52 protein-coding genes (2 of these 52 running past the window's edge) are annotated in these 56,112 nt (G+C 70.1%); 37 read left to right on the top strand and 15 right to left on the bottom strand.

Annotation, left to right across the window (positions count from 1 at the left end):
• A protein-coding gene (locus ACQPWU_RS50950) for a rhodanese-like domain-containing protein (RefSeq protein WP_433433818.1) crosses the window boundary here: on the top strand, positions 1-177 show its 3' end. It extends 549 nt beyond the left edge of the window; only the last 177 of its 726 coding nucleotides appear in the window; its start codon lies beyond the left edge, outside the window; it ends in the stop codon at positions 175-177.
• A 22-nt stretch (positions 178-199) separates the two neighbouring features.
• On the opposite strand, the gene ACQPWU_RS50945 is transcribed toward ACQPWU_RS50950, so the two are convergent.
• Positions 200-502, bottom strand: a complete 303-nt coding sequence (locus ACQPWU_RS50945) for a Fe-S cluster assembly protein HesB (protein WP_433433816.1) — start codon at positions 500-502, stop codon at positions 200-202.
• Positions 503-580: 78 nt separating this feature from the next.
• Between ACQPWU_RS50945 and ACQPWU_RS50940 the strand changes: the two genes are divergently transcribed.
• The 12 genes from ACQPWU_RS50940 to ACQPWU_RS50885 all read left to right on the top strand — a co-directional run bounded on the left by ACQPWU_RS50940 (position 581) and on the right by ACQPWU_RS50885 (position 13,888).
• Positions 581-1,234: an endonuclease gene (locus ACQPWU_RS50940; RefSeq protein WP_433433814.1), complete on the top strand. Its 654-nt coding sequence runs from the start codon at positions 581-583 to the stop codon at positions 1,232-1,234.
• A gap of 107 nt (positions 1,235-1,341) precedes the next feature.
• Positions 1,342-2,115 carry an enoyl-CoA hydratase/isomerase family protein gene (locus ACQPWU_RS50935; protein ID WP_433433812.1) on the top strand — a complete coding sequence of 258 codons (774 nt, stop codon included), beginning with the start codon at positions 1,342-1,344 and terminating at the stop codon, positions 2,113-2,115.
• 66 nt (positions 2,116-2,181) lie between these two features.
• On the top strand, positions 2,182-2,538 hold the full coding sequence (locus ACQPWU_RS50930; RefSeq protein WP_360693882.1) for a hypothetical protein: 357 nt from the start codon (positions 2,182-2,184) through the stop codon (positions 2,536-2,538).
• Entirely contained in the window at positions 2,529-3,734 is a 1,206-nt protein-coding gene (locus ACQPWU_RS50925) for a DUF6395 domain-containing protein (RefSeq protein WP_433433810.1), read from the top strand. Before ACQPWU_RS50930 ends, ACQPWU_RS50925 begins: the two co-directional genes overlap by 10 nt.
• A 109-nt stretch (positions 3,735-3,843) precedes the next feature.
• A complete protein-coding gene (locus ACQPWU_RS50920; RefSeq protein ID WP_433433808.1) occupies positions 3,844-4,686 on the top strand; it encodes a M55 family metallopeptidase in 843 nt (280 codons plus the stop codon).
• A gap of 55 nt (positions 4,687-4,741) precedes the next feature.
• The gene (locus ACQPWU_RS50915; RefSeq protein ID WP_433433806.1) at positions 4,742-6,292 is read left to right on the top strand and encodes a flavin monoamine oxidase family protein; all 1,551 of its coding nucleotides are present in this window, start codon (positions 4,742-4,744) and stop codon (positions 6,290-6,292) included.
• A 62-nt stretch (positions 6,293-6,354) separates the two neighbouring features.
• Complete coding sequence (locus tag ACQPWU_RS50910) at positions 6,355-6,867, top strand: YbaK/EbsC family protein (protein ID WP_433433804.1); 513 nt, start codon at positions 6,355-6,357, stop codon at positions 6,865-6,867.
• A gap of 117 nt (positions 6,868-6,984) precedes the next feature.
• The gene (locus tag ACQPWU_RS50905; protein WP_433433802.1) at positions 6,985-8,913 is read left to right on the top strand and encodes a protein kinase domain-containing protein; all 1,929 of its coding nucleotides are present in this window, start codon (positions 6,985-6,987) and stop codon (positions 8,911-8,913) included.
• A 16-nt stretch (positions 8,914-8,929) separates the two neighbouring features.
• Complete coding sequence (locus ACQPWU_RS50900; RefSeq protein WP_433433801.1) at positions 8,930-10,696, top strand: serine/threonine-protein kinase; 1,767 nt, start codon at positions 8,930-8,932, stop codon at positions 10,694-10,696.
• Between the two features lie 36 nt (positions 10,697-10,732).
• Complete coding sequence (locus tag ACQPWU_RS50895) at positions 10,733-11,938, top strand: serine/threonine-protein kinase (RefSeq protein ID WP_433433799.1); 1,206 nt, start codon at positions 10,733-10,735, stop codon at positions 11,936-11,938.
• A 196-nt stretch (positions 11,939-12,134) separates the two neighbouring features.
• A complete protein-coding gene (locus tag ACQPWU_RS50890; protein ID WP_360693906.1) occupies positions 12,135-12,914 on the top strand; it encodes an electron transfer flavoprotein subunit beta/FixA family protein in 780 nt (259 codons plus the stop codon).
• A gap of 20 nt (positions 12,915-12,934) precedes the next feature.
• Entirely contained in the window at positions 12,935-13,888 is a 954-nt protein-coding gene (locus ACQPWU_RS50885) for an electron transfer flavoprotein subunit alpha/FixB family protein (protein ID WP_433433797.1), read from the top strand.
• Between the two features lie 140 nt (positions 13,889-14,028).
• Here the strand turns inward: ACQPWU_RS50885 and ACQPWU_RS50880 are convergent, their stop codons facing one another.
• The 5 genes from ACQPWU_RS50880 to ACQPWU_RS50860 form a co-directional block, all read right to left on the bottom strand.
• The gene (locus ACQPWU_RS50880; protein WP_433433795.1) at positions 14,029-14,460 is read right to left on the bottom strand and encodes an ATP-binding cassette domain-containing protein; all 432 of its coding nucleotides are present in this window, start codon (positions 14,458-14,460) and stop codon (positions 14,029-14,031) included.
• A 119-nt stretch (positions 14,461-14,579) separates the two neighbouring features.
• Entirely contained in the window at positions 14,580-15,077 is a 498-nt protein-coding gene (locus ACQPWU_RS50875) for an HIT family protein (protein ID WP_433433793.1), read from the bottom strand.
• A complete protein-coding gene (locus ACQPWU_RS50870; RefSeq protein ID WP_433433791.1) occupies positions 15,023-15,694 on the bottom strand; it encodes a rhomboid family intramembrane serine protease in 672 nt (223 codons plus the stop codon). The genes ACQPWU_RS50875 and ACQPWU_RS50870 overlap by 55 nt, the downstream gene beginning before the upstream one ends.
• Before the next feature lie 70 nt (positions 15,695-15,764).
• A complete protein-coding gene (locus ACQPWU_RS50865; RefSeq protein ID WP_433433789.1) occupies positions 15,765-16,958 on the bottom strand; it encodes an MFS transporter in 1,194 nt (397 codons plus the stop codon).
• 270 nt (positions 16,959-17,228) lie between these two features.
• Positions 17,229-17,741 carry a TetR/AcrR family transcriptional regulator gene (locus tag ACQPWU_RS50860; RefSeq protein ID WP_433433787.1) on the bottom strand — a complete coding sequence of 171 codons (513 nt, stop codon included), beginning with the start codon at positions 17,739-17,741 and terminating at the stop codon, positions 17,229-17,231.
• A 54-nt stretch (positions 17,742-17,795) separates the two neighbouring features.
• Between ACQPWU_RS50860 and ACQPWU_RS50855 the strand changes: the two genes are divergently transcribed.
• Positions 17,796-18,959, top strand: coding sequence for a cysteine desulfurase family protein (locus ACQPWU_RS50855; RefSeq protein ID WP_433433785.1), 1,164 nt, complete (start codon positions 17,796-17,798; stop codon positions 18,957-18,959).
• 43 nt (positions 18,960-19,002) lie between these two features.
• Here the strand turns inward: ACQPWU_RS50855 and ACQPWU_RS50850 are convergent, their stop codons facing one another.
• Positions 19,003-20,049, bottom strand: coding sequence for a DUF695 domain-containing protein (locus ACQPWU_RS50850; protein ID WP_433433783.1), 1,047 nt, complete (start codon positions 20,047-20,049; stop codon positions 19,003-19,005).
• 67 nt (positions 20,050-20,116) lie between these two features.
• Here ACQPWU_RS50850 and mnmA point away from each other — a divergent pair, with 67 nt between their 5' ends.
• A complete protein-coding gene (gene mnmA / locus ACQPWU_RS50845) occupies positions 20,117-21,175 on the top strand; it encodes a tRNA 2-thiouridine(34) synthase MnmA (protein ID WP_433433781.1) in 1,059 nt (352 codons plus the stop codon).
• On the opposite strand, the gene ACQPWU_RS50840 is transcribed toward mnmA, so the two are convergent.
• Complete coding sequence (locus ACQPWU_RS50840) at positions 21,168-21,800, bottom strand: MBL fold metallo-hydrolase (RefSeq protein ID WP_433433779.1); 633 nt, start codon at positions 21,798-21,800, stop codon at positions 21,168-21,170. The two genes, mnmA and ACQPWU_RS50840, sit on opposite strands and share 8 nt — an antisense overlap.
• A gap of 23 nt (positions 21,801-21,823) precedes the next feature.
• Here ACQPWU_RS50840 and ACQPWU_RS50835 point away from each other — a divergent pair, with 23 nt between their 5' ends.
• The 7 genes from ACQPWU_RS50835 to gatB all read left to right on the top strand — a co-directional run bounded on the left by ACQPWU_RS50835 (position 21,824) and on the right by gatB (position 31,824).
• Positions 21,824-22,816 (top strand): methionine synthase, encoded by a 993-nt coding sequence (locus ACQPWU_RS50835; protein ID WP_433433777.1) that lies wholly within the window; start codon positions 21,824-21,826, stop codon positions 22,814-22,816.
• 14 nt (positions 22,817-22,830) lie between these two features.
• A complete protein-coding gene (locus ACQPWU_RS50830; protein ID WP_433433775.1) occupies positions 22,831-23,235 on the top strand; it encodes a hypothetical protein in 405 nt (134 codons plus the stop codon).
• Positions 23,236-23,371: 136 nt separating this feature from the next.
• Entirely contained in the window at positions 23,372-25,561 is a 2,190-nt protein-coding gene (gene ligA / locus ACQPWU_RS50825; RefSeq protein WP_433433773.1) for an NAD-dependent DNA ligase LigA, read from the top strand.
• 614 nt (positions 25,562-26,175) lie between these two features.
• On the top strand, positions 26,176-28,248 hold the full coding sequence (locus ACQPWU_RS50820) for a putative bifunctional diguanylate cyclase/phosphodiesterase (protein WP_433433771.1): 2,073 nt from the start codon (positions 26,176-26,178) through the stop codon (positions 28,246-28,248).
• 228 nt (positions 28,249-28,476) lie between these two features.
• The gene (gene gatC / locus ACQPWU_RS50815) at positions 28,477-28,776 is read left to right on the top strand and encodes an Asp-tRNA(Asn)/Glu-tRNA(Gln) amidotransferase subunit GatC (protein ID WP_344991736.1); all 300 of its coding nucleotides are present in this window, start codon (positions 28,477-28,479) and stop codon (positions 28,774-28,776) included.
• 67 nt (positions 28,777-28,843) lie between these two features.
• The gene (gatA, locus tag ACQPWU_RS50810) at positions 28,844-30,334 is read left to right on the top strand and encodes an Asp-tRNA(Asn)/Glu-tRNA(Gln) amidotransferase subunit GatA (RefSeq protein WP_433433769.1); all 1,491 of its coding nucleotides are present in this window, start codon (positions 28,844-28,846) and stop codon (positions 30,332-30,334) included.
• Positions 30,335-30,336: 2 nt separating this feature from the next.
• Positions 30,337-31,824 (top strand): Asp-tRNA(Asn)/Glu-tRNA(Gln) amidotransferase subunit GatB, encoded by a 1,488-nt coding sequence (gene gatB, locus ACQPWU_RS50805; protein WP_433445509.1) that lies wholly within the window; start codon positions 30,337-30,339, stop codon positions 31,822-31,824.
• Positions 31,825-31,883: 59 nt separating this feature from the next.
• Here the strand turns inward: gatB and ACQPWU_RS50800 are convergent, their stop codons facing one another.
• The 3 genes from ACQPWU_RS50800 to ACQPWU_RS50790 are packed head-to-tail and all read right to left on the bottom strand — an operon-like array spanning position 31,884 to position 34,831.
• Entirely contained in the window at positions 31,884-33,374 is a 1,491-nt protein-coding gene (locus ACQPWU_RS50800; RefSeq protein WP_433433767.1) for a tripartite tricarboxylate transporter permease, read from the bottom strand.
• Entirely contained in the window at positions 33,375-33,860 is a 486-nt protein-coding gene (locus ACQPWU_RS50795; protein WP_433433765.1) for a tripartite tricarboxylate transporter TctB family protein, read from the bottom strand.
• On the bottom strand, positions 33,860-34,831 hold the full coding sequence (locus ACQPWU_RS50790; RefSeq protein ID WP_360707333.1) for a tripartite tricarboxylate transporter substrate binding protein: 972 nt from the start codon (positions 34,829-34,831) through the stop codon (positions 33,860-33,862). Before ACQPWU_RS50790 ends, ACQPWU_RS50795 begins: the two co-directional genes overlap by 1 nt.
• Positions 34,832-34,967: 136 nt before the next feature.
• On the opposite strand from ACQPWU_RS50790, the gene ACQPWU_RS50785 reads away from it, so the two are divergent.
• The 3 genes from ACQPWU_RS50785 to ACQPWU_RS50775 all read left to right on the top strand — a co-directional run bounded on the left by ACQPWU_RS50785 (position 34,968) and on the right by ACQPWU_RS50775 (position 39,294).
• Complete coding sequence (locus ACQPWU_RS50785) at positions 34,968-36,542, top strand: ATP-binding protein (RefSeq protein ID WP_433433763.1); 1,575 nt, start codon at positions 34,968-34,970, stop codon at positions 36,540-36,542.
• Positions 36,539-37,201: a response regulator gene (locus tag ACQPWU_RS50780; protein ID WP_433433762.1), complete on the top strand. Its 663-nt coding sequence runs from the start codon at positions 36,539-36,541 to the stop codon at positions 37,199-37,201. Before ACQPWU_RS50785 ends, ACQPWU_RS50780 begins: the two co-directional genes overlap by 4 nt.
• 92 nt (positions 37,202-37,293) lie before the next feature.
• The gene (locus ACQPWU_RS50775) at positions 37,294-39,294 is read left to right on the top strand and encodes a VanW family protein (protein ID WP_433433760.1); all 2,001 of its coding nucleotides are present in this window, start codon (positions 37,294-37,296) and stop codon (positions 39,292-39,294) included.
• Positions 39,295-39,453: 159 nt separating this feature from the next.
• Here the strand turns inward: ACQPWU_RS50775 and ACQPWU_RS50770 are convergent, their stop codons facing one another.
• On the bottom strand, positions 39,454-40,500 hold the full coding sequence (locus tag ACQPWU_RS50770) for a PQQ-dependent sugar dehydrogenase (RefSeq protein ID WP_433433758.1): 1,047 nt from the start codon (positions 40,498-40,500) through the stop codon (positions 39,454-39,456).
• A gap of 128 nt (positions 40,501-40,628) precedes the next feature.
• Between ACQPWU_RS50770 and ACQPWU_RS50765 the strand changes: the two genes are divergently transcribed.
• From ACQPWU_RS50765 to map, 11 genes are all read left to right on the top strand, one after another.
• On the top strand, positions 40,629-41,447 hold the full coding sequence (locus ACQPWU_RS50765) for a 2-hydroxyacid dehydrogenase (protein WP_433433756.1): 819 nt from the start codon (positions 40,629-40,631) through the stop codon (positions 41,445-41,447).
• Between the two features lie 176 nt (positions 41,448-41,623).
• Entirely contained in the window at positions 41,624-44,311 is a 2,688-nt protein-coding gene (locus ACQPWU_RS50760; protein WP_433433754.1) for a putative bifunctional diguanylate cyclase/phosphodiesterase, read from the top strand.
• A gap of 204 nt (positions 44,312-44,515) precedes the next feature.
• The gene (locus ACQPWU_RS50755; RefSeq protein WP_433433752.1) at positions 44,516-46,255 is read left to right on the top strand and encodes an acetolactate synthase large subunit; all 1,740 of its coding nucleotides are present in this window, start codon (positions 44,516-44,518) and stop codon (positions 46,253-46,255) included.
• A complete protein-coding gene (gene ilvN / locus ACQPWU_RS50750) occupies positions 46,248-46,772 on the top strand; it encodes an acetolactate synthase small subunit (RefSeq protein WP_433433750.1) in 525 nt (174 codons plus the stop codon). Before ACQPWU_RS50755 ends, ilvN begins: the two co-directional genes overlap by 8 nt.
• Before the next feature lie 23 nt (positions 46,773-46,795).
• Positions 46,796-47,779 (top strand): ketol-acid reductoisomerase, encoded by a 984-nt coding sequence (gene ilvC, locus ACQPWU_RS50745; RefSeq protein WP_433445508.1) that lies wholly within the window; start codon positions 46,796-46,798, stop codon positions 47,777-47,779.
• A 229-nt stretch (positions 47,780-48,008) separates the two neighbouring features.
• The gene (locus tag ACQPWU_RS50740) at positions 48,009-49,262 is read left to right on the top strand and encodes an AAA family ATPase (protein WP_433433748.1); all 1,254 of its coding nucleotides are present in this window, start codon (positions 48,009-48,011) and stop codon (positions 49,260-49,262) included.
• Positions 49,219-49,815 carry a class I SAM-dependent methyltransferase gene (locus ACQPWU_RS50735; RefSeq protein ID WP_433433747.1) on the top strand — a complete coding sequence of 199 codons (597 nt, stop codon included), beginning with the start codon at positions 49,219-49,221 and terminating at the stop codon, positions 49,813-49,815. Before ACQPWU_RS50740 ends, ACQPWU_RS50735 begins: the two co-directional genes overlap by 44 nt.
• Positions 49,816-49,860: 45 nt before the next feature.
• A complete protein-coding gene (locus ACQPWU_RS50730) occupies positions 49,861-50,283 on the top strand; it encodes an HIT family protein (RefSeq protein ID WP_433433746.1) in 423 nt (140 codons plus the stop codon).
• A gap of 72 nt (positions 50,284-50,355) precedes the next feature.
• On the top strand, positions 50,356-50,886 hold the full coding sequence (locus ACQPWU_RS50725) for a PadR family transcriptional regulator (RefSeq protein ID WP_433433744.1): 531 nt from the start codon (positions 50,356-50,358) through the stop codon (positions 50,884-50,886).
• Positions 50,883-51,608: a siderophore-interacting protein gene (locus ACQPWU_RS50720; protein WP_433433742.1), complete on the top strand. Its 726-nt coding sequence runs from the start codon at positions 50,883-50,885 to the stop codon at positions 51,606-51,608. Before ACQPWU_RS50725 ends, ACQPWU_RS50720 begins: the two co-directional genes overlap by 4 nt.
• A gap of 71 nt (positions 51,609-51,679) precedes the next feature.
• On the top strand, positions 51,680-52,447 hold the full coding sequence (gene map, locus ACQPWU_RS50715) for a type I methionyl aminopeptidase (protein ID WP_433433740.1): 768 nt from the start codon (positions 51,680-51,682) through the stop codon (positions 52,445-52,447).
• Here the strand turns inward: map and ACQPWU_RS50710 are convergent.
• Together ACQPWU_RS50710 and ACQPWU_RS50705 are read right to left on the bottom strand one after the other, a co-directional pair.
• Positions 52,434-53,630 carry an acyltransferase family protein gene (locus ACQPWU_RS50710; protein WP_433433738.1) on the bottom strand — a complete coding sequence of 399 codons (1,197 nt, stop codon included), beginning with the start codon at positions 53,628-53,630 and terminating at the stop codon, positions 52,434-52,436. The two genes, map and ACQPWU_RS50710, sit on opposite strands and share 14 nt — an antisense overlap.
• Before the next feature lie 63 nt (positions 53,631-53,693).
• Entirely contained in the window at positions 53,694-54,626 is a 933-nt protein-coding gene (locus tag ACQPWU_RS50705; protein ID WP_433433736.1) for an adenosine deaminase, read from the bottom strand.
• A gap of 88 nt (positions 54,627-54,714) precedes the next feature.
• Between ACQPWU_RS50705 and ACQPWU_RS50700 the strand changes: the two genes are divergently transcribed.
• On the top strand, positions 54,715-55,854 hold the full coding sequence (locus tag ACQPWU_RS50700) for a PucR family transcriptional regulator (RefSeq protein WP_433433734.1): 1,140 nt from the start codon (positions 54,715-54,717) through the stop codon (positions 55,852-55,854).
• 5 nt (positions 55,855-55,859) lie between these two features.
• On the opposite strand, the gene ACQPWU_RS50695 is transcribed toward ACQPWU_RS50700, so the two are convergent.
• Positions 55,860-56,112 carry the 3' portion of a metal-dependent hydrolase family protein gene (locus ACQPWU_RS50695; protein ID WP_433433732.1) on the bottom strand. The gene runs 932 nt beyond the window's last position, so only the last 253 of its 1,185 coding nucleotides appear in the window; the start codon falls outside the window, past its right edge; it ends in the stop codon at positions 55,860-55,862.

The following is a 56,112-nucleotide window of genomic DNA, read 5'->3' as shown; positions in this document are numbered from 1 at the left end:
GTCATGCGCGTCGGCGTGACCACGGTGCGGCCGAGCGAGCAGCTCGGACCGCTGATCCAGCGGATGGACCGTGCCAAAGTGGACCACGTCGTCGTCACCCAGATCGACGGGAGGCTGGTGGGCCTGTTCGGGCTGGGCGACGTGCGCTCGCCCGAAACCGAGTCCGACCTGGGCTGACGACCTGGGCTAACGGCGTGGGTCAACCACGCCGGTTCAAACGGAAGTTGGGCTGCCCCGGCACGCCCGGCCGCGCGTCGAGCGACTTGTCGTCGAGGACCTGTACCACGTCCTCCGCGACGAACACGCGCACGTCCTCCTTCTCGACCACCTGGTCACCCGCGTGCGGCGTGCTCGCCAGAGACAGCTCGAGCGTCCCGGCCTCATCGGGTTTCGGGGAGATGCGCAGGCCCGCGTCGGCGGGCACGTCCTCTCCGACCATCAGATCGCGAATCGCCACGACGGCGTTCTCAGTCAATGTCAGCACAGCGAGCTCCTTCGCCATCGACGAACCCTTCGCCTCCCCCACGACCTCGGTCCCAAACCCGGCATGTCACCACAGGCGTCGGGTAGCGGAGCGGACATGGGTAAGACCGACAAAGCCGTCCTCGACGTCCTGCTCGATCGCTTCGGCCGGACGTTCGCCAAAGAGGCCGGAATCAAGCTCGCCGACCAGCCCAAGCCGCTGTACCAGCTGCTCGTCCTGGCCACCCTGCTGAGCGCCCGCATCTCGGCCGAGGTCGCGGTCGCGGCCGCCAAAGAGCTGTTCAAGGCGGGGTACGGCACCCCGAAGGCGATGCTGGACGCGAGCTGGCAGGACCGCGTGGACGCGCTGGGCCGCGGCCACTACCGCCGCTACGACGAGCGCACCTCGACCATGCTGGGCAACGCCGCCGAGCTGCTCCTGGAACGCTGGAAGGGCGACCTGCGCCGCCTGCGCGAGGAGGCCGGCGGGGATGCCCGCAGGATCACGGAACTGCTGATGGAGTTCCCCGGTATCGGCCCCACGGGGGCCGACATCTTCCTGCGCGAGGTCCAGGCCGTGTGGCCCCAGGTCGCCCCGCACCTGGACAAACGGGTCCTGGACGGCGCGGAGAAGCTCGGGCTGCCGCGCCAGGAGCGCCCGCTGGCCCGGCTGGCCCACTCGAACGACGAACTGGCCCGGCTGTCGGCGGCGCTCGTACGGGTGTCGCGGAGCAAGAAGACGGTGGACGAGGTGATGTCCGCTGCCCACTGACCGGCCACAAAGGGACGTCCTCACGGACGGAAGTGGGCGTGGCTCACGCGACGCTCCCCGATCGTGGGTGCCGTGGCCGGGCGCGGGTGCTCTGTTAGGTTCGGTCCATGGGTGAGTTTGTGAGCGTCGAGGTGGCCGACCAGATCGCCACGATCCGTCTTGACCGTCCGAAGATGAACGCCCTCAACGGCCAGGTCCAGCGGGAGATCGCCGAGGCGGCCCGCGAGGTGGACGCCGACCCGCAGGTGCAGGCGGTGATCGTCTACGGCGGTGAGAAGGTCTTCGCCGCCGGCGCCGACATCAAAGAGATGGCCGACATGTCCTACGCCGACATGGCCGCCCACTCCCGTACGCTCCAGTCCTGCTTCACGACGGTCGCGCAGATCGGCAAGCCGGTCATCGCCGCCATCGCCGGCTACGCCCTGGGCGGCGGTTGCGAGCTCGCCCTCTGCGCCGACTTCCGGGTCGCGGGGGAGTCGGCCAAGCTGGGCCAGCCGGAGATCACGCTCGGCATCATCCCCGGCGCGGGAGGCACACAGCGGCTGCCCCGCCTGATCGGCCCGGCCCGAGCCAAGGACCTGATCTTCACGGGCCGCCACGTGCCCGCCTCGGAAGCGCTCGCGATGGGCCTGGTGGACCGGGTGGTGCCCGACGAGCAGGTCTACACGGCCGCCCTGGAGTGGGCCGCCACGTTCGTCGGCGGCCCCACGGTCGCGCTCCGCGCCGCCAAGCAGGCCATTGACCAGGGCCTGGAAGCCGACCTCGACACCGGTCTCGAAGTCGAGCGCCTGCAGTTCTCCGGCCTCTTCGCCACGGACGACGCGAAGATCGGCATGCGGGCGTTCACGGAGAAGGCCAAGCCCAAATTCACGGGTCGTTAGCGAAAAGTCGACCCATTCGGATAGCTCGTCCTTTCGGGCGCGGGTTTGCCAGTATGGTGGCGTTTCATGATGCGCGTCCTGGTCCCTGCCCGGCTCCGGAAGGCCGTGCGTACGTGGTTCGACTCCCGCTACATCTCCATTTCCGATCACCGTCAGGACATCAGGGACGCGCTCTGGGAGGTCCAGACACTGAGGCGGGAAATGGCGACCCTCCAGAGCGAGGTCGAGCGCCTCAGGAACGCCCGCCCGGCGGCGATCGGCAAGGCCGACAAGGCGAAGATCGACGACGCCCACCGGCTCGCCCAGGAGACGGCGAAGGCGCTGGACGGCGTGCTCCAGAACGAGGTCCTGGTCTGGCAGGCCATCGACGACCTCCGCGCCGGCCGTACCTCTGAGAAGCCGGGGGAGCAGCCGTGCGCGTGAGCTGGGCCGGCACGAGCCTGACCTTCCGCCTCGACGCGGAGGACGAGATCACGGGCAAGGCCTCCGACGAGCATCCCATCAAGCTCGCCACCAACTCCTGTTCCATCGGCGGCGTCCCCGACGACGCCCACCCTGACCTCTTCGCCGTCGCGGCCTGGACGGTCGTGGCGCCGTGGACCAGGAAGCGGATCGCCTTCGACCGCGCCATCTCGGCCCAGGTGGCCGAGGCGCTGCACGCCGGTTGGGGTATCGAGGCGGGCCCGGTGGGGGCGGAGCCGCGCCAGGCCGGCGGCAGGCTCGCGATCTCGTACAGCGGTGGCGCGGACTCCGTGGCGGCGGCCACGATCTACCCTGAGGCGCCCTTCGTCCATTTCCGGCGGGTGCCCCATCCGCGCGTACCCAACCGCTGGTCCCACTACCGGTCGGACGTCCTGGCCAAACTCGCCGCGAAGACGGGGCGCGAGCTGAGCACGGTCACGTCCGACCTCGAGTTCACGCTCGCCGAGCCCCGCCCCGGCTACCCGGAGCACCACGCGGTCGCGGCGGGCGCGTTGCTGCTGGCCGACCAGCTGGACCTCGGCGGCCTGGGCTTCGGCTACGAGCTCGGTTCGCGCTGGCTCGGCGGGGGCCGCTACCTGTGGCGCTACACCCCCGACAACCCCATGTGGTCGCCGCACGGCAGGTGGGGCCGGCTGTTCGCCGCCGCCGGCGTGCACATCGTGCTGCCCGTCGGCGGGGTGAGCGAGGCGACCACGATGCGCCTGGCCCTGGGCTCAGACCTCAAGGACCACGTGCGCTGGTGCCTGCGCGGCACCGACGGACCCTGCCGTACGTGCGGCAAGTGCCTCTACAAGGAGCTCATCCAGGCCGCCGTCGAGCGGCGCCCGCTCGACACCCCCATCACCGCCGACCGCCCGGTCGCCCGGAAGTGGCTCAAGAAGCCGCCGTACGGGGGGATGGAGATGATCCAGTACGGGCTGGCGCGCGTGCCCGGCATCGAGAACACGGTCTTCGGGGGGACGCTCGACTACTTCGACGTCACGGAGGAGTCCACGAGCTGGCTCGACCACTGCTACCCGCGGGCCCTTGACGAGATCCCCGCCCAGTGGCGCGGCGAGGCGACGGCGTTCGTCACGGAGCACGTCGGGATGATGACGGAGGACGAAGTCCGCCAGGTGGAGACATGGGGCTCCTGACCCCGGGCGACGTCGGCGGTGTGGTGCCCGGCCGCGCGTCCTGCTCCAGTCCCCAAAGGGAACCCGGGCGTCGGCGGATTCAGTGTGGCAGTTGAGGAAGTAGGCAGGCGTGAAGGTTTATCTGTCGGTGGACATGGAGGGCGTGACGGGGTTGACCGACCCCGAGGAGATGCACGCCGGTAAGCGCGGTTACGAACGCGGCTGCGAGCTGATGACCGCCGACGCCAACGCCGCCATCGAGGGGGCGTTCGACGCCGGGGCGGCCGGTGTGCTGGTCAACGACGCCCACGGGTCCACGAAGAACCTCAGGATCGACCTGCTGGATCCCCGGGCGAGCCTCATCCGCGGCCCTGGGAAGGCGCAGCGGATGGCTCAGGGACTCGACGGATCGTTCCAGGCCGCCTGCTTCGTGGGCTACCACGCCCGCGCGGGCGTCCAGGACGGCGTCCTGAACCACACCTGGATGGGCAAGGAGATCCAGAACGTCTACCTCAACGGCGACCTGTGCGGCGAGACGCGGCTGGTCGCGGCGTGCGCCGGGTTCCACGGGGTGCCGGTCGTGCTGGTCACCGGGGACGAGGCCGTCGGCGCGGAGGCGCGTGAGTTGCTGGGCGACGTCGAGACGGTGGCGGTGAAGAAGGGGATCGACAAATTCTCGGCCGAGTTGCTGCCGCCCAGTGTCGCCCAGGCGAGGATTCGTGAGGCGACGGGGCGAGCGCTCCGCCGGTTGACCGACTTCACGCCGTATCAGGTGGCGGCGCCGTACACGCTCGGGGTGGAGTGGAACTCCACGGCCATCGCCGCCGCCGTGTCGCTCGTCCCGGGGGTGAAGTCGGTGGGGTCGCGTCACACGGAGTTCACGACTGACGACTTCACACAGATCATGGCGCTGTTCGGCATCTTCGCCACCATCGGCGGCCAGGTCGCCTGCGGCAGCGGCCCGTACGGCTGAGGCCGCGGGTGCGCAGTGCTTGGTGACCGGTTGTCGGGCGTAGGGAGCGGGTGACGTGGAAGGGGCGGCGCTGACCCGGCGGGGGTTGCTCGTCGGGATCGGGGCGGTGGGCGGCGCGGGAGCCATGTACGCCGCCATGGGCGCGCTCGGTCTGGCACCGTCCGAGCAGGACAAGCAGTTCGTCGCCCCCAGGCCTGGCGACTTCGGCCTGCGCGGCAAAGGGGCGGCGAAGGTCGTGATCCTCGGCGCCGGGGTGGCGGGGCTGACGGCCGCGTACGAGCTGGGCAAGGCCGGGTACGACTGCACGCTGCTCGAAGCCAGTGACAGGGTGGGCGGGCGGAACCTCACGCTGCGCGGCGGCGACCGGCTGGCCGAGCTCAACGGCCCTGCCCAGGACGTGAAGTTCGGCGAGGGCGTCTACTTCAACGCGGGCCCCGGCCGGATCGCCCAGTGGATGGTGACGCTGGACTACTGCCGCGAGCTGGGCATCCCCATCGAGACCTTCGTCAACAACAACGCCGCCGCCTACGTGCACACCAACGGCCAGACGATGCGGGCACGCACGGCCCGAGCGGATATGTACGGCTATATCGCAGAATTATTGGCAAAAGCGACAAATGTCGGCGCGCTGGACAGAACCATCACCAAGAACGACCAGGAAAGGCTGCTCGACTTCCTCAGAAGGTTCGGTGACCTGGGCCCCAAGCTTGAGTACGAAGGGTCCATGCGGCGCGGGTTCATGAAATATCCGGCAATAGACACCGGCACCCCGCTGGCCGCCCCCGGCCCGCTCCACCAGGTCCTCGCCGCGGGCACCGGCCGGGCCATCACCAACGACTTCGGCTACGAACAGGCCACCCCCATGTTCCAGCCGGTCGGCGGCATGGACGCCATCGTCACGAAGCTGACGGAGGCAGTGGGCAAGGACCGGATCAAGACCGGCGCCAGGGTCACCAAGATCACCAACCTCGAGGACGGTGTGGAAGTCCTCTATGAGGGCGGCAGCATCAAGGCCGACTACTGCATCGCCGCCCTCCCGCCCCACCTCCTCGCCAAGATCCCGCACAACCTCGGCGCCCAGGTCACCACCGCGCTCAGGACCCCGATCCCGGTCGCCGCCGGCAAGATCGGCTTGGAGTACGGCAAGCGCTGGTGGGAGCTGGAGGACCGCGTCTACGGCGGCGTGACCGAGACCGACCTGGACATCACGCACATCTGGTACCCGTCCTACGGCTATCACTCGGAACGTGGCCTCCTCGTCGGCTACTACAACACCGAGAAGAACGCCGAGCTGTACGGAGCCCTCACCCCTGAGGACAGAAGGCGCAGAGCGCTCACCCAGGGCAAGAAGATCCACGGCGACAAGTACCGCCAGAACCTTCTCTCCAGCGTCTCCGTCGCCTGGGACCGCCAGCAGCACATCCAGGGAGGCTGGGTGCGCTGGCCGGACTTTGATTCGTCCTTCACTTTTCTGCAACGCCCCGCCGGAAGGGTTTACTTCGCGGGCGACTGGCTCACCCATCTGATCGCCTGGCAGGCGGGGGCCATGGAGTCGGCCCGCGGCGTCGTCACCCAACTGCACCAGCGAGTGCTGCAGTCCGCGTGACGCCGCACGCTGCTCCCGGTACCGGAGTTAGGGTCCTGGGAGAAAGCGATCGAGGAGATGGGATGGCGTTGAACTGGGTGCCCGCGACCGAACGGACCGACCTGCTGGCCGATCCCGTGGTGCGGGCCGTGGGGGACATAGAGGGTGCCGAGGTGGCCGAGATCGACCCGGAGCTGGCCGACACGGCGGCGTTCTGCGAGCGGTACGGCGTGACACTCGACGAGTCGGCCAACTGCGTGGTCGTGGCGGCCAAGCGGGGCGGTGAGACGCGTTACGCCGCCTGCATGGTGCTCGCGACGATGCGCGTGGACGTCAACGGCGTGGTGCGCAGGCATCTCGACGCCCGCAAGGCGAGTTTCGCGCCTATGGCCGACGCGGTCGAGCTGACCGGGATGGAATATGGCGGCATCACCCCGCTCGGCCTGCCGGGCGACTGGCCGATCCTGGTCGACACGCACGTCGCCGAGCACCCGAGGGTGGTGATCGGGAGCGGCGTGCGTAGATCGAAACTGGCCGTGTCCGGCGCCGCGCTGGCCGGGCTGAAGAGCGCCGAGGTGCTGCCGTTGACCGGCTGAGGGAAAACTGAAGCCGATTCGAGACCGTTGGATGGGAAACCGATGGCCCCTTTCTGGACGTTGTACGAGTGGGAATGTGGCCTCATGGTTCATCTCGTGGGCGGGGATTAAGCCGGTATGGTGCTTCATGCCATGAACGATGACCGACTAGGCCCTTACCGGCTGCTCAGGCGGCTAGGTGAAGGCGGGATGGGCGTTGTCCACCTCGCTGTCGACCCCCAGGGGCGGCAGGTGGCGGTCAAGGTCCTGCGCGGAGAGGTCGCCGGTGACGAGGTCGCCAGGCGGCGGCTTTCGCGCGAGGTCGAGACGATGCGGCGCGTGCGGAGCAAATACATCGCGGAGGTGGTCGACGCCGACGTCACCGGTCATCGCCCGTACATCGTCACCCGATACGTCCCCGGCCGTCCGCTCGACGAGATCGTCAAGGACGACGGGCCGCTCGACCTGCCCGCGCTGGTCAAGGTCGCGCACGGGGTGGCGTCCGCGCTGGCCTCCGTGCACTCGGTGGGCGTGATCCACCGCGACCTCAAGCCGGGAAACGTGCTGATCCTCGACGGCGAGCCCGTCCTGATCGACTTCGGCATCGCCCAGGCGGTGGACGCGACGCGGCTGACGCAGACCGGCATGTTCATCGGCACGCCCGGTTACCTCGCCCCCGAGATCATCGAGGGGCAGGAGGCGGGGCCCGAGGTCGACGTCCACGCGTGGGCGGGCACGCTGCTGTTCGCGGCCACCGGCCTGCCGCCCTTCGGCAAGGGCACGCTGGAGATGATCTTCTACAACATCACCGCCGGCAAGGCCGACGTGAGCGCCGCCCCCGAGACGTTGCAGCCGCTGCTCAAGGCGGCGTTCCAGCGCAATCCGAACAAACGCCCCCGGGCGGCGGAGCTGGCCGAGCGGACCGCGAGGATCCTGCCCGAGCCGAAGAGGGTCTCGCCGGACGACATCTCGACCGCCCCGCGCCCCAAGGAGATCCCCGCCGACTTCGCGCCGGTGCAGGACAAGCCGTCGTACGACATGTCCACGCCGCCCGTGACGCCGAAGCAGCTGCTCGAGTCGCAGGAGCAGCCGGCCACGCCGCCGCAGGACCAGCAGTACGTCTCGCTCCTGCCCAACCAGCCCGACCCGTGGCCGACCCGCAGGGTCACGCCCGAGGAGCTGCGGCGGATCCAGCGCGAGGGCGGGATGACCCCACCCTGGCAGCAGCCGGTCAACAACCACGGCCTCGCGGCCCCGCCCGGCGAGGGCGACGTGCCCACCAGGCGGGTGCGCCCCGACTCGCCCGACTACGGCAGGATCCACACGCCGGTCCCGAACGTCCAGGGTCCCGAGCTGCCCGACTACGCCAGGCCCACGCCGAGCCCGCTGCAGCCGCCCCCGTACATCCCGCCGCAGTACCCGCAGCCCGATCCGTACGTTCCGGCGGTCCCCTCGGGCAACGGGCTGCAGCGTTCCAGGGCGTACGGCGTGGCGAGCGCGATGCTGCTCGTCCTGATGGTCGTGGCCGCCGTGCTCATGCCCGTGGTCGTCGCGGTGGTGGCGATCCCGATCGCGATCCTGCTGCGCGCGGCCGACCTCGCCCAGCCCCGGCTCACCGCCCAGAGAGCCGCCGGGGCGGCGGTCTCCGACGTGGTCAGGGTGTTCGCCCACCCCCAGGCGCTGGCCAAATCCGTGGGCATCACGCTGGCGCTGGTGCTCTACGCGCTCATCCTCGGCCTTCCGGTGACCCTGCTGCTCACCGTGGTGGCCAGAATGGATCCGTCCAATGCCCTGGCCTGGGGCGCCGCGGTCGCGCTGTGGACCGTGTGCGCGGGTCCGGGAGTGGAGGGTCCTGGCAAACAAATGCGCAGGACGCTCTCATCGCTCGTACCCTCGAGAACAGCGGCGATGGTAGTGGCGGGAGTCCTCGCGGCAGGTGCCGCACTCTCGCTGATCCTCGCCGCCGGCACGTTCGGGGACAAGCCAAGGGGGGCCGTATGGACTCCGCTGAACGTCAATCCAGTGGTCAAGCAGCTAGAAGGTCTAAGGGGGAATTCCGGGGGATGACGCGGGGAAGGTGGCGATGAACACCCAGGCATCAGAACGCCTCGGCCCGTACCGGCTGGTCAGGAAGATCGGCGAAGGTGGCATGGGGGTCGTCCACCTCGGTCTCGACGGCGAGGGGCGCGAGGTCGCCATCAAGGTCCTCCACCCGCACGTGGCCGCCGACCTCAAGGCGCGCGACCGGCTGACCCGCGAGGTCGAGACCATGCGCCGGGTACGCAGCCCGCACGTCGCCGAGGTCATCGACGCCGAGCTCGTGGGCGGCCAGCCGTACGTCGTGACCCGTTTCGCGCCGGGGCGCACTCTCGAGGACACCGTCCTGGCGGAGGGCCCCCTGGAGGCGCGCGAGGTCATCAGGCTCGCCCAGGGGCTCTGCCAGGCGCTGGTGGCCATTCACGCGGCCGACGTGATCCACCGGGACTTCAAGCCGTCCAACGTCATGCTGGTCAACGGTGAGCCGCTGGTCATCGACTTCGGCATCGCCCACCTGGTGAACGCGACCAGGCTGACGCAGACCGGCATGTTCGTGGGCACGCCCGGTTATCTGGCGCCCGAGATCATCCGTGACTCCGACATCACCCAGGCGGCCGACGTGCACGCGCTGGCCTCGACGGTGTTCTTCGCCGCGACGGGCGCGCCGCCGTTCGGCACGGGGACGTTCGAGGCGGTCTGCTTCAACATCATGGAAGGGCGGGCGCAGCTCGACAAGGCGCCCGCGTGGCTGCGCGGCTGGCTCGGCAGGGCGCTCCAGGTCGAGCCCACGGCCCGGCCCAGCGCGCATGAGCTGCTGCGGATGGCCAGGGCGCTCGACCCCTCGGTGACCACGTTCCACGAGGCCTCCTTCGACGGGCCGACGGGCACCAAGCGCATGACCGACCGCACGCGGACCATGGACACCTACTCCGACCTGCTGCCGCCGGTCGAATACGGCAGGAGCGCCCCGCCGCCGCAGCAGCCACTCCCGCAGAAGCCGCCGCCTTACGTGCCCGCGCCGGTCGCGGCCAGGCCGCCGATGCCGCGTCCCGACCAGCGGGTCGCCGGTTACCCGGCGCCGCAGCCCACGGCGCCGTCGCAGGCCAGGCCCTACAGCCCGCCGCCGCAGTACCAACCACCGGCCGAGCGGAAGAAATACCTGTTCGGCAGCCAGTTCGTGGGTCTGCTGCTGCTGGTCACGCTGGTGGGGCTGACCGTCATGATGCCGGTCATGGTGGGCGCGATCGCCGTCGCGCTCGCCCTCGTGCTGCGCCTCGGCGAATACCTCTTCGGCGACCTGGTCAAACGGCGTCAGGTGCGGGGGAGCAGCGCGGCCGATCCGCTGCTGGCCCTGGTCGGCACCCCATGGGCGCTGGTCAAGTCCGCGCTCGTGACGGCGGTGCACGTGCCGCTGGCGCTGCTGTTCGGCGTGTGCGTCTGGGGCGCGCTCTACTGGGCGGGCAGGATGGGCGTCAACGAGGCGGCCTCGTACGCGGCGGGCGCCTTCGTGGCGGGCCTGTTCGTGCTGCCGGGCGGCGGCGCGCCGCGCAAGGCCGTCGTACGCTCGCTCACCGGCGTGCTGCGCAGCCCCGGCGCGGCGCTCGTCGCGGTCGTGCTGGTGGGCACGGCGGCGCTGTTCGCGGTGATGTTCGCGCTGGGGCAGGACCCGGTGTGGTCGCCGTGGCGGGCGCCGGAGTCTGTGATCAACGACCTGGCGGGCGACGCCAAGCAGAGCACGATCGGACTGATCACCGGGATCATCGACAGTCTGCTCGGCGACCTCGGGTTGGGGTTCCTGACGCCCTGGTCCTGAGTGTCCCCGCGGGCTCTCGGGGGGAGAGATGAGGGTATGAGCGAGCACCTCGGCCCATATGAGCTCCTTTCCCGGCTCGGGGCGGGCGGGTTCGGCGAGGTGCACCTCGCGCTCGACACCGAGGGCCGTACGGTCGCGGTCAAGGTGCTCCACCCCCACGTCGCCGCCGACGGCGGGGCTCTGGCCCGGCTGGCGCGCGAGGTGGAGACCATGCGCAGGGCCGGCGGGCCGCACGTGGCGGAGGTGCTCGACGCCTCGCTGGAGGGCGCCAGACCGTACCTCGTGACCCGCTACGTCCAGGGCCGCCCGCTCAGCGCCACGCCCGGGCCCGTCACCGACCTGCGCAGGCTGGCCTCCGGCCTGGCCGACGCGCTGCTCGCCATGCACGAGGCCGGAGTGGTGCACCGCGACCTCAAACCGGCCAATGTGATGATGGCCGAGGGCGAGCCCGTCGTGATCGACTTCGGCATCGCCAGCGCGCTCGACTCGCTGTCGGTCACGGCCTCCGGCGCGGTGGTGGGCACGCCCGGCTACCTGGCGCCCGAGGTGCTGGAGGGCAAGAGCGCGGGCATGGAGGCGGATGTGTTCTCCTTCGGGGCGACGCTGGCCTACGCCGCGACCGGGCGCCAGCCGTACGGGCAGGGGCCCGCCTCCGCGGTCGCGTACCGGGTGGTGCATCACCCGCCCGATCTGGAGGGCGTTCCGGAGTGGCTGGGGCCGCTGTTACGTGAGTGCCTGTCCACCGACCCGTCCGCGCGGCCCACGGCCGTGCAGCTCTGTGCCAGGCTCGGAGTCGAGCCCGTTTCCCGCGTACGCGAGATCCCGCCCCGGGCGGTGCGCGACGTCGAGGACGCGGCCACCAGGGAGTGGCGACCGGGCAAGGAGCGGCATCGCAGGTCGGTGGAGGAGTCGAGGGCGAGGCACCGGGAGAAGGTACGCAGGCGCTGGCTGATCGGCTCAGGGCTGTTCGTGTCGCTGCTGGCCGCCGCCGCTCGCGGGCCGCTGCCCGAGGTGGCGCTGTTCCTGCTGGCGGCGTACGCGCTGGCCGTGGTGTCCGACGCCGCGGTGGCGCTGTTCTCGCACAGCCCCTACCGGCGCGGCCGGATGATCGCGGACCTGGCCAGTGTGGCGGGGGCCGTCGGGTTGTGCTTCGGGCTGGCGGCGCTGTTCAGCACGTTCACCCTGGCGCTCTTCGCCGGCACGGCCCTGGTGGTGGGGATCGTCTTCCTGCTGTCGGCCTAGACCGAACAAAGTTCTGTATAGTGAGTAGCTGTAGGTTTGCGGTTAAGCTACCCATGGGTAACATGACTCGCGGAAAACTGAAGCACACCCTCTGTCGGTGGCCCGGTGGTCACCTGGCAGTCTGGACAGCATTGCATTCGGCGTCCATCGCAGCGTGGCGATGGCGCACGCGAACACGGGAGGTCGGCCACCGGCCATGAACATCGTCGTCTGCGTGAAGCAGGTCCCCGACACTGCGACCGAGCGCAAGCTGCGGTCCGATGACAAGACGCTCGACCGCGACGCCGCCGACGGCGTGGTCAACGAGCTTGACGAGTACGCGGTCGAAGAGGCGCTGCGGCTCAAGGAGGCCCACGGTGGTGAGGTGACCGTGCTCACCATGGGTCCCGGCAAAGCCACCGAGACCATCCGCAAGGCGCTGGCCATGGGGGCCGACAAGGCCGTCCACCTCAGCGACGACGCGTTGCACGGCTCCGACGCGCTGTCCACCTCGTACGCGATGGCGCAGGTGCTCAAGAAGATCGGGTTCGACCTGGTCATCCTGGGCTCCGAGTCCACCGACGCGCGCACCGGCGTGCTGGCCGCGATGCTGGCCGAGCGCCTCGGCACGCCGCAGCTCACGCTGGCCAACAAGGTCGACGTCGACGGCACCTCGATCGCGATCCAGCGCATCACCGACTACGGCTTCGACAAGGTCGAGGCCACGCTGCCGGCCGTCGTCTCCGTGGTCGAGAAGATCAACGAGCCGCGCTACCCGTCGTTCAAGGGCATCATGGCGGCCAAGAAGAAGCCGGTCGAGACGCTGGCCATCGGCGACGCGTCCATCGACGCCGCCCAGGTAGGCCTGGCCGCCGCCTGGTCCTCGGTCGTCGACTTCGCCGCGGCCCCGCCGCGCGCGGCCGGGACGATCGTCAAGGACGAGGGCGACGGTGGCGCGAAGGCCGCCGACTTCCTCGCGTCCAAGAAGTTCATCTGAGAACGGGAGTATTTAGAGAAATGTCGGAGATTCTCGTTCTCGTCGAGCAGGTCGAAGGCGAGGTCAAGAAGGTCACGCTGGAACTGCTGACCCTGGCCCGCTCGCTCGGCACGCCCTCCGCCGTCTGGGCGGGTCCCGGCATCACGCCGGAGGCCAAGGCCAGACTGGCCGAGTACGGCGCCGAGAAGATCTACGTCGCCCCGTCGAGCGACATCGTGGAGTACGTCGTCGCGCCCAAGGCCGAACTGCTCGCCCACCTCGTGGGCGAGAAGTCGCCGGCCGCCGTGCTCGTGGCCGCCACGCCCGAGGGCAAGGAGATCGCCGGGCGCCTCGCCATCAAGACCGACTCCGGGGTCATCACCGACGCGGTGGGCCTGGGTGAGGGCTTCGTGGCCGACCAGTCCATCTTCGGTGGCGGCATCAACGTGCAGTCCAAGGTGAGCAAGGGCACGCCGATCGTGGCCGTACGCCCCAACTCCACCGCCCCCGCGGCCTCCGCCGGCGCCGGGACCGAGGAGGAGGTGCCGGTCACGCTGTCCGACGCCGCCAAGGCGGCCCGCGTCGTCGAGCGGGTCAAGCAGGAGAAGGGCGCCCGTCCCGAGCTGACCGAGGCCGCGATCGTGGTCTCCGGCGGGCGCGGCGTCGGCTCGGCCGAGAACTTCTCGATCATCGAGCAGCTGGCCGACTCCCTCGGCGCCGCCGTGGGCGCCTCGCGCGCCGCCACGGACGCCGGGTGGTATCCGCACCAGTTCCAGGTGGGACAGACGGGCAAGACCGTGTCGCCGCAGCTGTACATCGCGGCGGGCATCTCCGGGGCCATCCAGCACCGGGCCGGGATGCAGACCGCCAAGACGATCGTGGCGATCAACAAGGACCCCGAGGCGCCGATCTTCGAGCTGGCCGACTACGGCGTGGTGGGCGACCTGAACCAGGTGGTGCCGCAGCTCACCGAAGAGGTCAACAAGCGCAAGTAGTAGCAGGGGAAACGCACGGTCTTCGCTTGATAGCGCTTCGCGCATAGAGCTCAGGCTGTGACATTGGGGGGCGCGGCCCCCCAAACCCCCGCTTAAAGCTTCTACGCCTACTCGTCAGCCGATTGCGTTGGCGAAGGGCTTCAGTGGGAGTCGGCGGCCGGGAGGCGGACCTGGAACGCCGCTCCCTCGCCAGGTGCGGAACGGACCTCCACCCGGCCGCCGTGGGTGGCCACGATGGAGCGGACGATGGCCGGCCCGAGCCCCGCGCCTCCGGTCGTGCGGGTGCGAGAGCCGTCCGTCCGATAGAACCGGTCGAACACCCTGGCCGCCTCCTCCAGCATCGAGCCGACCTCGCGCAGCCGATGCCTGGGCTGGTGATGGGCACGGCCGTTGATGGTGGCGGTGCCGGAGGTGGGCAGGTCGAGGCCGAGGATCATGCGCATCGTCGTGGTCTTGCCCGCGCCGTTCGGGCCCAGGAAGCCGGTGACGAGACCTGGCCGCACCGTGAAGGTGAGATCGTCCACGGCGAGCACGTCGCCGTGGCGTTTGGTCAGTCCGTTGAGCTGGATCATGTGATCCAGCGTGGGGCGGCAGGTTGGGGGAGTTCTGGGGGTCTGTGAGTTCTCTGTGAGCGGCGGCGCCGCCACGTGGGGCCGCGCGGCGCCGTTTCGCCCGGATCCACAGAGAACTCTCAGGCGAGCGCCTGCCTGACGCGGGCGGCCAGGTCCTCCGCCTGCGCCCGTGTCCAGTGGATCAGGCCGTTCTCGGACATGAGGGCGTGGTACTGCTGCTTCTCGTACGGGGTGCCCGGCGGGAGCGGGGCCACGTGCCAGTGCAGGTGGGAGTTGCCCTGCTGACTGCCGAGGGAGAGGAGGTACGTGCGCTCCGAGGGCACGACCGACTCCACGGCCAGCGCCACCTTCCTGACCACCCGCATCAGGTCGAGGTAGGCGTCCTCGTCGAGGTCGCGTACGACGTGCTCGATGTGCTGCTTCGGGCTCACCAGGAGGTAGCCGGGCATGGTGGGGTAGCGGGACAGGAAGGCCAGGTGGCGGGCGTCCTCGTAGACGATCTGCTCCTCGGTGTAAGCCGGGTCGCCGGCGACGATGGCGCAGATGAAGCAGGGGCTCGACTTCACGCGGGCTTGGTACGCCTGGACGTCGAAGGGGATGTTCCTTTCAAGATCCATCCCACCATGATGCCGCCCATGAGCGCGAACCCGTGAAGGTCCAACCGGACGATCAGGATGGCGGCCGCGGCGACGGGGACGGCGACGAGGAGCCAGAGGGGGAGGCGCTCGCGCTGGGCGACGAGCTGGGAGCCGGCCGCCGCCAGGGCGATCATGGCGGCGACGCCCCAAGTGCCCAGGTCGGCCAGGAGCGAGGCGGCCAGCACGACCGTGTAGAACGCGCCCAGCGAGCGGTCCAGCCTCTCCGTGGCGGCCAGCGCGAGGCCGGCGGCCAGACCGCAGACGGCGATCGAGTTGCCCGCACCCGGGTCGTTGGTGAGATATCCGGAGGCCTCCCCGGCCAGCGCGCCGGCCGCGTAGAGGGTGAGCCAGCGGCCCGGGCCGAACGACCGCTCCGCGCAGTAGCCGAGCACGGCGAGGGACGCCAGGTTGAACAGGGTGCCCCAGAGGCCGCCGTCCTGCACGACCAGGGCCGTCACCAGGCGCCACCACTCGCCGCCGCGGATCGCGGCCGGGTCCCGCATCAGGGCCGGTTCCAGGCCGGGTATCACGAACTGAAGGAGACTGGGGACCGCCGTGATCACGAAGGTCACCGCGGTGGCATAGGGCTTGAACACGCGATCAGCCTCGCACGGCCCGCGCTGCTGGAGACAGTGCCGGACGTACGAGGCTGAACGGTGACAAATGTCAGGCCGCGAGCTCCGCGGGCTCGCGTTCGACGGCCTGAACCGGGGCGAGCGCGGTGGCCTCCCTGCGAGGGAGCAGGCGTGAGGCGAGGGCGATCAGCGCGCCGAGAACGACTCCGATGCCGAGCGCGGTACGCAGCGAGATGGCGTCCGACAGGAAGCCGATCACCACGGGGCCGAGCAGCAGACCCGCGTAGCCCATGGCGCCCGCCTGGGCGATCGCCGGGCCTGGCGTGTCGGTCGCGGTCCCCGCCAGCGACAGCGTCAGCGGCGAGATCGTCGCCACGCCGAGCCCGACGAAGAACATCGTGAACACCGCCACCAACGCCGCCGGCGCGAGCAGCACCACCGCGAAGAACCCGGCCGTCGCCACCCCGGAGACGGTCAGCATGCCCCGGACGCCGAACCTCGTGCGCAACCGGTCACCGGTGAGCCTGGCGACCAGCATGCCCACCTCGAACACGGGATAGCCGAGAGCCGCCAGCGCCTCGGGGGCGCCCAGCTCGTTCCGCATGTAGAGGCCGTTCCAGTCGGCGACAGTGCCCTCCACCATGAACGCGAAGAACATGATCGCGCCGAGCAGGTAGACGATCGGCGGCATGCGACGGCGAGCCGTCGTCACGGTGCCGTCCGCCGGGGACTCCGGCAGGTACGTACGGCCGAGCACGACCATGACGGGCAGCGAGACCAGCCCGATCAGCGCCACGTTGGCGGTGAACGGCAGCCCCACGGCGATCGCCAGGCTGCCCAGCGCGCCCGCGGCGATGGCGCCTACACACCAGCCCGCGTGCATGCCGTTCATCAGCGGCCGCCCGTACGCCTGCTCGACCGTGGAGCCTTGGGCGTTCATGGCCACGTCCACGGTGCCGAACGCCATGCCGAAGAATGCCACGGCCACCAGGAGCAACGGGAGGTTCGGGGCGAAGGCCACGGCCAGCAGCCCCAGCGCGGTGAGCGGCCCGCCGATCCGCAGCACCGCCCTGCTGCCCGCGCGGGCCATGATCCTTCGCATGGACTGCATGGTCACCAGCGCGCCCAGGCCCCATACGAGCAGGATCGCGCCGACCGTCGACTCGGACAGGCCGAGCTTGTCGGTCATCGCGGGAATGCGCACCGTCATGGTGCCGACCATCAGCCCGGCCAGCACAAAGGTCAGGACCGCCCCATAACGGGCACTCCTCAGGGCGCGGGTCATACACAACACCTCACACAAGTCATAATTTTTCGCACATTTCGCCAGGCCACGCCGCGCCCGCCCACGCCGCGCCCGCCACCGTCCTGCCGTGTCCGCCGCCGGACATGCCGTGCCGCGCGTGCGGTGGCCGGGTGCCGCTGCGCTCCCTCGTCCCATCCGAAGGACCCGCACTCCCACGGTCGGGAAGGCGAGTCCAAAAGGGCAGGGAGGAATAGGAGGGGTGACCGGGGTCAAGGCGGCCGGATCGGGCGCGGGCCGCCGACCACAAGATCAGGAAGGGGATCTGAGCAGCGTTTTCAGCCGGGTCTCGAGGGCCTGGAGGTCGTCCTCCGTGTTCAGCTCCGGGCCATGGCTGGCCACGTCCCAGAGCCCCTCACACGTCAGCCGTACGATCTGCGACGCCACCGGATCCGGCTCCTCCTCCAGCTCTTCGCGATGCCAGCGGGTCATCGCGTCGCGCAGTGGCGCGAGCAGGAAGAGGTTGCCGGAAGCCCCCGTGACCACGGCCCATCGTCGTAGTCGCCCTGAGCGGACGGAGGCCAGCGTGGCGCCCAGGTAGCGCTCGGTGTAGGTCTCGCCGGGCTGCGCGGCCATGAGCTGGTCGAAGTCCTCGATCAGGCGCTCCACCATGCCCTTGATCAGGGCCTCTTTGGAGCCGTAGTGATAGAGGAGGCCGCCTTTGCTGACGCCCGCCCGGTCCGCCACGGCGGACAGGGTGAGTGCGGCTGAGCCCTGGTCGCAGAGGAGCTCCTCTGCGGCGTCCAAAAGCTCATCCCTTCGCATGCTAGCAACTGTACCGTCCGGACGGTACAGTTGCAAACGAGATACGCTGATCGGGTGACCACACCGTCGGCCTATCTTGATCATGCGGCGACCACGCCGATGCTGCCCGAGGCGATCGAGGCCATGACGGAGCAGCTCCAACGCGTCGGCAACGCCTCGTCGCTGCACGCCGCGGGCCGCCGGACGCGGAGAGTGGTCGAGGAATCACGCGAGACGATCGCCGCCGCGCTCGGCGCGCGGCCCAGCGAGGTCGTGTTCACCTCGGGCGGCACCGAGGCCGACAACCTCGCGATCAAGGGCCTCTACTGGTCGCGCCGTCCGAGGCGGCGCATCCTGATCAGCTCCGTGGAGCACCACGCCGCGCTCGATCCCGCCCATTGGCTGGCCGACAGCCAGGGCGCGGAGGTGGAGCTGCTCGACGTGGACGCGTACGGCCGGGTCCAGCCCGACACGCTACGCGAGGCCATCGAGCGCGATCCCGGCAGCGTGGCCATGGTCAGCGTCATGTGGGCCAACAACGAGGTCGGCACGGTTCAGCCCGTTCACGTGCTGGCCGCGATCGCCCACGACCACGGCATCCCGTTCCACACCGACGCGGTCCAGGCGGTGGGGCAGCTGCCTGTGTCGTTCGCCACCTCGGGGGCCGACGCGCTCACGATGACCGGACACAAGATCGGCGGCCCGATGGGGGTCGGCGCGCTGCTGCTGGCCAGGGGGCTGACGCCGGTCTCCGTTCAGCACGGCGGGGGCCAGGAGCGTGACGTGCGCTCCGGCACGCTCGACGCGCCCGCCATCGCGGGGCTGGCCGCCGCCGTCACCACGGCCGTCAAGGAGCAGGAGGTGCTGAGCCGCCGCCTGACGTCGCTGCGCGACGAGCTCATCCAGCGGGTACGCGCGGCCGTCCCCGACGTTGTGCTCAACGGCGACCCGGCCGACCGGCTGCCCGGCAACGCCCACTTCTCCTTCCCCGGCTGCGAGGGGGACGCGCTGCTCATGCTGCTCGACGCCAAGGGCGTGGAGTGCTCGACGGGGTCGGCCTGCTCGGCGGGCGTGTCGCAGCCGTCCCACGTGCTGCTGGCCATGGGGGCCGACGCGGCGGCGGCGCGGGGCTCGCTCAGGTTCACGCTGGGCCACACCTCGACCCGCGACGACGTCGACCGCCTGCTCGAGGTGCTGCCCGCCGCCGTCGAGCGAGCCCGCCGAGCCGGCCTCAGCTGAACGCCGACCGGCCCCAGCCGAGGCACCGATAGACGGGCAGGCCTCAGGTGAGGAAGGCCACCACGGCAGCCCAGGCGGGGTCGGAGGCCACGTCCACCCGGGGCTCGCCCTCCTCCCAGCTCACGATCAGCTCCTTGGCGTGGACCGCCGCGTCGCCGGTCGGGTCGGCGTACAGGTGGATGATCCGATGCCCCTCGGCGCTCATGTGGGCCGCGAGCACCGCGTCGTCGCGCAGCTTGAGCAGCCGCGCGGCCAGGCGCTCCTCGAAGTCGCGCAGCGCCGTCAGTGAGTCGCCGACCGGCAGGCCGTTCTCGTCGCGGTGCGCGTACGGCAGCGTGATCGCGATGTGCTGGTCGAACAGCGGATAGTCCACCGGCCGCAGCGGATGGCGGGCCGTGGCGACGAGCGGCGCGCCGCTCCCCGTCTGCCCTTCCAGCAGCACCCACTCTTCCTCGGTGTAGCCCGAGGCCAGGTCGGCGACCACGGCGGGGAGGTGGACGGCGGGCACCGAGTCGATCGGCTGGAACGTGGCGGGCGTGATCTCGCCGACCCACCTGGCCACGTCGTCCTCGCCGAGCAGCCAGTCGAGGGCCAGCAGCGTGGCCTCCATCCGGGTGTCCTCGTCGAGCTCGCCGAAGATCGGGTGGTACGCGGCCACGTCCACGCGCGGCTGGTCCCGCGGCACCCGCAGCCCCAGCATCAGCTTGTCGAGCGCGAAGTCGAAGCCGCCCACGTCGAGCGTCAGCTCCATGGCCTGCGGATTGGCCTGCCGCGACGGGTGGAACTCCCACAGCAGGTCCGCCGGCGGCGCCGCATCGGCCCAGCGGTGCGCGAGCGAGCGCAGCTCCGGATCGCCCGCCGCGGTCACCACCAGGGCGTGCGCGGCGTTCTTGCCCGGCGCCACCTCCCAGACCAGGCCGGGGTGGATCGCGGCGACCGCCGGGGCGAGCCGCTCCTCCAGCCCGTCGACCTCGTTCTCCGCGACCAGGGAGTCGAGCCCTGGCCGGGCCTCCTGCCACCACGCCCAGAACTCGGCGATCCCGTCGCCGGCCTCTTCGTCTGCTGCGTCCTTGCGCCCGAACAGTCGCATGGGCTGAATACTCGCAGATCCAGACCATGGTCGCGCACTCCCGGCGGGACAGTACGCTGGAAAGGTCATGGGACTGCGTGTGCTTGCCGCCATGTCGGGCGGCGTCGACTCCGCCGTGGCCGCCGCTCGGATCGCCGAGGCCGGTCACGACGTCACTGGTGTGCACCTCGCGCTGTCGGCCAACCCCCAATCCCACCGCACGGGGGCGAGGGGCTGCTGCACGATCGAGGACTCGCGCGACGCGCGACGCGCCGCCGACGTGATCGGCATTCCGTTCTACATCTGGGACATGGCCGAGCGCTTCCAACGCGACGTGGTCGAGGACTTCGTCTCCGAGTACGCCGCGGGCCGCACGCCCAACCCGTGCCTGCGGTGCAACGAGAAGATCAAGTTCTCGGCGGTGCTCGACCGGGCGCTGGCCCTGGGCTTCGACGCGGTCGCCACCGGCCACCACGCCAAGCTGGCCGACGGGGTTCTGTCCAGGAGCGTCGACCAGGGCAAGGACCAGTCGTACGTGCTGGGCGTGCTCACCCGCGAGCAGCTCAGCCACGCGATCTTCCCGCTGGGCGACTCGACCAAGGCCGAGGTGCGCGAGGAGGCCGCCAGGCGCGGTCTGACCGTCGCCGACAAGCCCGACAGCCACGACATCTGCTTCATCGCCGACGGCGACACCCGCGGCTTCCTGGCCAAGCGGCTCGGCTCGGCCGAGGGGCCCATCGTCGACCAGGGCGGCGAGGTCGTCGGCAGCCACCAGGGCGCCCATGGCTTCACGATCGGGCAGCGCAAGGGCCTGCACATCGACCGCCCGGCGCCCGACGGGAGGCCCCGCTACGTGCTGTCGATCGAGCCGGTGTCCAACACGGTCACGGTCGGTCCGCGTTCCGCTCTCGAGGTCACTTCGATCACGTGCGGCAGCCCGGTCTGGAACGGCCCGTCCACGTTCGACGACCTGACCGTGCAGCTGCGGGCACATGGAGAGGTGTACGGGTGCCACTTCGCGGAGGCCGGCGGCGGCCTCCGCATCGACCTCGACCGCCCGGCCACCGGGGTGGCGGCGGGCCAGGCGGCGGTGCTCTACTCCGGCGACACCGTGATCGGCTCGGCGACGATCGTGTCCGCTAGCTGAGCTTGATCGACTCGCCGACCGCCAGGCGGCGGATGTCGGCGCCCTGCGCTTCCGCCTCCATCTTCAGCCAGCTGTCCACCAGGCCCAGGCCTATGTCGTTGTACAGGCCGTCATGGGTGGAGAACGCCCGCGCGGGGCGGATCTCGCGGAGATACGTGATCATGTCCCCGAGCTTCAGCCACGGCCCGCCGGTCGGGACCAGCAGGGTGGGCACCTCCACGCCCGGGACCGTCAAGGCGTCGCCCGGGTAGAAGACCTGGTCGTCGACGAGAAAGCCGATGTTCTGGACGACGGGCATGTCGGGATGGTTCTTGGCGTGCCACTCGCCGAAGGCCCGCACGCGGAAACCGGCCACCTCGAACCCGTCGCCGTGCCGTACCACCTGGACCTTCGCCGGAACATCCGTCAGATCGGCGGCGACGCCCTCACAGGTGTAGATCTCCAGGGCGGGCGACGCCGCCTTCAGCTTGTCGACGTCCACGTGGTCGAAGTGCTCGTGGGTGATCAGGACCGCGTCGGCGCCGTCGAGCACCGGCCCCGTGCTGAACGTCCCGGGGTCGATGACCAGGACCTTGCCGTTCTTCTCCACGCGTACGCAGGCGTGGCCGTATTTCGTCAGCTCCATTCCGCAGAGCCTACGCTTGGCCCATGTCTACGTGGGAAGCAACCGGGGTCGGCTCGCATCCGGGCGAGGATCATCTCGAGGCGATCAGGGTCGTGTTCGGTGAGGTGCCCGGGCTGCCGTACCTGCCCGAGCTGCCCGCCAGGGGCGTCGGCGCCGACATGATCGGCAGGACGGCCGGGATGCTCGTCGAGCTGCCCGTCGAGGTGCAGCCGTCCGGATGGCGGCTGACCGACCGGCCGGGGCGCGACCACCAGCGGGCCGTCGATCATCTGCGGCGGGACCTCGACGGGCTCGAGGAGGTAGGGCACGACTACTCGGGGCCGCTCAAGCTGCAGGTCTGCGGGCCGTGGACGCTGGCCGGGGCGATCGAGCTGAAGTACGGGGACAAGGTGCTCGCCGACGCGGGGGCCGTACGCGATCTGACCGCCTCACTGGCGCAGGGGGTGGCCGACCACTGCGCCGAGGTGCGGCGGCGGCTGCCCGGAGTGACGGAGATCGTGCTGCAGCTCGACGAGCCCGCGCTGCCCGGGGTGCTCGCGGGGACCGTGCCGACCGCGTCGGGGTTCGGGCGGCTCGCCGCCGTCGAGGAGTGGCGGGTGGAGGAGTCGATGCGGTCCTTCGACAGCCCGATCGTGCACTGCTGCGCGCCGTCCGTGCCTTTCGGCGTGCTGCGCAGGGCCGGCGTACGGGGGGTGTCGGTGGACGCCTCGCTGCTGCGGCGCAGGGATGAGGACGCCTTCGGGGAGTGTGTCGAGGCGGGGCTGACGTTCTTCCTGGGGGTCGTGCCCGGCAGGGACACGCGGTTGCCTGACGTCGGGGCGGTCGCCAAGCCGGCGCTGGACTTGTGGCGGCGGCTCGGGTTCGCGCCCGATCGGCTGGCCGGGCAGGTCGTGCTGACACCCTCTTGCGGGCTGGCCGGGGCGTCGCCGAGGTACGCCCGTGCGGCGCTGGCGGCCTGCCGGAAGGCGGCTCAGGTTCTCAGGGACGATCCTGAAAGCGGGCTGCAAGGCGGCTGAGTAGCCTCCGGCTCATGATTCTTCGCACTGTGGCGGTGGCCGCCGCCGTACTGATGGCTTCCGCGTCGCCTGCCCTGGCGAACCCGGAGGTGTGGAGCTGGGGGTCCATCTACTCCGCCGATCGGGCGGGCAAGGCCAAGGGGAAGGTGGTGCACGACCGTCCGGGGTTCGTGGTCAGCGGGAAGCTGTACGACTTCCCCGGGCGTAAGGGGTGCTCCTGGCTGACGTTCCGGTGGGTCAAGGAGGAGGGCGGCAAGGGGTACAAGACGTACCACAACTGCTCGGGTACGAAGCCGCTGGAGTTCTCCTTCCCGACCGGATACATGCTCTCGATCGAGGGCAAGGTCTGCCGCGGCACGTCCACGAAGGCCACCGGCAAGTGCTCGACCTGGGAAGGTGTCTGGGCACAGGGCGGCTGAGGCTTCGTTCTTGTCGGTGCTCGGCGGTAGCGTTTGGTCAGGGTGTTGTACGAGAGGAGACCCTGGTGAGTGAGCGCGGCGAACGAACGATCAGACGCAGCAGTGATTCACTCACGCGACCGACGAAGGAGGGCGCATGAGTGAGCCTGGCGCCGAGGTTCAGGGCGTGCCCGTGGCCGCGCTCAAGCGGCATGCCGAGCTGAGCGAGCTGGTCGAGGACGCCCGCTGGCGCTACTACGTGCTCGACCAGCCCACGGTCAGCGACGCCGAGTTCGACGGGTGGTTCAGGGAGCTGCTGGCGCTGGAGGAGGCGCATCCGACGCTCCAGACGCCCGACTCGCCCACACAGAAGGTGGGCGCGCCGGTCTCGGGCGATTTCGCCAAGGTGCAGCACCTCAACCGGATGGAGAGCCTCGACAACGCCTTCAACGACGCCGACATGGCCGCCTGGATGCAGCGGGCCGAGCGGCTGGCGGAGGGCGATCCGGGACCGTACCTCTGCGAGCTGAAGATCGACGGGCTGGCGATCGCGCTGGTCTACCGCGACGGCAAGCTGGAGCGGGGCGCGACCCGTGGCGACGGGCGCACGGGCGACGACGTGACCGCCAACGTCCGCACGATCAAGGGCGTCCCCCACCGGCTCAAGGGTGACGACATCCCCAGCCTGGTCGAGGTGCGCGGCGAGGTCTACATCCCGGTCGAAGACTTCAACAAGCTCAACGAGCAGCTCGTCGAGCAGGGCAAGCCGCCGTTCGCCAACCCGCGTAACTCCGCGGCCGGCACGCTGCGGCAGAAGGATCCGCGCATCACGGCCCAGCGGCCGCTGCGGATGCTGGTGCACGGCATCGGCATCTGGGAGGGCTCGGCCGTCCCGAAGGCGCAGTCCGAGGTCTACGACCGGCTGCGGGAGTTCGGGCTGCCGGTCAGCGATCTCTACAAGGTGGTGCCCGGGCTCACCGAGGTCGACGAGTTCATCGAGCACTATCGCGTGCACCGGCACGATCCCGCGTACGAGATCGACGGGGTGGTCGTCAAGGTCGACGACTTCCGCACGCAGCGGGAGCTGGGCTCCACGTCGCGGGCGCCGCGGTGGGCGATCGCCTTCAAGTACCCGCCGGAAGAGGTCAACACCAAGCTGCTCGACATCCAGGTGGGCGTCGGCCGCACGGGGCGGGTGACGCCGTACGCGGTGATGGAGCCCGTGGTGGTGTCGGGCTCGACCGTTGAGCGGGCCACCCTCCACAACGCCGCCATCGTGGTCAAGAAGGGTGTGCTCATCGGCGACACCGTGGTGCTGCGCAAGGCGGGCGACGTCATCCCCGAGATCGTCGGGCCGGTGATGGCGCTGCGCGACGGGTCCGAGCGCGAGTTCGTCATGCCGACCCACTGCCCGGAGTGCGGCACCGAGCTGGCGTACGAGAAGGAGGGCGACGCCGACCTGCGCTGCCCCAACGCGCGCGGCTGCCCTGCCCAGATCCGCGAGCGCATCTACTTCGCGGCCGGGAGGCGCGCGCTCGACATCGACGGGCTCGGCTACGTCGCGGCCACCGCGCTCACCCAGCCGCTGCCGCCCCAGGAGCCCGTGGTGCGCACCGAGGCCGATCTGTTCGACCTGACGCTGGAGCAGCTGCTGCCCATCAAGTCGGTGGTCCGCGACCAGGACACCGGCCTGCCCAAGCTTGACCCCAAGACCGGCGAGCAGAAGGTCGTCACCTTCTTCTCCAACATCGACGGCAAGCCCAGCCAAAATGCGCTGGTGCTCCTTGAGGAGCTGGAGCGGGCCAAGCAGGTGTCGCTCGCGCAGGTGCTGGTGGCCCTGTCCATCCGCCACATCGGCCCGCCCACCGCCCGCGCGCTGGCCGACGAGATGCGCTCGATCGACCGCATCATGAACGCCTCGGAGGAGGAGCTGGCCGCCGTCGAGGGCATCGGTTCTCGGGTGGCGGCCACGATCCGGGAATGGTTCTCGGTCGACTGGCACCGCGAGATCATCGAGCGGTGGCGGGCCGCCGGAGTGCGGATGGAGGACGAGCCCGCGCCGGAGAAGGGGCCGCAGACCCTCGCGGGGCTGACGTTCGTGGTGACGGGGACGCTTGAGGGCTACACCCGCGACTCGGCCTCCGACGCGCTCACCAGCCGGGGCGGGAAGGTCTCGGGGTCGGTGTCCAAGAAGACGTCGTTCCTGGTGGCGGGGGAGAACGCGGGGTCGAAGTACGACAAGGCGGTGAGCGTTGGGGTGCCGATCCTGGACGGGTCTGGGTTCGAGATCCTCCTGAAGGAAGGCCCGGAGGCGGCGGCCGCAGCCGCGATCACCCCGGAGGCTTAGCCCTACGGCTGCCGGGACCGGGGGGCGTGACTTCCGGTGCCGGCGCGGGTGTGCGGTGCTGGGCTGGTGCACGGGTGTGACGCTTGCTTGGGTGGCGTCGTCGGCACAGCGTGCCGCTGCCGAGTGCGGTGGCATGCGGCGGGCTGAGGTCGGGACGCCAAGAGCAAACCTGAGACGGTGCCGCGGCGGAGTGCGCTGGCTCAGGTTGGGACGCCAAGCAATCCGAGAGGGGGTGCGCTGGCTCAGGTTGGGACGCCAAGCAATCCGAGACGGGGTGCGGTGGCTCAGGTTGGGATGCCGAGTAACCCGAGACGGTGCCGCGGTGGAGTGCGCTGGTTGAGGTTGGGGCCCCAAGAGCAAGCCTGAGACGGCGCCGCATACGGGGTGCGCGGGCCGTGGTCGGGGCGGAGGGGGAGAGCCCGGAGCGCCGGTGCAGTAGGGGATGGCGGGGCCGCAGGGGTGGGGCCGTGCCGGGAGTGTGTGCGGTTTGCTACCGAGGGTGGTTTTTGGGTATATGTCGGAAAGGAGAAGTGACGGAACGTACGCGCTTGGTTTCGCGAAGTGGGGTGAAGGTCGTACCCTCCCATAGTGACCTAATGGGGGTTCTGTTACCGATGACTGGCCCAACCGACACCCGCGACACCGGACCACGCGTCGGCACGCCGCTGTGGGCGTTCCTCGCGGGCATAACCGCGATCGGCTTCACCGCGCTCGTGGTGGCCATGCTCAGGCTGGACGCCACCGGGCTGCTGGAACTGGCCCGCACGTCGTTGTTCTGGATGCTGGCGGTGCTGGTGATGCTGGGTGAGCTGAGGCCCGTGATGGTGTCCTCCGCCACCACCGTGGGCGGCACGTATCCGTCCACCATGTTCACCTTCGCCGTGCTCCTGCACTTCGGGCTGCCCGTCGCGGTGCTGATGCAGGCCGTCGCCGTGACCATGAACGGGGTGGTGACGCGCAAGTCGTGGCATCGGGTCATGTTCAACGTCGCTCAATCGACTCTCGCGCTCACCGCGGCGGCCGTGGTGCTGGGGTTGTTCGGCATCGTGCCGAGCCCTGCCGTGCCCTGGGTGCCGGGTGGCGGCGACCTGCCGGCGATCGCGCTGGCCGGGGTCGCGTACTTCGCCACGAGGGCCACCCTCGTGTGCGGCGCGGTCGCGCTGCACGAGCGGCGCTCGATCACGCGGGTGCTCAAGGTCACGGTCGGCCCGCAGGCCCTCGTGTACGCCGGGCTGCTCGGCCTGGCGCCCCTGGTCGTCGTGGTCATGGAGCACTCGCCCGGACTGGTGCCCCTGTTCGTCGCCCCCCTCACCGCCGTCTACTTCACCGCCACGCTCTCCATGCGCCGCGACCACCAGGCCCTGCACGACGAGCTGACCGGCCTGCCCAACCGCAAGATGCTCATCGTCAGCACGGAGGAGGCCCTGGCCGAGGCCAGGCAGGACGAGCGGGTCGGTCTGTTCCTGCTCGACCTCGACCGGTTCAAGGAGGTCAACGACACGATGGGGCATCCGGTGGGCGACCGGTTGCTGCAGATGGTCGCGCACAGGCTCATCCATTCGGTACGGCCGGGCGACGTCGTGGCGAGGCTGGGCGGCGACGAGTTCGCCGTGCTGCTGCCCTCGATCAGGGACGCCCACGCGGCCAGGGAGGTCGCGGCGCGGCTGCGCGCGGCGCTGACCGAGCCGGTCCGGTTGGAGGGCATGACCTTCGACGTGGACGGCTCTGTCGGGATCGCGCTCTACCCGGACCACGCCCCCGATTTCGAGCTGCTCCTGCAGCGGGCCGATGTGGCCATGTACTTGGCGAAAGAGGGACGTACCGGCGTAGAGCTCTACCAGCCCGACAAAGACCGTAACTCTCCCGAACGCCTCAACCTCCTCGGCGACCTGCGCCGCGCCATCGACAACCGCGAGCTCCGCCTGCACTACCAGCCCAAGGTCAGCCTCGAGACCGGCGCCGTCCAGGGGGTCGAGGCCCTGCTGCGCTGGCATCACCCGGTGCACGGGCCGATCCCGCCGTCGGAGTTCGTCCCGCTGGCCGAGCAGTCGTACCTGATGAGGCCGCTCACGGCGTACGTCATCGAGGCGGCGCTCGAGCAGGGCGCCCGCTGGTGGCACGCGGGGATGCGGGTGCCGATCTCCGTCAACATCTCGGCCCGCGACCTGCTCGACTCGGCCCTGCCGGAGCGGCTGGAGGAGGGCCTGGCCGGCTACGGGCTGCCGCCCGGGGCCATCCAGCTGGAGGTGACCGAGCGCATCCTGACGGGCGACCAGGCGTACACCCAGGAGACGATCAAGGCCCTGGCCACGCTGGGCGTGCCGTTGGCGCTCGACGACTTCGGCACCGGCTACTCCTCGCTCATCAGGCTCCAGCGCCTGGCGGTCTCCGAAGTCAAGATCGACGCCTCGTTCGTACGCCGGATCGCCGAGTCGGAGGACGACGACCGGATCGTCCGCTCGATCGTGGACCTGGTCCGCTCGCTCGGCCTGCGCTCGGTCGCGGAGGGAGTGGAGTCGGACGAGGTGGCGATGAGGCTGGCGGAGATGGGGTGCGACATGGGGCAGGGGTGGCTGTTCGGCCGGTCCATGCCTGCCGCCGACGCCACGGTCTGGCTCAGGGAGCACGCGGGCGCGGGGCCCGGGATCGAGTACAGCTACCGGCCCGAGGTGAGCCGCTCAGCCTGACCCACGTCCAGCTGCCCGGCGGACGCGGTGAGGGCCCCCAGCGGCATGGTCACGGCGATGAGCGCCACCATGGGCCGGACCTTCCAGCGGAGGAATCCCCCCGTCCGGCAGCGAATGGGTGGAGGGCATCGTTCGTTGCGGGGCGGTTAATGGTTCGGGCGTGCTACGTCAAGCCCCCTAGGATGGCAGTGTCCAAAGACTCCATCCACGAAACGGGTTAACCGACTCATGTCCGCCATAACCCGCGACGAGGTCGCACACCTGGCCCGGTTGTCCAGGCTGGCGCTCACCGACGACGAGCTCGACCACTACGCCACCCAGCTCGATGCCATCATCGAGGCGGTCGCGAAGGTGGCAGAGGTCGCCGCCGAGGATGTGCCGCCTTCGTCGCACGCGCTTCCGCTGACCAATGTCTTCCGTGCCGACGAGGTGCGACAGTCCCTGACGCCCGACCAGGCGCTCTCCGGCGCGCCCGCCGTCGAGGACGACCGATTCCGGGTGCCGCGCATCCTCGGGGAGGAGGCATGAGCGAGCGCAGCGAGCGAACAATCAAACACAGCCTTGTCAGGCTCATGCGCCCGACGAAGGAGGGCTCATGAGCCTGATTCGCAAGACCGCCGCCGAGCTGGGATCGATGATCGCCGGCGGCGAGGTGTCGGCCGTCGAGGTGGCCGAGGCGCATCTCGACCGCATGGCCGAGGTGGAGCCCAAGATCCAGGCGTTCCTCCATGTCGATCGCGAGACGACGCTGGAGCAGGCGCGGGCCGTCGACGCCAGGCTACGGGCGGGCGAGAAGCTCGGGCCGCTGGCCGGCGTGCCGATCGCGCACAAGGACATCTTCACCACGCGCGACATGCCGACGACGGCCGCGTCCAAGATCCTCGAGGGGTGGCGCCCGCCGTACGACGCGACCGTCACCGCGCGGCTGCGCGAGGCCGGGCTGGTCTTCCTCGGCAAGACGAACCTGGACGAGTTCGCCATGGGCTCCTCCACGGAAAACTCGGCGTACCAGCTCACCCGCAACCCGTGGGACCTGTCCAAGGTGCCGGGCGGCTCGTCGGGCGGCTCGAGCGCCGCCGTGGCCGCGTACGAGGCGCCGCTGTCCACGGGCACCGACACCGGCGGCTCGATCCGGCAGCCGGCCTCGGTGACCGGGATCGTGGGCATGAAGCCGACTTATGGTGGCTCGTCCCGTTACGGCATCATCGCGTTCGCGAGCTCGCTCGACACGCCGGGGCCGTTCGCGCGTAACGTGCTCGACGCGGCGCTGCTGCACGAGGCGTTCTCCGGGCACGACCCGATGGACTCGACCTCGATCGACGCGCCCGTGCCGAGCGTGGTCGAGGCCGCGAAGAACCCCGACATCGCCGGCATGCGGATCGGTGTCGTCAAGGAGTTCGCCGGCGAGGGCTACCAGGCCGGCGTGCTGGCCCGCTACCACGAGGCCATCCAGCTCCTCGAGTCGCTGGGGGCCAAGGTCGTCGAGGTCTCCTGCCCGTCGTTCACCACCGCGCTGCCCGCGTACTACCTGATCGCGCCGTCGGAGTGCTCGTCCAACCTGGCGCGCTTCGACGCCATGCGCTACGGCCTGCGCGTCGGCGACGACGGCACCCGCAGCGCCGAGGAGGTCATGGCGCTGACCAGGGCCGCCGGGTTCGGTCCCGAGGTCAAGCGGCGCATCATGCTCGGCACGTACGCGCTGTCGAGCGGCTACTACGACGCCTACTACGGCCAGGCGCAGAAGGTGCGCACGGTCATCGCCCGCGAGTTCGAGGCCGCCTACCAGCAGGTGGACGTGCTGGTGTCGCCGACCACGCCGACCACGGCGTTCGCGATCGGCGAGCGTGCCGACGACCCGATCGCGATGTACCTCGCCGACCTGTGCACCATCCCGTCCAACCTGGCCGGCAACGCGGCCATGTCGGTGCCGGTCGGCCTGGCCGACGAGGACAACCTGCCGGTCGGCCTGCAGATCATGGCGCCGGTCCTGGCCGACGACCGCTGCTACCGCGTCGGCGCCGCCGTCGAGAAGGCCCTGGAGAGCCGCTGGGGCGGCCCGCTGCTGAAGGAGGCCCCGTCGCTATGACCATGGTCTATGACGAAGCGCTTGACCGGTTCGAGCCGGTGCTCGGCCTGGAGACGCACGTCGAGCTGGGCACCAAGTCGAAGATGTTCTGCGGCTGCAAGACGACCTTCGGCGCCCCGCCCAACACGCAGGTCTGCCCGACCTGCCTGGCGTTCCCCGGGTCGCTGCCCGTGGCCAACGCCCAGGCCATCGAGTCGACCATCCGCATCGGCCTCGCGCTGAACTGCTCGATCGCCGAGTGGTGCCGCTTCGCCCGGAAGAACTACTTCTATCCGGACATGCCGAAGAACTACCAGATCTCGCAGTACGACGAGCCGCTCTGCGTCGACGGCTACGTCGACGTCGAGGTCGAGGGCAAGACCGTGCGGATCGAGATCGAGCGGGTGCACCTGGAGGAGGACACCGGCAAGTCCACCCACGTGGGCGGCGCGACCGGGCGCATCCAGGGGGCCGACTACTCGATCGTCGACTACAACCGCGCGGGCATCCCGCTGGTCGAGATCGTGACCAAGCCCATCCCCGGCACCGACCGGCTCGCGCCCGAGGTGGCCAAGGCATACGTCACCGAGCTGCGGGAGATCATGCGCTCGCTCGGCGTTTCCGACGTGCGCATGGAGGAGGGCTCGCTGCGCTGCGACGTCAACGTGTCGCTCATGCCTCGGGGCTCGACCGAGTGGGGCACCCGTACGGAGACCAAGAACGTCAACTCCCTGCGCAGCGTCGAGCGGGCCGTCCGGAGCGAGATCGAGCGGCAGGCCGGCATCCTGGCCGAGGGCGGGAAGATCATTCAGGAGACCCGCCACTTCCACGAGGACACCGGCACCACCACGTCGGGCAGGTCCAAGGAGGAGGCGCAGGACTACCGCTACTTCCCCGAGCCCGACCTGGTGCCGATCGCGCCCGACCCGGCGTGGGTGGCCGAGCTGAAGGCCGCGCTGCCCGAGCTGCCGTCGGTCAAGCGCCAGCGGCTGCAGGCCGAGTGGGGGCTGTCCGACCTCGACATGCAGGCCATGTACAACGCCGACGCCATCGACCTGGTCGAGGCCACGGTCGCGGCGGGCGCCCCGGCGGCGGACGCGCGCAAGTGGTGGATGGGCGAGCTGGCCAGGCGCGCGAACGAGACCGCCACCACGCTGGCCGACCTGCCCATCACCCCGGCCCAGATCGCCAGGGTGACCCAGCTGGTGGCCTCGGGCGCGCTCAACGACAAGCTGGCGCGCGAGGTGCTCGAAGGCGTGCTGGCCGGCGAGGGCACGCCTGACGAGGTGGTCGAGAAGCGCGGGCTGCAGATCGTCAGCGACGAGGGCGAGCTGCTCGCGATCATCGACCAGGTCCTGGCCGACAACGCCGACGCGGCCGAGAAGGTCAGGTCCGGCAAGATCGCTGCGGCTGGCGCCCTGGTGGGCGGTGTCATGAGGGCCAGCAAGGGCAAGGCCGACGCGGCCCGCGCCCGCCAGCTGATCCTGGAGAAGCTGGGCGTCGCCGAGTAGCCGCTGTCGTCCGAAGGCCCCGCCGCTATGTGGCGGGGCCTTCAGTGCTCGGACCCCGGTTACCGGCGCCGGGCCGACAGTTTCCTGAACAGCGGCGCGAGCAGGGCCAGGACGGCCAGGACCAGCAGCGCCACCGCCACGGGGCTGTGCACCAGCACCGTCACGTCGCCCGCCCCGATGGCCAGCGCCCTGCGGAGCTGGATCTCCGCCATCGGCCCCAGGATCATGCCGATCACCGCGGGCGCGACCGGCAGGCCGAAGCGGCGCATGGCATAGCCCAGCAGGCCGAGGACGTACAGGACGACGAGGTCGACCACGGTGCCGTTCAGGGCGTAGACGCCGAGGGCGGCGAACAGAACGATCCCGGCGTACAGGTACGGGCGGGGGATGCGCAGGACGCGGGCCCACAGGGGCGCCAGGGGCAGGTTCAGCACCAGCAGCATCGTGTTGCCGATGAACAGTGACGCGATCATGCCCCACACCAGCGCCGGGTTGTGGTCGAACAGCTGCGGGCCCGGCTGGAGCCCGTACTGCTGGAAGGCGGCGAGCAGGATCGCGGCGGTCGCCGACGTGGGCAGGCCCAGCGTGAGCAGCGGGACCAGGGTGCCCGCCGCCGAGGCGTTGTTGGCCGCCTCGGGCCCGGCCACACCTTCGATGGCCCCCTTGCCGAACTCCTCCCGGGCTACCCCGCGCGCCAGCCGCCTCTCGGCCGCGTACGACAGGAACGTGGGGATCTCCGCCCCGCCCCCGGGCAGCGCGCCGAACGGGAAGCCCAGCGCGGTGCCGCGCAGCCACGGCAGCCACGAGCGCCGCCAGTCGGTCCGCCCCATCCAGGCGCGGCCGACCGGCACCACCTCGGGCGTCGCGTGACGCAGCCGCGAGGCCACGTAAAGGGCCTCGCCGAGCGCGAAGAGGCCCACCGCGACGATCACCACGTCGATGCCGTCGAGCAACTGCGGGATGCCCAGCGTGAGCCGCGCCTGCCCGGTCTGCTGGTCGATCCCGATGAGCCCGATCACCAGCCCGAGGCCCAGGGAGGCCAGGCCGCGCACGACCGAGCGGGACAGCACGGACGACACGGCGGTGAAGGCCAGGATCGCCAGCGCGAAGTAGTCCTCGGGACCGAACGAGATCGCGAAGCTCACCACCGCCGGCGCGGCCACGACCAGGAGCGCCGTGGCGATCGTCCCGGCCACGAACGACCCGATGGCCGCCGTGGCCAGCGCCTGTGCCGCCCGCCCACGCCGGGCCATCTTGTTGCCCTCCAGCGCCGTGATCATCGACGAGGACTCGCCGGGCGTGTTGAGCAGGATGGAGGTGGTCGAGCCGCCGTACATGCCGCCGTAGTAGATGCCCGCGAACATGATGAACGCGCTGGCAGGCGGCACCGTGAACGTGATCGGCAGCAGCAGCGCCACGGTCATCGCGGGCCCGATGCCGGGCAGCACGCCGACCAGGGTGCCGAGCGTGACGCCGACGAGTGCGTACAGGAGGTTGACGGGGGTGAGCGCGGCGGCGAAGCCGTCGATCAGGAGCTGCAGCGACTCCACCTAGATCACCCCCGCCAGCGGCCCGCCCGGCAGCGTCACGCCGAGGCCCTTGACGAACAGCAGGTACGTGGCGAGCCCCACGACCACCGATACCACGGCCGCGCGCAGCTTGTGCTCGGCGCCCAGCGCCACCGACAGGCCGAAGAACAGCAGGCTCGCGCCGATGATCCAGCCGAGCACGTTCAGGAGCGCCGCGAACGCCAGGAAGATGCCGCTGACCAGCGCGACGCTCCGCCAGTCGGCGGGCGCGTCCACGTCCACGTCCTCGCTCTCCTCGGGATCGCCGTGGCCGCCGCGGATGACGTCGACCACGTAGAACAGGCCGATGAGCACCATGGCCCCGCCCACCAGCATGGGGAAGAAACGCGGCCCGATGCCGAGCTGGGAGGCCGCGGCGGAGACGTCCAGCGTGCCGATCACGACGAACACGCCCAACGCCAGGACCACGATCGCCAGCCCGAGCTCGGGCCGCCACCAGCGAGCCATCAGGACACGAGCCCCATCTCGGCGATGATGCCCTTGACCCGGGTCTGCTCGGCGTTGAGGAAGTCGGCGAACTGCTGCCCCGTCTGGAAGGAGTCGATCCAGCCGTTCTTGGCCACCGCGTCCTTCCACGGCTGCGCGTCGTGCATCTTGGTGACCAGGTCGGTCAGCGCCTTCTTGTCGGCATCGGAGAGCCCGGCGGGGGCGACGAAGCCGCGCCAGTTGGCCAGCTCGACGTCCAGGCCGCCCTCCTTCAGCGTCGGCGCGTCCAGGCCGGAGATCCGCTGTGCGGAGGTCACGCCCAGGGCGCGCAGCTTGCCCGACTTCACGTGCTCGGCGAACTCGGCCACGCCCGAGATGCCCGCGCTGACCTTGTTGCCGAGCAGCTCGTTGAGCGCCTCGCCGCCGCCCGAGTGGGCGATGTAGTTGACCTGCTTGGGGTCCACGCCCGCGGCCTTGGCCATCAGGCCGGCCACGATGTGGTCGGTGCCGCCCGCGGAGCCGCCCGAGATCGACACCTTCTTCGGGTCGGCCTTCCAGGCCGCCACCATGTCGGCCAGCGTCTTGTACGGGGACTCGGCCGGGACCACGACGATCTCGTACTCCTCGGTCAGTTTGGCGATGGGCGTGGTCTCGGCCAGCGTGACCTTGGACTTGTTCTGCTCGATGGCGCCCACCATGACCAGGCCCATGGTCATCAGCAGGTTGCCGTTGCCCTTCTCGCCCGCGAGCTGGGCCAGGCCGATCGTGCCGCCGGCGCCGGGCACGTTGTACACCTCGACCTTGCGCTTGGAATCGGCGGCCTTGATCGCCTGCTCCGCGATGCGGGAGGTCTGGTCCCAGCCGCCGCCGGGCGAGGCCGGAGCCATGATCCGCAACGAGCCGCCGGCGGAGGTGCCGGTGCCGGATTCGCCGCAGCCGGTCAGCGCGGCGAGGGAGAGTGCCGCGAGGGCGGCGAATACGCGCAAGCGCATGATCACTCCAGGGGGTGTTTTCACGTTTGTAAAACTGGGATCGTGAAGCCCCTTCTCGCCCGCGTCGAGGCTTTGCACGCTTGCCGTCATAGTGGTCGTATTGGTCGCAACCTGGCCGTGACCTGCGTTTGTTTCCATGTGCAACGTGAGACGCGTCCGTGACGCCTCCCTCGGGACCCAGCTGTTCGTGCTCCAGATGGTGATCGTGATCCTCGCCGTCGGGGGCACTGCAGGCGTGTGGGCCGAGCACACGCGCGACCAGCTCGACGCGCTGCACCAGCAGCGCGCGCTGGCCATCGCGCAGTCCGTGGCCGGGCTCCCGCAGGTCAGAGAAGCGTTCAAGCTGAGGAATCCGGAGACTGTCCTGCAGCCGCTGGCGATGAGCGTGCAGCACGAGACCGGCGCCGACTACGTCGTGATCGCCAACAACGAGCAGAAGCGCTACGCCCATCCCAACACCCTGCTGATCGGCAAGCAGTTGTCCACCGACGGCACCACCGTCCTGCGGACGGGCAGGAGCTGGGTCGGCACCGAGACCGGCACGATCGGCACCACGGTCAGGGGCAAGACCCCGATCCGCGACGAATACGGCAACGTGATCGGCCTGGTCTCGGTCGGCGTGCTGGAGACCACGGTCGTCGGCCAGCTCGGCGCCGCGCTGCCGCCGCTGATCTGGACGGCGCTGGCCGTGCTGCTCGCCGGGCTGGCGCTGGCCGCGGTGATCACCGCGCGGGTGCGCAGGCAGACGTTCGGGCTGGAGCCGCGCGAGATCGCCGCGCTGCTGGAGCAGCGCGAGGGCGTGCTGCACGGCGTCAAGGAGGGCGTGCTCGCGCTCGACCTCAACGGGCGCGTCACGCTGGTCAACGACGCCGCCCGCGAGCTGCTCGGCGACGTCGGTGAGGATCTGACCCAGATGCCCGTCTCCGAGCGCATGCGCGACGTGCTCGGAGGCGCCGACCCGGGCGAGGACCGCGTCGTGCTGCACGGCGAGCGCGTGCTGGTGCTCAACCGCACCCCCGTGTCGGTACGCGGCCAGCACCGCGGCTGGGTGATCACCCTGCGCGACCGCACCGAGCTGACCCGTCTGGCCCGCGAGCTCCACGACACCAGCAGCGCGACCGAGGCGCTACGGGCCCAGGCGCACGAGTTCGCCAACCGCATGCACACCGTCGTCGGCCTGCTGGAGCTGGGCGAGCACGAGGCGGCCATCGGCTTCATCACCCGGACCACCCGCGGCGCGTACGTCACCGACCTGCGTGAGCGCGTCCAGGAGCCCACCCTGGCCGCCCTGCTGCTGGCCAAGTCCGCCGAGGCCGCCGAGCGCGGCGCCCGGCTCGTGCTCTCGGAGGACTCCCACGTGCCCGAGGGCACGCTGGGCGACCCGCAGGACGCGGTCCTCGTGGTCGGTAACCTGGTGGCGAACGCCATCGACGCCCTCGACGGCGCCGAGGGCACGATCGAGGTGTCGGTGCAGGCCGACGCCGACGGGCTGCGCGTGCGGGTGGGCGACTCGGGGCCCGGCATCGCGCCCGACCTGGTGGAAGAGGTGTTCAGGGAGGGATTCACCACCAAGGCCGCCCGATCCGGCCCACGCGGGCTGGGGCTGGCGCTGACCCGGCAGGCATGCCTGCGCAGGGGAGGCTGGGTACGCGTGCGCAACTCGGGCGGCGCGGTCTTCACGGCCCTCCTACCCACGAAGGCCTCGTCATGAGCAACCTACGCGTCCTTGTCGTGGACGACGACTTCATGGTCGCCCGCATCCACAGCGGCTACGTGGCCCGGGTGCCGGGCTTCCAGGTCGTCTCCGTCGCGCACACCGGGGCCGACGCGCTCGCCGCGGTGGCCGAGCAGAGGCCCGATCTCGTGCTGCTCGACATCTACCTGCCCGACATGTCGGGGCTGGAGGTGCTCAAACAGCTCCACGACGTGGACGTCCTCATGGTCAGCGCCGCCCGCGACGTGCCCACGGTCAGGGAGGCCATGCGCGGCGGCGCCGTCAACTACCTCATCAAGCCGTTCACCGCCGCCGCCCTGACCGAACGCCTCCAGCAGTACGCCGACACCCGCAGGCGGCTGACCGCCATCGGCCACGAGGCCCGCCAGGACGACGTCGATCGGCTCTTCGGCACCCCCAAAACCGCCGCGCCCATGCCGAAAGGTTTGTCCGCGGCAACGTGCGCACTGGTCGCGGATACCCTGCGGGAGGCGGGTCGCGACCTGTCGGCGACCGAGACGGCCCAGCTCACGGGCCTGTCGCGGGTGAGCGTCCGCCGCTATCTGGAATACCTGTGCGCGGCGGGTCAGGCCGAGTTCCGGCCGCGTTACGGGACGGCCGGTCGACCAGAACATCGCTACCGGTGGCTAGGTTGACACACTTCCGTAGCCATTTCCCGTGACATATGCGGATCCTCGTGCCTTACTGTTGCCTGAGACTTGGCTGCGGACCGGGAGGAGATTGAGGCGTGCGTAACGCCGGACCGATCGAATCACCGACCGACCCGTTCGCCTCGGTGCCGTTACCGACGTCGGGCGTCTCCAAGAAGCCGCGGATCGAAGGCCTGCCCCCGGGCGTCTCCCGGGACATCTTCGGCCCGCCGGACAGGCAAGAGCCCCGACCGGCCCAAGGCCCGAGCGCCCCGGGCGGTCCTCCGGGCGGCGCGCTGCCCCCTGTGGCGCCGCCGGCGCAGCCGTGGCCGATGAACGACAAACAGCCGTCGGGCCCGCCCGCCCCCGTGTTCGGCACGGCCGGGCCCGCTGAGCGCCCGCCCGCGTACGAGCCCGAGCCGCCCAGGCGGCGCCGCCTCCTGCCCGGCCTGCTGGCGTTCGTGGTGATCCTGGCTGCGCTGGCGTACGTCGTGCCCGCCGTGCTCATGTCGGGCTCCGTGCTGCGCGGCACCCACGTCGCGGGCGTCGACATCGGCGGGCTGACCGTCACCCAGGCGGCCGACAAGCTCCGCACCGAGCTCGCCACCAAGCTGAGCGAGCCGGTCGTGGTCGACACGGCCGGCAAGAAGGACACCATCCAGCCCGACGAGGCAGGGCTGGAGCTGGACGTGGTGGGCACGATCGGGCAGGCGCCCAGCGGGTTTCCCAGCCCGCAGGAGGTGTGGCGGGGGCTGACCGGCAGGACCGAGCTCCAGCCGAAGGTGAACCTCGACTCCTCCCAGCTCACCAGGACCGTCGAGGGCCTGGCGGAGGCCGCCGACAAGAAGGCGCGCGAGGGCCGGGTGTTCTTCTCCGGGCTGCAGCCGAAGAGCCGCCAGCCCGAGGACGGCGTGCTGCTCGACCGGGACGACGCCGTACGCAGGATCGGTGACGCCTTCCTGAAGGGGGGCGGCAACGTCGTGCTCACACTGAGACCGGCCAAGTCCGTCACCACTCCGCAGGCCGTCGAGACGGCCCTGGCCAAGGCGACGAAGGCGGTCTCCGCGCCCATCACGCTGACCCTCGACGGCAAGCAGGCGCAGATCCCCCCGGCCATGATCGCGGCCAACCTGACCTTCAACTCCGACGGCTCCGGCGGGCTCGCGCCCGCGTTCAACGCCAAGGCGGTGCTCGCCTCCGTGGAGAGCAGCCTGGTGGACGCCGCCCAGCAGCCGCGCGACGCCACGTACGACATCGTGAACGACAAGCCGGTGCTGGTGCCCGCGCGCACGGGGCGGGGCGTGAACGACAAGCTGCTGGCCAGGGACGCCGAGAAGGTGTTCGACCAGGGTGGCAGCCGCATCATTCCCGTCCGGCTGGGCGCCGTCGCCCCCACTGTCACGACCGCTCAGGTACGCGGCCTCGGCATCAAGGAGGTCGTGGGCACGTTCAACACGACGTTCGACTGCTGTCAGGCGCGGGTGAAGAACATCCAGCGGATGGCGCAGGAGCTCGACGGGCACCTGGTCAAGCCGGGGGAAACGTTCTCGATCAACGAGGTCGTGGGGGAGCGCACCCTCGAGGACGGGTACGTCGAGGCGGGGCAGATCGTCGGCGGACGGACGGTGGCCATCGTGGGCGGCGGCGTGTCACAGTTCGCCACGGCCATGTACAACGCGGCGTTCTTCGGCGGGTTCGATCTCGTCGAGCACCGCCCGATGGACTACTTCTCGCCCCGCTACCCGGCCGGGCGTGACGTCACGCTGCTGTATCCGGACACGGACCTGAAGTGGCGCAACGACTCCGAGTACGGGGTGCTGATCAAGACGGCCTTCACGGACACGTCGGCGTCGGTCACGTTGTGGAGCACCGAGCGGTACGACGAGGTGGAGGCGGTGGAGTCGGACAGGCGGGACTTCGTGCCGTTCCGGAGCGAGAGCAGCTCCGCGGCCGACTGCGTGCCCACGACGGGACAGCAGGGGTTCACGATCGACGTCACGCGCGTGTTCCACAACGACGGCAAGGTCGTCAAGAAGGACAAGAAGGTGACCATCAAGTACCGGGCCCAGCCCCAGACGACCTGCACGGCGACCAACTGAGGTCCGGCCCCACCGCCCCACGGTCCTTCACAGCGACGCGCGCCCCGCTCGGGGCGCGCGGCCCGATGGCCCGGAGGACGCCTGCTGAGCGGTGAGGTGCGCCGCTCAGGCCTGACGCAGCGGCGTGTGGTGGGGGGTGGGAAGGACGCGCGCGCCCGGTCATGAGGGCGTGATCGAGAGGATGCGGTCGTCGCCAGGACGCGGGGAGCCGCGGCCGTCCTTGTTGCTGGTCCCGACCCACAGCGTGCCGTCAGGGGCGGACGTGACGGCGCGGAGGCGGCCGTAGCGGCCGGTGAAGTGGGCGACCGGCTTGCCCGCCGACCCGTCCGGCTTCAGCGGGACCTGCCACAGGCGCTCGCCCCGCAGCGCGCCCACCCACAACGAGCCCTTCGCGTACGCCATCCCCGACGGAGACGCCTGATCGGTGGACCACGTGACGATGGGGTTCACGAAGCGGGGATCGTCGCCCTTCCCCTCGACCTCCGGCCACCCGTAGTTGCCTCCCGCCTTGATGAGGTTCACCTCGTCGTAGGTGTTCTGGCCGAACTCCGTGGCGTACAGCCGCCCGGACGGGTCCCAGGCCAGCCCCTGGACGTTGCGGTGCCCGTAGCTGTAGACGAGCGTGCCGAACGGGTTGCCGGGGGCGGGGGCCCCCTCCACGGTCATGCGCAGGATCTTGCCGGCGAGCGAGTCACGCCGCTGGGCGAGCCCGCCCTCCCCGGTCTCCCCCGTGGTGGCGTACAGATAGCCGTCAGGCCCGAACGCCAGCCGCCCACCGTTGTGGATCCCGCCCTTGGGGATGCCCTGCACGAGGACCTTCTCATCGCTGAGGCGGTCGCCGGAGAGCCGGTAGCGGACGACCCGGTTGTCCTGTTCCGCGCTGTAGTAGAGGAAAACCTGGTCGCCCTTGACGGCGACCCCCATCAGCCCGCCCTCGCCCTCGGGCCGCACCCCGGAGATCGTCCCCAGCGACGTCACCTTCCCGTCCGGGCGAACCCGCAGCAGCCGCGCCGAGTCCCGCTCGGTGACCAGCGCGTCGCCTCCAGAGAGGAACGCGATCGCCCACGGCACGGCCAGCCCTGTCACCACGTCCTTCGGCTGTCCGGGGCCGCCCAGGGCCGAGGCCGGCACGTCCCCGTCCTTCGCCAGGCCGCTGGAACAGGCCGTCAACGCGGCCATGAGCATGATCGTCCAGAATTTCCTCATGTGGTTCATACTTCCCCCCGGGCCGTAAGGTTCTCGGCATGAAGACCTGGGTTCCGTCCGATGCGGTGGCCGATGTTCTCTCCGACCTTCCTGGGGTTGAATGCGCCGTTTACGATGGCGCGTCCCCGATGCCGGAAGGGATCGAAGAGGTCGAGGTCTGGGTCCCGCCGCTCGTCACCGTGTCCGACGTGCCGGGGACGCTGGCCAGGATGAGCTCGTTGCGGCTGGTGCAGACCGTCAGCGCCGGCGTGGAGCCGTACCGGCCGCACATACCCGAGGGCGTGGTGCTGTGCAACGCGCGCGGCGTGCACGACGCGGGGACCGCCGAGTGGGCGGTCGGGGCGATGGTGGCGGTGCTGCGGGAGTTCCCCGGGTTCGTGGACGCGCAGCGCAGGGGCGAGTGGACCTACCACCACACCGACGTGCTGGCCGACTCCACCGTGCTCATCGTCGGCTACGGCTCCATCGGGGCCGCGCTCGAGAGGCGGCTCGACGGGTTCGAGGTGGAGGTCGTACGCGTGGCCAGGAGCGCCCGCGACGGCGTGCACGCCATGGAGAAGCTGCCCGCGCTGCTGCCGGAGGCGGACGTCGTGGTGCTGCTCGTGCCCGCCACCGCCGACACCGCGGGCATGGTGGACACGGCGTTCCTCGCCCGGATGAAGGACGGCGCCGTGCTCGTGAACGCCGCCAGGGGCGGGGTCGTCGACACGGACGCACTGATCGCGGAGCTCAAAACCGGTAGGCTACGCGCCGCGCTGGATGTGACCGCGCCCGAGCCGCTGCCCGAGGGCCACCCCCTTTGGAGCGCTCCGGGCGTACTGATCACCCCGCACATCGCGGGCAGCACTCCGGCGTCGGGGCGGCGCGTGCTACGGCTGATCCGTGCCCAGCTCCTGCGTTACCTCGCAGACGAGCCGCTGGTCAACGTCATAACGGACGCGTACTGAGAGGATCCCGGACCGTGGCTGGTCCGTGACCTTCGGTGCGTACCGTGGCGTTTGCAGGGAGTTCCTGACTCGCTGTCAAGGAGCTCTTGGCGGAAATTGGTCTGTGTGGTTATCAGATCGGTGACGACATCGGCGTTGTCACCACCCGCGCACCCACGACCGCACACACTGGCGAAGTGATCGACCGGGCTTCGGCGATCGCAGGTGCAGAGTTCGAGACGGGATGGGCAACGACTGTGATCCGCTGGCGTGATCCACGGGTGCCGCTGACCGCCGCGGCGGCGGCCGGCGCGGTGGCGTTCGCCGCTGCGCTCAGCGTAGGCGGTCAGGCCTTGCTCACCGGCGCGATCGCCGGCGGGCTGGCGGCGCTGATCGCCGCCTGCTCCCTGCTGGTCGCCTCGGTGAAGCCGGCAGCGGACCGGACCATGGCGCTGGGCGCCCGCTGGATGGGCGGCGGAGCTGTCATCTGGGCAGCCGGGGTGGCGCTGCGCCCGTTCGCGGAGAGCTTCCTGGTCAGTTTCGCTGACCTGTCCGTGCTGCTCGGCACCGTGGTCACGGCCGGTGGGGCGCTGATCGCCGCCGACCGCAAGTTCCCGGCCAGGATCGTTCTGCGGCATGTCACCGACTCCTACCTGTGCGCCGCCTCGATCTTCCTGATCGGCTGGGTCGTGGCACTGCGCCACGTCTACGATGACGCGGCCGATCCCGCGGCGTTCACCCTGGTGATGTTGCCGCCGATGATCGCCCTGCTGGTGACGTGCGCGGTGGTCCCGTCGGTGCTCACCAGCCGGGCCTCCTCCTGGCTGCTGGCCCTGGCCGGCTTCGGCGTGCTCGCCACCATGACCGTGGCCGGCCTGGCGGCCGGGGTGGCCAGGCTCGACGGCGGCGACCCGCAGGTCTGGAGCGTCATGCTGGCGCCCGTCGCGTTCCTGCTGCTCGCCGCCGTGCCCTGGGGCCCGCCCGCGCGCGAGCTGGACAGGTCCGCCGTCGGAAACGTCGTCGCGCTCGTGCCGCTGGCGCTGGTCGCCGTGGCCGCCTGCACGTGGCTCGCCCACCTGGCCGGCGAGCGCCCCGAACGGCCCGTGACCGGCGTCGTGGTGGTCGCGGTCTCCGTGGTGCTGCTCCTGCTGGTGCGCCTGTTCGTGGTCTCGGCGGCCAACATGCGCCTGCGCGGCCTGGTCAGGCTCGGCGAGCGGCAGCTCAGGGAGCTGGCCGAGAGCACCGGCGACGTGGTGTTCACCTGCGACTACGAGGGCGTGGTGCGCGAGATCGGCCCAGGGGTCGAGGTCACGTACGGCTACCGTCCCGACGAGGTGGTCGGCGGGTCGATCTTCGACTACATCCACCCGGAGGACGTCCCCGGCATCCAGGTCGCGCTGCGCGCCATGCACCTCGACGAGGACAACACCGCGCCGGGCGCCTGCCTGATCGCCTGCCGGGTGCGCGCGGCCGACGGCACCTGGCGGCCCACCGAGTCGGTCGCCACCCGCCAGGCCGGCGGCGAGGACCTGATGCTGGTGACGACCAGAGACGTCAGTGACCAGGAGGCGCTGCGCAACCAGGTCGCCCACCTGACCTTCCACGACGGCGTGACCGGGCTGCCCAACCGCGCCTACTTCGAGGAGCGCACCCGCGAGGTGCTCTCCGGGCGCACGTCGGGCCCGGGCGCGGCGAACGTCGCGGTCATCTTCCTGGACCTCGACGGGTTCACCTCGGTCAACGACTCGGTCGGGCACGCGAGCGGCGACTACCTCCTCGGCCAGGCCGCGCGCAGGCTGCGCGGCGCCGTGCGCGCCGATGACACGCTCGCCCGCTGGGGCGGCGACGAGTTCGCGGTGCTCGTGGAGACCGGCGGCGAGGCGCAGGTCGCGGTCGACCTGGCCGAGCGGCTCGTACGTGCGGTCTCGCAGGAGCCGTTCCGCGTCGCCGACCGCGACGTGGCGCTGACCGCCAGCGTGGGCGTGGCCTTCTCCGAGGACGACATGCCCGCCGGCGACCTGATGCGCAACGCGGATGTCGCGATGGCACGCGCCAAGGAGCTGGGCGGCCGCCGGGTCGAGGTGTTCGCCGCCCAGATGCACGCCGATGTGGTGCGCAGGCTGGAGCTGGCGGCCGACCTTCAGCGGGCGCTGATCGAGCAGCAGTTCGCGATCGAATACCAGCCGGTGGTCGATCTGGCCACGTCGCGGGTCACCGCGGTGGAGGCGCTGGTGCGCTGGTGGCGCGGGTCGGTGTTCGTGCCGCCGGAGCAGTTCCTCGGCCCTGCCGAGGACACCGGGCTGATCGTGCCGCTGGGCGAGTGGATCCTGCGCGAGGCGTGCCGCGAGGTGGCCGCCTGGCGGGCCTCGTCCTGGGACATCGGGCTGTCGCTCAACCTGTCGGCCCGCCAGATCACCGCGCCGCGGTTCGTCGAGACGGTCGAGGAGGCGCTGACCGAGAGCGGGCTGCCCGCCTCCGCGCTCACCCTCGAAGTGATCGAGGAGATGCTGGTCGAGGACGCCGAGGAGACGATCAAGCGGCTGTCCGAGCTGCGGGCGCTCGGGGTGCGGCTGGCCATCGACGACTTCGGCACGGGCTACGCGTCGCTGGCGTTCCTGCGGCAGCTCCCCGTCGACATGATCAAGATCGATCCGTCGTTCGTGTCGGGGCTGGGCAAGGACGACACGCTCACGCTGCTCACCCGTACGATCGTGCGGCTCGGCCACGACCTCGGCCTGATCGTGGTGGCCGAGGGCATCGAACGTCCTGAGCAGCTCGAACTGCTCAAGAGGATGGGGTGCACGAGGGGGCAGGGTTTCCTGGTGGCACGGCCGATGGCGGCGCGCGGGGTCGACTCGCTGATGCGTACGAGTCTCACTGTTTGAGACATGTGTCCACCAAGTTGACACCAGTGCGTTCCGAGCGGCTATGGTGTAAGCCATGCTTCGCAGTGAGATTCTCGTAGTACTTCGCCGGCGCGCAGGCCGATAGCGAAGCACGACGACCTGCGCGCCGCCCCAGACCCACCCCCCGGTGGGACGGGGCATTTTTTATGTCCTTAAGCGAGTAGCCACGCAAGGAACGAGCCGATGACCGAACGGATGACAGGTGCACAGGCCCTGGTGAGGGCGCTGGAGCACGTTGGAGTCGACACAGTGTTCGGGATCCCGGGCGGTGCCATTCTGCCGGCCTACGATCCTCTCTACGACTCGACCAAGGTCCGGCACGTGCTCGTACGCCACGAGCAGGGTGCGGGTCACGCGGCCGAGGGCTACGCGCAGGCCACCGGCAAGGTCGGGGTGTGCATGGCGACCAGCGGCCCCGGCGCCACGAACCTGGTGACACCGATTGCCGACGCGTTCATGGACTCGGTGCCGATTGTGGCGATCACGGGGCAGGTCGCCGCGCCGATGATCGGCACGGACGCGTTCCAGGAAGCCGATATCTCCGGCATCACCATGCCGATCACGAAGCACAACTTCCTGGTCACGGACGCCGGGGACATCGCCCGTACGATCATGGAGGCCTTCCACATCGCCTCCACCGGCCGTCCTGGCCCGGTGCTCGTGGACATCTCCAAGGACGCGCTGCAGTCGGAGACGACCTTCAGTTGGCCGCCCACCATGCAGCTCCCGGGCTACCGCCCGGTCACCAGGCCGCACTCCAAGCAGATCCGCGAGGCCGCCAAGCTGATCGCCGAGTCCAAGCGGCCGGTCCTGTACGTCGGCGGCGGCGTGCACAAGGCGGGCGCTTCGCCCGAGCTCCTGCAGCTGGCCGAGCTGACGAACATCCCGGTCGTCACCACCCTGATGGCCAGGGGCACGTTCCCCGACAGTCACCCGCAGCACATGGGCATGCCGGGCATGCACGGCAGTGTGTCGGCGGTGGGCGCGCTGCAGCAGTCCGACCTGATCATCGGCCTGGGTGTGCGCTTCGACGACCGGGTGACCGGCGACCTGAAGTCGTTCGCGCCGTATGCGAAGATCGTGCACGCCGACATCGACCCGGCGGAGATCTCCAAGAACCGCCACGCCGACGTGCCGATCGTGGGCGACTGCAAGGAGGTCATCGGCGACCTGGTCTCCGCCATTCAGGCGTCGGAGCAGAAGGGCGACTACAGCGCCTGGTGGACGATCCTCAACGGCTACAAGGAGACGTACCCGCTGGGCTACGAGACGTTCGAGGACGGCTCGCTGGCGCCGCAGTACGTGATGGAGCGGCTGAGCGCCATCGCCGGGCCCGACGCGTACTACGTGTCCGGGGTCGGGCAGCACCAGATGTGGGCCTCGCAGTTCATCGACTACGAGAACCCCGGCACGTTCATCAACTCGGGTGGTCTCGGCACGATGGGCTTCGCCGTCCCGGCCGCGATGGGCGCCAAGATGGGCCGCCCCGGCTCCACGGTGTGGGCCATCGACGGCGACGGCTGCTTCCAGATGACCAACCAGGAGCTGGCCACCTGCGCCCTGGAGGGGGTGCCGATCAAGATCGCCGTCATCAACAACGGTAACCTCGGCATGGTCCGCCAGTGGCAGACGCTCTTCTACGACGAGCGTTACTCCAACACCGACCTGCAGACGACGCGCCGCATCCCGGACTTCGTCAAGCTGGCCGAGGCCTATGGTTGTGTGGGCCTGCGCTGCGAGCGTCCCGAGGATGTGGACGCCGTGATCGCGAAGGCCATGGAGATCAACGACGTGCCCGTCGTGGTCGACTTCGTCGTCCACCAGGACGCCATGGTCTGGCCCATGGTCGCGGCAGGCACCAGCAACGACGACATCAAGATCGCCCGTGACATGGCGCCTAAGTGGGAGAACGAGGATGAGTAGACACACGCTGTCTGTGCTTGTCGAGAACAAGCCGGGTGTTCTGGCGCGCGTGTCCGCGTTGTTCAGCAGACGGGGCTTCAACATAGACTCGCTGGCAGTGGGGCCGACCGAACACGACGACATCTCGCGCATAACCATCGTGGTCAGCGTCGAGGAGCTGCCGCTTGAGCAGGTCACCAAGCAGCTCAACAAGCTGGTGAACGTACTGAAGATCGTCGAGCTCGACCCGGCGCAGTCCGTCCAGCGCGAGCTGATGCTGATCAAGGTCAAGGCCGACTCCGAAAGCCGTTCCCACGTGCTGGAGCTCGTCAACCTCTTCCGCGCGCGCTGCGTCGACGTGGCCGCCGACGCCGTGACCATCGAGGTCACCGGCACTCCCGACAAGCTCGAGGCGTTCGTCAAGGTTCTCGAGCCGTTCGGGATCAAAGAACTCGTCCAGTCGGGCATGGTGGCCATCGGCCGCGGCGCCCGTTCCATCACTGACCGGTCCCTCAGGGCACTGGACCGTACCGCCTGAAAGGTTTTGAGCAAGTGACCGAGATCTACTACGACGACCAGGCCGACCTGTCGATCATCCAGGGACGCCACGTGGCCGTGCTGGGGTACGGCAGCCAGGGCCACGCCCACGCGCTCTCCCTGCGTGACTCCGGCGTGGACGTCCGCGTCGGCCTGCCGGAGGGCTCCAAGAGCCGCGAGAAGGCGGAGAACGACGGGCTGCGGGTCGTCACTCCGGCGGAGGCGGTCGAAGAGGCCAACCTCACCATGATCCTCGCGCCGGACCACATCCAGCGCGACCTGTACGCCCAGCACGTCGCCCCCAACCTGGTCGAGGGCGACGCGCTGTTCTTCGGCCACGGCCTCAACATCCGCTACGGCCTCATCGAGGCCCCGGAGGGTGTGGACGTCTGCATGGTCGCCCCCAAGGGGCCGGGCCACCTCGTCCGCCGCCAGTTCGAGGCCGGGCGCGGTGTGCCTGTTCTCGTGGCCGTCGAGAAGGACGCCTCGGGCAAGGCGCTCGACCTGGCGCTGTCGTACGCCAAGGGCATCGGCGGCACGCGCGCCGGGGCTCTCCGCACGACCTTCAAGGAGGAGACGGAGACGGACCTGTTCGGCGAGCAGGCCGTGCTGTGCGGCGGCGTCTCCGAGCTGATCAAGGCGGGCTTCGACACGCTGATCGAGGCCGGCTACCAGCCCGAGGTCGCCTACTTCGAGTGCCTGCACGAGATGAAGCTGATCGTCGACCTGATGTACGAGGGCGGCATCTCGAAGATGTACTGGTCGGTCTCGGACACGGCCGAGTACGGCGGCTACACCCGCGGCCCGCGTGTCATCACGGATGAGACGCGGCAGGAGATGCGCCGGATCCTGGGCGAGGTCCAGGACGGCACCTTCGCGCGGCAGCTCGTCGAGGAGTTCGAGAGCGGCCAGAAGGACTTCAAGCGGTACCGCGAGGAGCTGGCCGAGGACGCGATCGAGAAGACGGGCGCGAAGCTCCGTCCGATGATGAGCTGGCTCAAGGCCTAGCACGAACGGCGACGGGGTGGGTGGGTCAAGGCTCACCCACCTCGTTGCCCGGTTACGTGGGTGTAGACGGGCGGGGCTCACCCGCCCGTTGCCCTTTTAGTGGGTGGGGGGCCTGTGTACCCGACGCCATTCAAAGCGGCAGCCACGGGGAGTAGCGGCCGGACTGCGTGTAGATAACCTGCATGGATGCCCCTAAGATGGATCCAGAGTCCGGGCTAGGGGGCTAGTCGTGTTGCTTCGCTTCAGAGGCGCCAACCATAGATCATTTCGTAACGAGTTCGAAGTCTGGTTGGCCGCAAGCAAGTTCAACCAAGGGACAGGCCGTCCGGCTGGTCTCGCCGAGGACCCTGAGCTGGCTTACCTGCCGACGACTGCGATCTACGGCTCAAACGCCTCCGGCAAGTCGAACGTCCTCCATGCCGTCCGCTGGATGCGGCAAGCCGTTCTCAACTCTGTGCACGGCTGGTCCACGCTCGACGGCGTTCCCCGTGAGCCCTACGAGCTTGACCAGGCGGCCCGCGCGGATTCCTCACTGTTCGAGGTCGACATCGTTCTCGACGATGACCGGTACGTCTACGGCTTCGAAGTGTCCGATGAGCAGGTCGAGACCGAATGGCTGCACGCCTATCCGGGTGGCCAGGCCCGCAGACAGGTGTGGTTCGAGCGCGACGCCGACTCCGACGAGCCTTTCACCTTTCCTGGCGAGGGGCTGAAGGGGGCGAAGGAAAGCCTTGTTTCACAGACGCGCCCCAACGCACTGTTCCTGACAGTTGCGGCGGCCTTCAACCAGCCATATCTGAAGCCCATCCATGACTGGTTCAGGCACAATCTCTGGTGGATCAGTCCTGGTCGCGACTTCGAGGAACGTCAGAGCTTCACCCGCGAGATGCTGGAGGACCCCAGGCATCGGGACCGGATTATCGGCCTTCTCAAGGTGGCCGACCTGGGCGTCGTCGGGACGGAGATCGACAGTCTGAGCGGCGAACTCCGGCTTCTGCACCAAGGGCCCAATGGTTCAGTTCCGCTGAGCTACGAAGGGCAGGAGTCGATGGGGACCCGGTCCTGGTTCGCATTCATCGGCCCTCTGCTCACTGCCCTTGACAGAGGAGCCGCCCTTCTCGTTGACGAACTGGACACCAGCCTGCATCCGCTGTTCGCCGCCGACGTCCTGCGGCTTTTCCAGGACCCGGCGGCCAATCCGAACAACGCGCAACTGGTGTGCACCGTCCATGACGCGAGCCTGCTGGGTCGTGCGCACATTTTCCAGCCGCTGGAGCGCGACCAGGTGCGTATCACCGTCAAGAACCGAGACGGAGCATCCGAGATCTACCCGTTGACCGATGCGCGTCCCCGTAAGGCCGAGGCGCTGGACCGTAACTACCTCGCCGGCGCTTATGGCGGTGTGCCGACGCTGACGGTGGGAGAGATCGCCGAGACTCTTGCGGGGCCGCTCACCGAACGCGAGGCGGAGGTGTCGGGCTGATGGCCAAACGTGGGGCACCCGGCGAAAAGTCGGCTCCGCGTCCAGGCCCATCCTCGACGTCGGCTGCGGTACCGGCTCGCTGTCCGTGCTGCTGGCCGCGGCCGGACACCGGTTGACCGGGGTGGACCTGGCACCGCAGATGATCGACCAGGCCCGGGCGAAGCTGTCGGCCGCCGGGCTCAGCGGGCGTTTCCTGGTCGGCGACGCCGCTGTGCCGCCCACGGGCGAGGAACGGTTCGACATGGTGCTGTGCCGCCACGTGGTGTGGACCCTGCCCGACCTGCGCGCGGCGCTGCGGGAGTGGGCCGGGCGGCTCCGTCCGGGCGGTCGGCTGGTGCTGGTCGAGGGGCGCTGGGGCGAGGTCGGGTCGCCCTATGTGGCGGGAGCCGGCTCGCTGCCGTGGAACGGCGGCGTCAGAGCCGACGACCTGGCCGCCGCCGTGCGTCCGCTCGCCGCCGACCTGCGTATCGAACCGCTCGGTGACGACACCGACCTGTGGGGCGGCCCGGTGACCGACGAACGCTACGCGATCATCGCCTCGATAACCGGTTGAGAGGGTCGCGGGCGTCGCCTTCAACCGCATGCGAAAGGCCACGTCTTGAGCACTTCTCCGTGCGTCTTCTGCAGGATCGTCGAAGGCGCCGAACCCTCGCAGACCGTCTACGAGGACGAACACGTGGTCGCCTTTCTCAACCTCGCCCAGGTCACCAAAGGGCACACCCTGGTCGTCCCGAGGGAGCATCACAGGAACCTGGCGGACATCCCGCTCGAGGCGGCCTCGGCGGTCATGCGGGCCACGGTCCTGGTGAGCCGGCAGGTCACCGGCGCGTTGCGGGCGGAGGGCGTCAACCTGTGGCACGCGAGCGGCGAGACCGCCTGGCAGAGCGTTTTCCATTTCCACATTCATGTGGTCCCTCGCTACGACGTCACCGACCTCGTGCTCCCCTGGGTGGAGATCGAGCATCCGGTGGAATCCCTTGCCGGCTTGGCGGCGGAAATCCGCAGCCAGGCCGCTGGTTGAGAGCCCTCCGCACTATCCGGGATCGGGAGAGGACATACCCAACGCTATAACGTTCGATATAGCATCCGACCCATGATGAACGCGCGCCGCGCCCCCGGGCAAGGCCCGACGGGGCGCTTCTTCGGGCCGGGCGAGCTCCGCCTGGCCATCCTCGCCCTCATCGCCGAGCAGCCGGGCCACGGCTACCAGGTCATGAGCCGCCTCGCCGACCGCTTCAACGGCACCTACGAGCCGAGCGCCGGCTCCATCTACCCCACCCTGCAGCTGCTCGAAGACGAAGGTCTCGTACGCGTCGAGCCTGCCGACGGCCGCAAGGTCTACCACGTCACCGACGAGGGCAGGCGCGCGGCCGAAGAGAAGGCCGAGGAGATCGAGCGGCTCTGGGGCCGGGCGGCCGGCAGGGCCGAATGGGGGATGTTCCGCGACCCTGTGGCCGCCGAGATCATCGGCCCGGCGCTGCGCCTGGTCAAGGCCGCCGTGAAGGCGCTCGCGCACGCCCACGGCGACCCCAGGGTGGTCGAGGAGATCCAGGAGATCTTCATCGAGGCCCGGCGCAGGATCGAGCGACTGGATCCCAGGAAGCAGTGGAAGGAGGGGCGATGAAGCAGACCGTGGCCCGCAGGCTGCTCAACCGGATGTTCGTCGCGGGGGAGGTGGTCGAGGTCGAGCAGGTGACCTCCCGCATGCGGCGGGTCAGGATCGGGGGAGAGGCGCTCGCGGGGCTCACATGGACGCCGGGCCAGCACGTACGGCTCCTGATCGGTGACGGCGGCGGCCTGCTCGGCGGGGCCCTGCGCACCTACTCGATCTGGCAGTACGACCCCACCTGGGAGTCGATGGACCTGATCGGGTACGACCACGGCGGCGACTCGCCCGGCACCTCCTGGATCAGGAAGGCCAAGCCCGGCATGGAGATCGCCTTCACCAGGCCGGACGGCGGTTTCGTGGTCAAGGAGGAGGCGCCTTACCACGTGTTCGCGGGCGAGGAGACGGCGTCGGTGGCGTTCGGCGCGATGCTGCGGGCGCTGCCGGACGGTGAGCGGGTGTTCGGCGCGGTGGAGGCCGACGGGCCCGGCGACCACCTCGATCTGGCCGGGGACCTGGTGCGGGTGTGCCGGGGCGGCGCCTCCGCGGCCGGCTCCAAGGTCCTGGTCGACGCCGTGCGGGCGCTGGACCTGCCGGACGAGCCGGGGGTCGCCTATCTGGCGGGGGAGGCGCGCACGATCCAGGCCGTACGCGCCCACCTCGTCAACGAGCGCGGCTGGCAGCGCAGGGACGTGCGCACGAAGCCGTTCTGGACACCGGGCAGAAAGGGTCTCGACTGATCACGGGGCTCATCGACATCTCGATAATAATACCGGTATAGTTATCGATCTACGAGCGTCAAGGAGGAGCCGTGATCGAGCTCAAGTCAGCCGGTGAGATAGACGCGATGCGCGAAGCGGGCAGGGTCGTCGCCGCGATCCATGCCGCGGTGCGGGAGCGGGCCGCGGTCGGGGTGTCGTTGAAGCAGCTCGACGAGGTGGCCAGGACGGTCATCGAGGAGGCCGGCGCGGGGGCGTCGTTCCTGGGCTACCACCCGTCGTTCGGCGCGACGCCGTACCCAGGGGTGATCTGTACCTCGGTGAACGGGACCATGCTGCACGGCCTGCCGAGCCCGTACCGGCTGCGTGACGGCGACCTGATCAGCGTCGACTGCGGCGCGATCATCGACGGCTGGCATGCCGACGGCACGGTCAGCTTCGCCGTCGGGCACGCGCGCGAGGAGGACCTCAAGCTGATCAGGGTGGCTGAGGAGACTTTGGCGGCGGGCATCGCGGCGGCCGTGCCCGGCGGCCGGATGGGTGACATCGGCCACGCCATGTCCATGGTCGGCCGCGGCGCCGGATACGGCATGCAGAACGACTTCGGCGGCCACGGCATCGGACGGGCCATGCACGAGGCGCCGTTCGTGCCCAACGAGGCCCCCGCGGGCCGCGGGCCGCGGCTGCGGCCGGGGTTGGTGATCGCGATCGAGCCGAGCCTGATGGCCGGGGGTGACGACGACTACTACATGGCCGACGACGGCTGGTCGGTGTGCTCGGGCGACGGCAGCAGGAGCGTGCACGTCGAGCACACGGTCGCGATCACCGCGGACGGCCCGGTCATCCTCACCTTGCCGTAGGCTCCCGCATCCCGAACAGGAACCTGGTCACCCTCGTACGCCGCACCAGGTCATAGACGACCACGGTCACCACGAGCGAGATCGCCACGATCACCAGGTATTCGACCAGGATCGGCGCCTTCCACCCCACCACGAAGTAGGCCACCGCCACGACGATCGGCTGGTGCAGCACGTACAGGGGGAGCACGGCGGAAGACAGGTAGGCGTACAGCCGGCGTGGCGGTTTCCCGGCGCCGGGGGAGGGTGAGCGTGGCCGGTCGAGGGCGCCGAGTATCGCGACGAGCCAGCACCACCCTGCCAGGCCGTACAGGGTGCGGGCGCCGATCGCGAGCGGGGTCATGTCCGTGAACGCGTCCGCGCCGGGCGCCTCGCCCGCGATGACGAAGCCGGGCACCCCGATCGCCACCAGCGCGACGCCGACGACCGCGGCGGGCACCCAGTCGCGCCGCATCGCCACGCGGAACCGGGGGTCTGTCACGAAGAAGTACCCGTACAGGAAGAACAGCAGGAACGCCCACCGGCTCCAGCCGCTGAACGCCTCCTCCAGCCCCACGAAGGCGCAGACCAGCGCGATCGGCAGCCCGAGCACCAGCAGCCCGCCGCGCGGGCGCGAGATGGCGGCGGGCCACTCGAGGGTGGGCGGCGTCCAGCGCCCCACCGCCGCGAGCAGCAGCGAGAACGTCAGCAGCAGCACCACGAACCAGAGGTGGCCGGTCTCGAAGTACGTGCCTCGCAGGATGAAGGGGAAGTCGCTCAGATCCAGCCGCACGGTGTAGAACTTCGGCAGGAACGCCAGGTAGGACTCGTGGTAGGCGGGATCGGCCCGCAGCCGCAGCCATTGGGGCACCGGCATGATCGTGGCCGTGGCGAAGACCAGCGGTACCCCCAGCCGGAGTAATCGCTCTACGGCGAACCCGCCGGGGCCGCGGCGGTGCATCGAGTGCCACGACCCCAGCCCGGCGATGAGGAAGAGCAGCGGCATCGCCCAGATCACGCAGAGTGCCGCGATGAAGAACGTGATCTGTGTCGTCTCGGCGTTCTTGACGTAGTAGTCGTCCCTCGTGTCGAACACCAGCGACGCATGGAAGAACACCAGCCCGACCACCACGAGAGCGCGCATGGCGTCGAGCTCCGGCCGGCGGTCTGGGGCCGTCTGCTGCGACGGCCCGGTGCGTGCGGTCATGATCGGCCTCCCCGTGACATGCACCAGTGTGAGGCCCCGAACGGGCTCGCGCCATGGTGCGGATCAGGTTGAGCCTTCGTAGGCGAAAGAGGCTTCGAAGGAGTTGCGGGCGATCCGGTCGAGCTGCTCGTCCGTCATCCCCAGCTCCCGCTGGAGCGCCACGTAGTTGTCCTCCACGTATCCGCCGAAGTAAGCGGGATCGTCCGAGTTGACCGTCACAACGAGCCCTTCGTCCAGCATCGCGGGCAGGATGTGGTCGCGCAGGGACGGCACGGCGCGCAGGCGCACGTTCGACAGCGGGCACACGGTCAGCGGGATCCGCTCATCCCGCAGCCTGGCCACGAGCTGCGGATCCTCCATCGCCCTGATCCCGTGGTCCACCCGCTCCACGCGCAGCACGTCCAGCGCCTCCCACACGTAGTCGGGGCCGCCCTCCTCGCCCGCGTGCGCCACCCTCCGCAGCCCCTCGCCGGCCGCGATGTCGAACACCCGCCTGAACAGCGACGGCGGATAGCCCACCTCCGCCGAGTCCAGCCCCACCCCGATGAACGAGTCCCGGTACGGCAGGGCGGCCCGCAGCACCTGCTCGGCCTCGTCGGCGCCCCGGTCACGCAGGAAGCACAGGATCAGCGCGGCCGACACGTCGCCGTCCTTGAGTGCCGCCGACAGCCCGCCGAACACCACGTCCAGCGGCACGCCCCTGCTCAGGTGCGCCTGCGGGTCGAAGAAGATCTCCGCGTGCCGCACCCCCTGCTCACCGGCCCGCCGCAGGTAGGCGGTGGCGAGGTCGTAGAAGTCCTCCTCGGTGCGCAGGACCGCCATGTGCTCGTAGTAGAGGTCGAGGAACGACTGCAGATCGGTGAAGGAGTAGCGGGCGCGGATGGCGTCCACGTCGAAGGTCGGCAGGTCGATCCGGTTACGCCTGGCCAGCTCGACGACGAGCTCGGGCTCGAGGGTGCCTTCGATGTGCAGATGGAGCTCTGCCTTGGGACGCATGGCAACGAGTAAACCGGACCCCGCGCGGTGGGAGTATCGTGCGAACCTCTGAATCCTCACCCAATGACCTGGCATAACATCAGATTTCATGAGGCTGGCGGACCTGCTCGCACGCGACGACCTGCGGCTGACGCTTGTGACGGGTCACGAGGTGCTCGAGCGCGTGATCCGGCGAGCGTACCCCACGGATCTGCCCGACCCCCGGCGTTACCTGCAGCCCGGCGACCTCGTGCTCACCAGCGGCGTCTGGTACGGCGAGCCCTCCGACTGCGAGCGCTTCGCCGACGCGCTGTGGGCCAGCGACGCCGCCGGGCTCGTCGTGGGGCTGATCGTGCTCGGCGAGCTGCCCGACGAGCTGGTCAAGGCGTGTGAACGGCGCAGGCTGCCGCTGATCCTGGCCGCCCCCGACCAGTCGTTCGGTGCGATCACCGAGGTCGTGACCGTCGAGGGGTTCGCGGCCGAGCAGCGCAGGGCCGAGCGGGTCAGGGCGCAGACGCTGCTCGACGTGCTGGGCCAGATCCCGCCAGGAGAGGTCTCCGCGCACCTGCGGCTGCTCGGCGCAGACCCGGGCCTGCCGACCGCGGCCATGGCGGTCACACTGACCGGGCCGGACAATCACGGCGCCGACTACGACCTGCCCGAGGTGCTGCATGAGGGACTGGCCAGGAAGGGGCGGCACCTGATCGTCGGCGGCACGCCGCGCGAGGCGATCGTGCTGGTCAACGGCAGGGCGTCGCGCAAGAGCCTCGCGGACGAGCTGCGCGGCCTGGCCGCCGAGCGGCCGGGGATGAGCATCGCGGCCGGGATCAGCGAGATGGCGGGCAGCGTGTCGCAGCTCGGTGAGGCGCTGGAAACGGCCAGGCGCGGCATGGACTCCGCGCGGGGCGGGCCGGGACCCGTGTCGATCATGTCGGTGGCCGACATCGACAGCTTCGACCTGCTGCTGGCCGCGCTGCCCGCCAGCGTGCGCCGCTCCTTCCGCGACCACCTGCTGGGGCCGGTCGAGGAGTACGACGCCCGGCACGGCTCCGAGCTGCTGCGCACGCTCGACATCTTCCTGGAGACGTGCGGGTCGTGGCAGCGCACCGCCGACGAGCTGTACGTGCACGTCAACACCTTGCGCTACCGGATGCAGCGGATCGAGGAGCTGACCGGGCGGCGGATGTCGTCGATGCGGGACCGTACCGACCTGTATCTGGCGCTGCGGTCAGCGCGAGAGACGCAATAGGCGCGTCAGGGCAGGCGGCCCGCGACGACGTGGCCCCGTGAGACCACGGCCACGATGTTCTCGACGGCCAGGTCCTCGATGCGCTCCCACGGGCGGCCGCGCAGCACGATGAGGTCGGCGCCCAGTCCAGGCGCGATCCTGCCCACCGGCATGCCGATCGAGTCGGCCGCGTCGGAGGTGGCCGCGCGCAGCGCGGACTCCGCGTCCAGCCCGAGGACCCGCGTCATGTGGACGACCTCGGCGTGTTGGTCGCCGAAC

It is taken from the genome of Nonomuraea sp. CA-141351 (genome assembly GCF_050944675.1).
In the GTDB taxonomy this organism is placed as follows: domain Bacteria; phylum Actinomycetota; class Actinomycetes; order Streptosporangiales; family Streptosporangiaceae; genus Nonomuraea.
Note: the sequence above shows the minus strand (reverse complement) of the source record. Positions and strands in the feature narration are given on the sequence as shown.

What these genes read in the sequence shown, in the direction of transcription:
- ACQPWU_RS50945 (WP_433433816.1), bottom strand. Translation starts at nt 502, where the DNA reads ATGGCGAAGGAGCTCGCTGTGCTGACATTGACTGAGAACGCCGTCGTG.
- ACQPWU_RS50940 (WP_433433814.1), top strand. Translation starts at nt 581, where the DNA reads ATGGGTAAGACCGACAAAGCCGTCCTCGACGTCCTGCTCGATCGCTTC.
- ACQPWU_RS50935 (WP_433433812.1), top strand. Translation starts at nt 1,342, where the DNA reads ATGGGTGAGTTTGTGAGCGTCGAGGTGGCCGACCAGATCGCCACGATC.
- ACQPWU_RS50930 (WP_360693882.1), top strand. Translation starts at nt 2,182, where the DNA reads ATGATGCGCGTCCTGGTCCCTGCCCGGCTCCGGAAGGCCGTGCGTACG.
- ACQPWU_RS50910 (WP_433433804.1), top strand. Translation starts at nt 6,355, where the DNA reads ATGGCGTTGAACTGGGTGCCCGCGACCGAACGGACCGACCTGCTGGCC.
- ACQPWU_RS50905 (WP_433433802.1), top strand. Translation starts at nt 6,985, where the DNA reads ATGGTGCTTCATGCCATGAACGATGACCGACTAGGCCCTTACCGGCTG.
- ACQPWU_RS50900 (WP_433433801.1), top strand. Translation starts at nt 8,930, where the DNA reads ATGAACACCCAGGCATCAGAACGCCTCGGCCCGTACCGGCTGGTCAGG.
- ACQPWU_RS50895 (WP_433433799.1), top strand. Translation starts at nt 10,733, where the DNA reads ATGAGCGAGCACCTCGGCCCATATGAGCTCCTTTCCCGGCTCGGGGCG.
- ACQPWU_RS50890 (WP_360693906.1), top strand. Translation starts at nt 12,135, where the DNA reads ATGAACATCGTCGTCTGCGTGAAGCAGGTCCCCGACACTGCGACCGAG.
- ACQPWU_RS50885 (WP_433433797.1), top strand. Translation starts at nt 12,935, where the DNA reads ATGTCGGAGATTCTCGTTCTCGTCGAGCAGGTCGAAGGCGAGGTCAAG.
- ACQPWU_RS50880 (WP_433433795.1), bottom strand. Translation starts at nt 14,460, where the DNA reads ATGATCCAGCTCAACGGACTGACCAAACGCCACGGCGACGTGCTCGCC.
- ACQPWU_RS50875 (WP_433433793.1), bottom strand. Translation starts at nt 15,077, where the DNA reads ATGGATCTTGAAAGGAACATCCCCTTCGACGTCCAGGCGTACCAAGCC.
- ACQPWU_RS50865 (WP_433433789.1), bottom strand. Translation starts at nt 16,958, where the DNA reads ATGACCCGCGCCCTGAGGAGTGCCCGTTATGGGGCGGTCCTGACCTTT.
- ACQPWU_RS50860 (WP_433433787.1), bottom strand. Translation starts at nt 17,741, where the DNA reads ATGCGAAGGGATGAGCTTTTGGACGCCGCAGAGGAGCTCCTCTGCGAC.
- ACQPWU_RS50850 (WP_433433783.1), bottom strand. Translation starts at nt 20,049, where the DNA reads ATGCGACTGTTCGGGCGCAAGGACGCAGCAGACGAAGAGGCCGGCGAC.
- mnmA (WP_433433781.1), top strand. Translation starts at nt 20,117, where the DNA reads ATGGGACTGCGTGTGCTTGCCGCCATGTCGGGCGGCGTCGACTCCGCC.
- ACQPWU_RS50840 (WP_433433779.1), bottom strand. Translation starts at nt 21,800, where the DNA reads ATGGAGCTGACGAAATACGGCCACGCCTGCGTACGCGTGGAGAAGAAC.
- ACQPWU_RS50835 (WP_433433777.1), top strand. Translation starts at nt 21,824, where the DNA reads ATGTCTACGTGGGAAGCAACCGGGGTCGGCTCGCATCCGGGCGAGGAT.
- ACQPWU_RS50830 (WP_433433775.1), top strand. Translation starts at nt 22,831, where the DNA reads ATGATTCTTCGCACTGTGGCGGTGGCCGCCGCCGTACTGATGGCTTCC.
- ligA (WP_433433773.1), top strand. Translation starts at nt 23,372, where the DNA reads ATGAGTGAGCCTGGCGCCGAGGTTCAGGGCGTGCCCGTGGCCGCGCTC.
- ACQPWU_RS50820 (WP_433433771.1), top strand. Translation starts at nt 26,176, where the DNA reads ATGACTGGCCCAACCGACACCCGCGACACCGGACCACGCGTCGGCACG.
- gatC (WP_344991736.1), top strand. Translation starts at nt 28,477, where the DNA reads ATGTCCGCCATAACCCGCGACGAGGTCGCACACCTGGCCCGGTTGTCC.
- gatA (WP_433433769.1), top strand. Translation starts at nt 28,844, where the DNA reads ATGAGCCTGATTCGCAAGACCGCCGCCGAGCTGGGATCGATGATCGCC.
- gatB (WP_433445509.1), top strand. Translation starts at nt 30,337, where the DNA reads ATGGTCTATGACGAAGCGCTTGACCGGTTCGAGCCGGTGCTCGGCCTG.
- ACQPWU_RS50795 (WP_433433765.1), bottom strand. Translation starts at nt 33,860, where the DNA reads ATGGCTCGCTGGTGGCGGCCCGAGCTCGGGCTGGCGATCGTGGTCCTG.
- ACQPWU_RS50790 (WP_360707333.1), bottom strand. Translation starts at nt 34,831, where the DNA reads ATGCGCTTGCGCGTATTCGCCGCCCTCGCGGCACTCTCCCTCGCCGCG.
- ACQPWU_RS50785 (WP_433433763.1), top strand. Translation starts at nt 34,968, where the DNA reads ATGTGCAACGTGAGACGCGTCCGTGACGCCTCCCTCGGGACCCAGCTG.
- ACQPWU_RS50780 (WP_433433762.1), top strand. Translation starts at nt 36,539, where the DNA reads ATGAGCAACCTACGCGTCCTTGTCGTGGACGACGACTTCATGGTCGCC.
- ACQPWU_RS50770 (WP_433433758.1), bottom strand. Translation starts at nt 40,500, where the DNA reads ATGAGGAAATTCTGGACGATCATGCTCATGGCCGCGTTGACGGCCTGT.
- ACQPWU_RS50765 (WP_433433756.1), top strand. Translation starts at nt 40,629, where the DNA reads ATGCCGGAAGGGATCGAAGAGGTCGAGGTCTGGGTCCCGCCGCTCGTC.
- ACQPWU_RS50755 (WP_433433752.1), top strand. Translation starts at nt 44,516, where the DNA reads ATGACCGAACGGATGACAGGTGCACAGGCCCTGGTGAGGGCGCTGGAG.
- ilvN (WP_433433750.1), top strand. Translation starts at nt 46,248, where the DNA reads ATGAGTAGACACACGCTGTCTGTGCTTGTCGAGAACAAGCCGGGTGTT.
- ACQPWU_RS50725 (WP_433433744.1), top strand. Translation starts at nt 50,356, where the DNA reads ATGATGAACGCGCGCCGCGCCCCCGGGCAAGGCCCGACGGGGCGCTTC.
- ACQPWU_RS50720 (WP_433433742.1), top strand. Translation starts at nt 50,883, where the DNA reads ATGAAGCAGACCGTGGCCCGCAGGCTGCTCAACCGGATGTTCGTCGCG.
- ACQPWU_RS50710 (WP_433433738.1), bottom strand. Translation starts at nt 53,630, where the DNA reads ATGACCGCACGCACCGGGCCGTCGCAGCAGACGGCCCCAGACCGCCGG.
- ACQPWU_RS50705 (WP_433433736.1), bottom strand. Translation starts at nt 54,626, where the DNA reads ATGCGTCCCAAGGCAGAGCTCCATCTGCACATCGAAGGCACCCTCGAG.
- ACQPWU_RS50700 (WP_433433734.1), top strand. Translation starts at nt 54,715, where the DNA reads ATGAGGCTGGCGGACCTGCTCGCACGCGACGACCTGCGGCTGACGCTT.